At 56.6% G+C, this 57671-nt stretch carries 53 protein-coding genes and 1 tRNA gene (2 of these 54 running past the window's edge); 21 read left to right on the top strand and 33 right to left on the bottom strand.

Annotation, left to right across the window (positions count from 1 at the left end):
• The 11 genes from ABWV79_RS15630 to ABWV79_RS15580 all read right to left on the bottom strand — a co-directional run.
• Window positions 1-582 carry the 5' end (the start) of an efflux RND transporter permease subunit gene (locus tag ABWV79_RS15630; protein WP_170352941.1) on the bottom strand. It extends 2556 nt beyond the left edge of the window, so 582 of the gene's 3138 nt are visible here — the first part of the coding sequence; its start codon is at window positions 580-582; its stop codon lies off the left edge, out of view.
• A 3-nt stretch (window positions 583-585) separates the two neighbouring features.
• Entirely contained in the window at window positions 586-1764 is a 1179-nt protein-coding gene (locus ABWV79_RS15625; RefSeq protein WP_353393063.1) for an efflux RND transporter periplasmic adaptor subunit, read from the bottom strand.
• Window positions 1765-2016: 252 nt separating this feature from the next.
• Window positions 2017-3735: a methionine--tRNA ligase gene (metG, locus tag ABWV79_RS15620; protein WP_353393061.1), complete on the bottom strand. Its 1719-nt coding sequence runs from the start codon at window positions 3733-3735 to the stop codon at window positions 2017-2019.
• A gap of 106 nt (window positions 3736-3841) precedes the next feature.
• On the bottom strand, window positions 3842-5077 hold the full coding sequence (locus tag ABWV79_RS15615; protein ID WP_170750812.1) for an MFS transporter: 1236 nt from the start codon (window positions 5075-5077) through the stop codon (window positions 3842-3844).
• 70 nt (window positions 5078-5147) lie between these two features.
• A complete protein-coding gene (locus ABWV79_RS15610) occupies window positions 5148-5744 on the bottom strand; it encodes a YceI family protein (protein WP_353393059.1) in 597 nt (198 codons plus the stop codon).
• Window positions 5741-6955, bottom strand: coding sequence for an MFS transporter (locus ABWV79_RS15605; protein WP_353393057.1), 1215 nt, complete (start codon window positions 6953-6955; stop codon window positions 5741-5743). Before ABWV79_RS15605 ends, ABWV79_RS15610 begins: the two co-directional genes overlap by 4 nt.
• Window positions 6956-7020: 65 nt before the next feature.
• Window positions 7021-7641: an ImuA family protein gene (locus ABWV79_RS15600; RefSeq protein WP_353393055.1), complete on the bottom strand. Its 621-nt coding sequence runs from the start codon at window positions 7639-7641 to the stop codon at window positions 7021-7023.
• A gap of 48 nt (window positions 7642-7689) precedes the next feature.
• Window positions 7690-8271, bottom strand: a complete 582-nt coding sequence (locus tag ABWV79_RS15595) for a retropepsin-like aspartic protease family protein (RefSeq protein WP_170352955.1) — start codon at window positions 8269-8271, stop codon at window positions 7690-7692.
• A 41-nt stretch (window positions 8272-8312) separates the two neighbouring features.
• Window positions 8313-8933, bottom strand: a complete 621-nt coding sequence (locus ABWV79_RS15590; RefSeq protein ID WP_170352956.1) for a MarC family protein — start codon at window positions 8931-8933, stop codon at window positions 8313-8315.
• Window positions 8930-9322, bottom strand: a complete 393-nt coding sequence (locus tag ABWV79_RS15585) for an ACT domain-containing protein (protein WP_353393053.1) — start codon at window positions 9320-9322, stop codon at window positions 8930-8932. Before ABWV79_RS15585 ends, ABWV79_RS15590 begins: the two co-directional genes overlap by 4 nt.
• Window positions 9319-11169: an ABC-F family ATP-binding cassette domain-containing protein gene (locus ABWV79_RS15580; RefSeq protein ID WP_353393051.1), complete on the bottom strand. Its 1851-nt coding sequence runs from the start codon at window positions 11167-11169 to the stop codon at window positions 9319-9321. The genes ABWV79_RS15585 and ABWV79_RS15580 overlap by 4 nt, the downstream gene beginning before the upstream one ends.
• A gap of 104 nt (window positions 11170-11273) precedes the next feature.
• Here ABWV79_RS15580 and ABWV79_RS15575 point away from each other — a divergent pair, with 104 nt between their 5' ends.
• Window positions 11274-12476, top strand: coding sequence for a multidrug effflux MFS transporter (locus tag ABWV79_RS15575; protein WP_353393049.1), 1203 nt, complete (start codon window positions 11274-11276; stop codon window positions 12474-12476).
• Window positions 12477-12578: 102 nt separating this feature from the next.
• A complete protein-coding gene (gene ndk / locus ABWV79_RS15570) occupies window positions 12579-13001 on the top strand; it encodes a nucleoside-diphosphate kinase (protein WP_170352964.1) in 423 nt (140 codons plus the stop codon).
• A 53-nt stretch (window positions 13002-13054) separates the two neighbouring features.
• Here the strand turns inward: ndk and ABWV79_RS15565 are convergent, their stop codons facing one another.
• Window positions 13055-13402 carry a TfoX/Sxy family protein gene (locus tag ABWV79_RS15565; protein ID WP_353393047.1) on the bottom strand — a complete coding sequence of 116 codons (348 nt, stop codon included), beginning with the start codon at window positions 13400-13402 and terminating at the stop codon, window positions 13055-13057.
• A gap of 140 nt (window positions 13403-13542) precedes the next feature.
• On the opposite strand from ABWV79_RS15565, the gene ABWV79_RS15560 reads away from it, so the two are divergent.
• From ABWV79_RS15560 to ABWV79_RS15550, 3 genes are read left to right on the top strand one after another with little or no spacing between them, the layout of a single operon-like run.
• Entirely contained in the window at window positions 13543-15051 is a 1509-nt protein-coding gene (locus tag ABWV79_RS15560) for a CHAD domain-containing protein (RefSeq protein ID WP_353393045.1), read from the top strand.
• 3 nt (window positions 15052-15054) lie between these two features.
• Entirely contained in the window at window positions 15055-15810 is a 756-nt protein-coding gene (locus ABWV79_RS15555; protein WP_353393043.1) for a ParA family protein, read from the top strand.
• The gene (locus tag ABWV79_RS15550) at window positions 15807-16274 is read left to right on the top strand and encodes a CYTH domain-containing protein (RefSeq protein ID WP_170352972.1); all 468 of its coding nucleotides are present in this window, start codon (window positions 15807-15809) and stop codon (window positions 16272-16274) included. The genes ABWV79_RS15555 and ABWV79_RS15550 overlap by 4 nt, the downstream gene beginning before the upstream one ends.
• On the opposite strand, the gene ABWV79_RS15545 is transcribed toward ABWV79_RS15550, so the two are convergent.
• The 9 genes from ABWV79_RS15545 to ABWV79_RS15505 form a co-directional block, all read right to left on the bottom strand.
• Window positions 16255-17622 (bottom strand): sensor histidine kinase, encoded by a 1368-nt coding sequence (locus ABWV79_RS15545; RefSeq protein WP_353393041.1) that lies wholly within the window; start codon window positions 17620-17622, stop codon window positions 16255-16257. The genes ABWV79_RS15550 and ABWV79_RS15545 overlap by 20 nt on opposite strands.
• Window positions 17615-18295: a response regulator transcription factor gene (locus tag ABWV79_RS15540; RefSeq protein WP_170352976.1), complete on the bottom strand. Its 681-nt coding sequence runs from the start codon at window positions 18293-18295 to the stop codon at window positions 17615-17617. The genes ABWV79_RS15545 and ABWV79_RS15540 overlap by 8 nt, the downstream gene beginning before the upstream one ends.
• A gap of 182 nt (window positions 18296-18477) precedes the next feature.
• Window positions 18478-19914: a Do family serine endopeptidase gene (locus ABWV79_RS15535; protein ID WP_353393039.1), complete on the bottom strand. Its 1437-nt coding sequence runs from the start codon at window positions 19912-19914 to the stop codon at window positions 18478-18480.
• A 758-nt stretch (window positions 19915-20672) separates the two neighbouring features.
• Window positions 20673-21266, bottom strand: coding sequence for a nucleotidyltransferase family protein (locus ABWV79_RS15530; RefSeq protein ID WP_353393037.1), 594 nt, complete (start codon window positions 21264-21266; stop codon window positions 20673-20675).
• A 31-nt stretch (window positions 21267-21297) separates the two neighbouring features.
• Window positions 21298-23715: a GcvT family protein gene (locus tag ABWV79_RS15525; protein ID WP_353393035.1), complete on the bottom strand. Its 2418-nt coding sequence runs from the start codon at window positions 23713-23715 to the stop codon at window positions 21298-21300.
• A 91-nt stretch (window positions 23716-23806) separates the two neighbouring features.
• Window positions 23807-25114, bottom strand: a complete 1308-nt coding sequence (locus ABWV79_RS15520; RefSeq protein WP_170352984.1) for an HlyC/CorC family transporter — start codon at window positions 25112-25114, stop codon at window positions 23807-23809.
• A gap of 63 nt (window positions 25115-25177) precedes the next feature.
• Window positions 25178-26131: a tyrosine recombinase gene (locus tag ABWV79_RS15515; protein WP_353393442.1), complete on the bottom strand. Its 954-nt coding sequence runs from the start codon at window positions 26129-26131 to the stop codon at window positions 25178-25180.
• A gap of 2 nt (window positions 26132-26133) precedes the next feature.
• Window positions 26134-27657, bottom strand: coding sequence for a hypothetical protein (locus ABWV79_RS15510; protein ID WP_353393033.1), 1524 nt, complete (start codon window positions 27655-27657; stop codon window positions 26134-26136).
• Window positions 27647-27796, bottom strand: coding sequence for a hypothetical protein (locus ABWV79_RS15505; RefSeq protein WP_170352987.1), 150 nt, complete (start codon window positions 27794-27796; stop codon window positions 27647-27649). Before ABWV79_RS15505 ends, ABWV79_RS15510 begins: the two co-directional genes overlap by 11 nt.
• Before the next feature lie 79 nt (window positions 27797-27875).
• Between ABWV79_RS15505 and ABWV79_RS15500 the strand changes: the two genes are divergently transcribed.
• Window positions 27876-28463, top strand: coding sequence for a shikimate kinase (locus tag ABWV79_RS15500; protein ID WP_353393031.1), 588 nt, complete (start codon window positions 27876-27878; stop codon window positions 28461-28463).
• Window positions 28464-29576: a 3-dehydroquinate synthase gene (gene aroB, locus ABWV79_RS15495; protein WP_353393029.1), complete on the top strand. Its 1113-nt coding sequence runs from the start codon at window positions 28464-28466 to the stop codon at window positions 29574-29576.
• Here the strand turns inward: aroB and ABWV79_RS15490 are convergent, their stop codons facing one another.
• Both ABWV79_RS15490 and ssb read right to left on the bottom strand, forming a co-directional pair.
• Window positions 29577-30647 carry a site-2 protease family protein gene (locus tag ABWV79_RS15490; RefSeq protein WP_353393027.1) on the bottom strand — a complete coding sequence of 357 codons (1071 nt, stop codon included), beginning with the start codon at window positions 30645-30647 and terminating at the stop codon, window positions 29577-29579.
• Between the two features lie 18 nt (window positions 30648-30665).
• The gene (ssb, locus tag ABWV79_RS15485; protein ID WP_353393025.1) at window positions 30666-31172 is read right to left on the bottom strand and encodes a single-stranded DNA-binding protein; all 507 of its coding nucleotides are present in this window, start codon (window positions 31170-31172) and stop codon (window positions 30666-30668) included.
• Window positions 31173-31379: 207 nt separating this feature from the next.
• Here ssb and ABWV79_RS15480 point away from each other — a divergent pair, with 207 nt between their 5' ends.
• Window positions 31380-31958: a lytic transglycosylase domain-containing protein gene (locus ABWV79_RS15480; protein WP_170353153.1), complete on the top strand. Its 579-nt coding sequence runs from the start codon at window positions 31380-31382 to the stop codon at window positions 31956-31958.
• Window positions 31959-32017: 59 nt separating this feature from the next.
• On the opposite strand, the gene ABWV79_RS15475 is transcribed toward ABWV79_RS15480, so the two are convergent.
• The 5 genes from ABWV79_RS15475 to miaA form a co-directional block, all read right to left on the bottom strand.
• Complete coding sequence (locus tag ABWV79_RS15475; protein ID WP_170750854.1) at window positions 32018-34105, bottom strand: dipeptide ABC transporter ATP-binding protein; 2088 nt, start codon at window positions 34103-34105, stop codon at window positions 32018-32020.
• Window positions 34106-34199: 94 nt separating this feature from the next.
• Window positions 34200-35663, bottom strand: a complete 1464-nt coding sequence (locus ABWV79_RS15470) for an ABC transporter permease (protein ID WP_353393022.1) — start codon at window positions 35661-35663, stop codon at window positions 34200-34202.
• Between the two features lie 13 nt (window positions 35664-35676).
• Window positions 35677-36723 (bottom strand): ABC transporter permease, encoded by a 1047-nt coding sequence (locus ABWV79_RS15465; RefSeq protein ID WP_170353001.1) that lies wholly within the window; start codon window positions 36721-36723, stop codon window positions 35677-35679.
• 121 nt (window positions 36724-36844) lie between these two features.
• Window positions 36845-38515 (bottom strand): ABC transporter substrate-binding protein, encoded by a 1671-nt coding sequence (locus tag ABWV79_RS15460; RefSeq protein ID WP_353393019.1) that lies wholly within the window; start codon window positions 38513-38515, stop codon window positions 36845-36847.
• Between the two features lie 324 nt (window positions 38516-38839).
• Window positions 38840-39733 (bottom strand): tRNA (adenosine(37)-N6)-dimethylallyltransferase MiaA, encoded by an 894-nt coding sequence (gene miaA / locus ABWV79_RS15455; protein WP_353393016.1) that lies wholly within the window; start codon window positions 39731-39733, stop codon window positions 38840-38842.
• 96 nt (window positions 39734-39829) lie between these two features.
• On the opposite strand from miaA, the gene pyrH reads away from it, so the two are divergent.
• The 9 genes from pyrH (at window position 39830) to ABWV79_RS15410 (ending at window position 50070) form a co-directional block, all read left to right on the top strand.
• The gene (gene pyrH, locus ABWV79_RS15450) at window positions 39830-40573 is read left to right on the top strand and encodes a UMP kinase (protein ID WP_170353007.1); all 744 of its coding nucleotides are present in this window, start codon (window positions 39830-39832) and stop codon (window positions 40571-40573) included.
• A 209-nt stretch (window positions 40574-40782) separates the two neighbouring features.
• A complete protein-coding gene (locus tag ABWV79_RS15445; RefSeq protein WP_353393013.1) occupies window positions 40783-42009 on the top strand; it encodes an aminotransferase class V-fold PLP-dependent enzyme in 1227 nt (408 codons plus the stop codon).
• 47 nt (window positions 42010-42056) lie between these two features.
• On the top strand, window positions 42057-43481 hold the full coding sequence (locus tag ABWV79_RS15440) for a cryptochrome/photolyase family protein (RefSeq protein WP_353393010.1): 1425 nt from the start codon (window positions 42057-42059) through the stop codon (window positions 43479-43481).
• 69 nt (window positions 43482-43550) lie between these two features.
• Entirely contained in the window at window positions 43551-44759 is a 1209-nt protein-coding gene (locus ABWV79_RS15435; protein ID WP_170353013.1) for a class I SAM-dependent methyltransferase, read from the top strand.
• 16 nt (window positions 44760-44775) lie between these two features.
• Window positions 44776-45216 (top strand): TrgA family protein, encoded by a 441-nt coding sequence (locus ABWV79_RS15430; RefSeq protein ID WP_170353015.1) that lies wholly within the window; start codon window positions 44776-44778, stop codon window positions 45214-45216.
• Between the two features lie 28 nt (window positions 45217-45244).
• The gene (locus ABWV79_RS15425; protein ID WP_353393007.1) at window positions 45245-46360 is read left to right on the top strand and encodes an NUDIX domain-containing protein; all 1116 of its coding nucleotides are present in this window, start codon (window positions 45245-45247) and stop codon (window positions 46358-46360) included.
• A gap of 69 nt (window positions 46361-46429) precedes the next feature.
• Window positions 46430-47464: a cysteine synthase A gene (locus ABWV79_RS15420; RefSeq protein ID WP_170353019.1), complete on the top strand. Its 1035-nt coding sequence runs from the start codon at window positions 46430-46432 to the stop codon at window positions 47462-47464.
• Complete coding sequence (locus tag ABWV79_RS15415; protein ID WP_353393004.1) at window positions 47464-49890, top strand: DUF3772 domain-containing protein; 2427 nt, start codon at window positions 47464-47466, stop codon at window positions 49888-49890. The genes ABWV79_RS15420 and ABWV79_RS15415 overlap by 1 nt, the downstream gene beginning before the upstream one ends.
• A gap of 90 nt (window positions 49891-49980) precedes the next feature.
• Window positions 49981-50070, top strand: a tRNA-Ser gene (locus ABWV79_RS15410).
• Window positions 50071-50111: 41 nt separating this feature from the next.
• Here the strand turns inward: ABWV79_RS15410 and ABWV79_RS15405 are convergent.
• Genes ABWV79_RS15405 through ABWV79_RS15385 form a run of 5 tightly spaced genes read right to left on the bottom strand, consistent with a single transcriptional unit; the run spans window position 50112 to window position 54625 of the window.
• The gene (locus ABWV79_RS15405) at window positions 50112-50798 is read right to left on the bottom strand and encodes an ABC transporter ATP-binding protein (protein ID WP_353393001.1); all 687 of its coding nucleotides are present in this window, start codon (window positions 50796-50798) and stop codon (window positions 50112-50114) included.
• Window positions 50795-51544 (bottom strand): ABC transporter ATP-binding protein, encoded by a 750-nt coding sequence (locus tag ABWV79_RS15400; protein WP_353392998.1) that lies wholly within the window; start codon window positions 51542-51544, stop codon window positions 50795-50797. The genes ABWV79_RS15405 and ABWV79_RS15400 overlap by 4 nt, the downstream gene beginning before the upstream one ends.
• Entirely contained in the window at window positions 51537-52523 is a 987-nt protein-coding gene (locus ABWV79_RS15395; RefSeq protein WP_353392995.1) for a branched-chain amino acid ABC transporter permease, read from the bottom strand. The genes ABWV79_RS15400 and ABWV79_RS15395 overlap by 8 nt, the downstream gene beginning before the upstream one ends.
• Complete coding sequence (locus ABWV79_RS15390) at window positions 52520-53440, bottom strand: branched-chain amino acid ABC transporter permease (RefSeq protein WP_170353028.1); 921 nt, start codon at window positions 53438-53440, stop codon at window positions 52520-52522. The genes ABWV79_RS15395 and ABWV79_RS15390 overlap by 4 nt, the downstream gene beginning before the upstream one ends.
• A gap of 54 nt (window positions 53441-53494) precedes the next feature.
• Window positions 53495-54625: an ABC transporter substrate-binding protein gene (locus tag ABWV79_RS15385; RefSeq protein WP_170353030.1), complete on the bottom strand. Its 1131-nt coding sequence runs from the start codon at window positions 54623-54625 to the stop codon at window positions 53495-53497.
• Window positions 54626-55025: 400 nt separating this feature from the next.
• Here ABWV79_RS15385 and ABWV79_RS15380 point away from each other — a divergent pair, with 400 nt between their 5' ends.
• The 4 genes in view from ABWV79_RS15380 to ABWV79_RS15365 are tightly spaced (at most 9 nt apart) and all read left to right on the top strand, a layout consistent with a single transcriptional unit that may run on beyond the window.
• On the top strand, window positions 55026-55985 hold the full coding sequence (locus ABWV79_RS15380; protein WP_353392992.1) for a glycosyltransferase family 2 protein: 960 nt from the start codon (window positions 55026-55028) through the stop codon (window positions 55983-55985).
• Window positions 55982-56368, top strand: a complete 387-nt coding sequence (locus tag ABWV79_RS15375) for a GtrA family protein (RefSeq protein ID WP_353392990.1) — start codon at window positions 55982-55984, stop codon at window positions 56366-56368. Before ABWV79_RS15380 ends, ABWV79_RS15375 begins: the two co-directional genes overlap by 4 nt.
• A 9-nt stretch (window positions 56369-56377) precedes the next feature.
• Entirely contained in the window at window positions 56378-57124 is a 747-nt protein-coding gene (locus ABWV79_RS15370; RefSeq protein ID WP_353392988.1) for a methyltransferase domain-containing protein, read from the top strand.
• A protein-coding gene (locus tag ABWV79_RS15365) for a hypothetical protein (protein WP_170353038.1) crosses the window boundary here: on the top strand, window positions 57124-57671 show its beginning. Its footprint extends 862 nt past the window's final position; 548 of the gene's 1410 nt are visible here — the first part of the coding sequence; it begins with the start codon at window positions 57124-57126; its stop codon lies beyond the right edge, outside the window. Before ABWV79_RS15370 ends, ABWV79_RS15365 begins: the two co-directional genes overlap by 1 nt.

Here is a 57671-nt window from a genome sequence, read left to right as displayed (position 1 = left end):
TTTGTCAGGGTCCATCCAGATCCGCATCGCGTATTCCAGATTGGTCAGAACATCCGCTTTGCCTACCCCCTGAACCCGCGCCAGCGCGTCTTTCAGATTGATTGAGGCATAGTTGGAAAGGAAAACACTGTCATATGTCCCGTTTGGCGACGTCAGCGTCACCAACAGCAGCATATTGGTGGATGCTTTTTGGGTCACCACACCGGACGCGGTCACTTCCGTCGGCAACGACGACATCGCTTGCGCCACGCGGTTCTGCACGTTGACAGATGCGATATCGGGGTCGGTGCCGACCTCGAATGTGACATTCAACGAGTAGGAGCCGTTATCCGATGAAGTCGACGTCATATAGATCATGTCGTCCACACCATTGACCTGAGCCTCAATCGGCGCGGCGACGGTGTTTTCTACGGTTTCGGCATTGGCGCCGGTGTACGTGGTCGAAACGCTAACCACGGGCGGTGTGATGTCTGGAAATTGCGCAACCGGCAGAACCAGATAGCCGATACCGCCCATGATGGTCAGCACCAACGAAATAACAAGTGCCAGCTTGGGCCGGCTGATGAACAGGGCAGAGAACATTCTTTACTCTCCCGGCTGCTCAGAGGCGACTACAGCATCTACAGCCACGCCGGGACGCACCCGCTGCAGGCCCTCAACGATCACGCTTTCACCTTCACGCAGGCCATCCTTTACAATGATCGCTGTCCCTTCGGTCGTGCCTGTGGTGATGTAGCGTTGTTCAACCATTTGCTGGTCATTCACCACCAGAACAAAGTCACCACGCTGGTCGCGTTGCAGTGCAGCTTGCGGAACCAGAACTTCCAGGGTGGGTTCGAGTGCTTCAATCTGTACGGACAGGAAAGCCCCATCCACGATCAGACGTTTATCATTTTGAAATTCGGCGCGCATCGTGATTGCGCCGGTGAGTGGGTCGATGCGGTTGTCAACGAACACGATCTGGCCGGTCTCGTCCAACTCTGATCCGTTGGGCAGGATCAACTTGACGACCGGACTTTTGTTGCTTTCCGCCAGAGTGGCTGCATTTTCGCCAACCGTTTCTAAAACCGAGGTGAACTGTTTTTCGTTCAGCGAAAAATTGACGTAAATTGGCGCCTCGCTGACAATGTTTACCAATGGCGGGTTTGTGGGGCCAACGACGTCGCCGACGCTGATGGCGACACGGCCGATACGGCCGGTGAAGGGGGCGTGTATCTGGGTATAGCTCAGATCCAGTTCTGCCTGCTGGATCGCTGCTTTTGCGGATTTGACTTCGGCCTCGGCGACCAGTTCATTGGCGCGCGCGATATCACGCTCAGATTCTGGTGTGGCATCCCGTTCGTAGAGTTCCTGTTTACGAGCCAGTTCGACCTTGGCCAATTCCAAGTTCGCTTCAGCGCGGTCCAGATCCGCATTCCTGGCATCCAATGTCGCTTGGTAAAGGTCGGGTTCGATAGTGAACAGCAGATCGCCTTCGTTTACCAAAGCCCCATCTTCGACGTTCTGGCTGTCCAGAAAACCACCGACGCGGGCAACAATATCGGCTTTGTCCAGCGCCTCGGCGCGGCCGATAAACGTCGCTTCTTCGGTTATTTCCTGAGTGTAGGCCGCAGCAATAGAAACCTTGGGCGGCGGGGCTTCGCTTTGGTCTTGCGCCGTGGCTGTTGATGCCACCCCAATCAAAGCCGCCGCGGTCGCGCGCCGCACGAAAGCCGGCGTCACGCTGGATAGGCAGTGTCTGGAAATCGTCTGTGAAAGGGGCATTGCAATCGCCTCACTGAAGTAAAACTGTACGCGCCTCGGCACTTGCAGGGCGGCCGAGTCGACTAAACTCTCTGTGAGGATGGCGGTTTTAAGTTGATTTCTCAAGCGTGTTGAACGCCGCGACCCGGCTTTTTGGTGGCGGAAATTATGCTGATGATCCCGATATTTACTCACTGATGTGCCGAATTGAGGCGACCCTAAACGAAAAAGGGGCCACCAAGGCCCCCTGTGTTCTTGTGATGTCGTGAACCGTCAGTCGCGGGTGCCAGCAAAACGAGTTTGCCAGTCATCGCGCTGTTCATCGGTAATCTTGGCGAAAAGAACATCTGGAACAGCAAATTCATGACCAGCGGGCAGGGCGTTCAACGCGGCTGCGATGTCTTCTGGCCAATCGGTGTCCAGCGTGTTCATCGCGCTCAGCATCCGAGCCGAGGTGGTGGGGATGAACGGTGCGCTTAATACGGCGTAAAGTCGGATCAGGTTTAGACCAAGGCGTACTTGTGCGGCAGCCTGTGCCGGGTCTTCCTTGAAGGTTGACCAGGGCGCGGCGGATTGCAGGTATTCGTTGCCCGCGACCCAAATCGCACGCAGTTCTTGCGCTGATTTGCGGACCTCCATCGATTCCATAAAACCTTCATAGGCGCGGACCCGGCGGGTGAGCTCTGCGATAAGCTCTTGTTCACGCTCACCAAAAACGCCACCCTCAGGCACGGCCTCACCAAATTTCGAACGGCAGAACTTGGTGATCCGGCTGACAAAGTTGCCCAGCACGTCGGCCAGGTCTTTGTTCACCGACTGCTGGAAATTTTCCCATGTGAACTCGCTGTCGCTGCTTTCGGGCGCATGGCTCAGCAGCCACCAGCGCCAGTAATCGGCGGGCAGGATCTCAAGCGCCTGATCCATAAATACGCCGCGACCCTGAGAGGTCGAGAACTGGCCACCATCATAGTTCAGATAGTTGAAGGATTTCAGGTGATCGACCATCTTCCACGGCTCGCCTGATCCCAGAATGGTGGCCGGGAAGCTGAGCGTATGGAAGGGCACGTTATCTTTGCCCATGAACTGCACATAGCGCACGTTATCTGCGCCTTTGTCGGTGCGCCACCAGCGTTCCCACTCGGCATCCGGTTTTCCACTGGCATCGGCCCATTCCTTGGCACAGGCGATATATTCGATCGGCGCGTCGAACCAGACATAGAAGACTTTGCCTTCCATTCCCGGCCAGTCCTGATCGCCTTTCTTGACCGGAACGCCCCAGTCCAGATCGCGGGTGATACCACGATCCTGCAGGCCGTCTCCGTCATGCAACCATTTCTTGGCAATCGAGGTGGTCAGGATTGGCCAGTCAGCTTTGCTGTCGATCCACGCATCCAGCTGATCTTTCATCGCGGATTGACGCAGATACAGGTGCTTGGTCTCGCGGACCTCAAGATCAGTCGAGCCGCTGATCGCGCTGCGCGGCTCGATCAGGTCGGTGGGGTCCAACTGTTTGGTACAGTTCTCACACTGATCGCCGCGTGCCCGGTCATAGCCGCAATTGGGGCAGGTCCCCTCGATATAGCGGTCGGGCAGGAACCGGCCATCGGCGTTGGAATAGACCTGTTTTTCGCTGACCTCACGGATCAGCCCGGCCTCGTCAAGTTTGCCCGCGAAATGCTGGGTCAGGTGCTTGTTCTGATCGCTGGACGACCGGCCAAAGTGATCAAAGCTCAGTCCGAACCGGTTTGCGATATCGGCCTGAACGCCATGCATCTCGGCGCAGTATTCGGCCACAGGCTTACCCGCCTTGGCGGAGGCGAGTTCCGCCGGGGTTCCGTGTTCGTCGGTGGCGCACAGGAACATCACCTCATTCCCGCGGCCACGTTGATAGCGCGCGTACAGATCAGCCGGCAGCTGCGAGCCGATCAGGTTGCCGAGGTGCTTGATCCCGTTGATGTAGGGGATCGCCGAGGTGATGAGAATCCGAGCCATTTTGCGTGTCCACGTAACTGTCTGCGCGCCCGTCTACCTTATGTAACCGGGCAGCAAAAGCCCGGCTTTTGCGTGTGGTGTTATTTGTTAACTCAATTCGACCGGTTCAGCGGCTGTTTTTGTCGGCCTCACGTGACCGTTTCAGCAGTCGCCCAATCGTGAAGGATGTTCGTGGAGCGTAGACATAGTTTGTTCGCTCATCCGGTGTCGGACGCGACCGCATTCGTGCCAGGCCAAATACGATCAGGAAGACATGACCCAAAGCAACAAAAGCAAACAACGCGCCGGGACCGAACTGCTGAATCAGGTTAGACGATACATAGGGTGAGGCGATCGCACCCAGCGCAAACCAGAACATCAATGCGGCTGAAAGCTCGACCCGTTCTTCGGTTGTGGCAAAGTCGTTTGCGTGCGCAGACGAGACGGAAAAGATCGGGAAAGTCGTCAATCCAAAGATACCCGCAGCCAACATCACGCCTATTGTTCCCGCCCCACCGGCTGCCATTGTGATGCCGCAACTCAGGACCGCTGCGGCAGACAGCCAGATCAACACCCAGCGACGGTCATACTTGTCTGCCAACCAACCTACCGGGTATTGCGCCAGTGCCCCGCCCAGAACGAAGGACGCCAGAAAGAAAGCAATCTGGTCGACGCCAAGTCCGACTTCTTGTCCATAGACTGGCCCGACCATGCGGAAGGATGCCGAGCTGAGCGCCGCGACGATCACGCCCGCCACAGCCAGTGGTGAACTGCGCCATGCCAATTTAGGACGCAGGCGAGGCGCGTCGGGTGTTTTAGGTTGGCTGGCCTTGGTCAAGGTCAGCGGCAACAGCGAGGCACAGCATAAAATGGCCAGCAAGTTGTATGAGACATAAGATGCGGGCGGCAGCACGGCGATGATCAACTGGGCGCAAAGCGACGCTCCCAGATCGGCGATGCGGTAACTGCCCATGACGCGGCCACGCGACTCGTTGGTGACCTTGGCGTTCAGCCATGCCTCAATCACCGTATAACACCCAGCGACACAGGTGCCTGACGCGATCCGTAGCACGGCCCAGACGTTGGGGTTTTCTGTCAGAGTATGCCCCAGCAACCCCATCGCGCCCAATGCCGTACAGACAGCAAAGGCGCGGGAATGCCCCACGCTGCCCATAAGACGAGGCGCCCACCAGCAACCCACAAAAAAGCCAATGAAATGCGCGGATCCGAGCATACCAATCTGCTCGGTTGAAAAGTCCAGCGTCAGTCCCGAGATGGCGTCAAGCGGCCCCACGCCGCCGGTCGACAACTGCAGCAGAATAACCGAAAGAAACAGGGCGGCAAAAGAAATCATCGTGCGCATAACGACACCACCTTGGGACATCCGCAGCTAGATGCGCGCAGCTTATCGACCTTGACGCGTCGTTTTTCGGCTATTGTGAGCTTTGGATTTCCGCCCGGATGTCCAAGCCTACGGTGTCCTGTACAAGATCAGCATAGCCTGACGCTCCGAAATCGTGCCGGTTCAACTCTCCGGTCAGGCGGATGGACAGATCGTTCAGATTGTCAGCGGCACTGCCGGGTGGGCGAAACAGATCGGCTTTCAACTCGATCGGGCGGGTGACCCCACGAACGGTCAAATCCCCGCTGATCTTGGCACCCTGAGAGATGCGGCCGCTTTCACCAAGTTGTACGCTTGTTGACACAAAATGGATGGTTGGAAACCCTTCGGCATCCAGGACGCTCTCGCTCAGCATGGGTTTGCGGGCGAATGGCAGCTTGGTCCGCGCTTTGGCGACGTTCAGGATCACGTCCACACGGCTGTTCAGCAGGTCGTTCAGGTCGATCCGAATGTCGGCGGATTCGATGGGCATGGTGCCGGATTGTGAGATGCCGGAAAGGTCAAAGGTGAAATCGACCGATGTTCCATCCGGCACCAATTGGTACGTGCGCGGCGCAGCCAGTGCTGAACCCGCAAGGGTCAGTACAGCCAAGCCTGCCAGTACGGCGCGTCGTGTTACTTGGGTCATACCATGACCTCCTGCCTGCGGGGGCGCGAGCGCTTCAGCAACATCAGCAGGATTGCGATGTTCAGCCCGTTCCATAGAATGCCGTTGATAAAGGCCAATTGATAATTTCCGGTTACGTCGTAAATCCAACCTGACATCCAGCCGCCCAGAGCCATCCCCATGATGGTCATCATCATCACAAAGCCCACGCGGGCTCCGGCCTCTTGCGGAGGCATGTATTCGCGCACAACCAGCGCATAGCTGGGTACGATCCCACCCTGTGCCAGCCCGAACATGAGGCTGATGATGTAAAGCGAAACCATCCCGTCATAGGGCAGGAACAGAAACAGAGCGATGCATTGCAGTATTGACCCGATCAGCAGGGTCATCAGCCCGCCCAGCTTGTCGGCTACCATCCCGGAAATCACGCGGCTAACCACGCCGCCTAGCAACATCAGTGACAGCATCTCGGCCCCGACGGCGGGCCCATAGCCCAGCCCGACGCAATACGAGACGATATGGACCTGCGGCATCGACATCGCAACGCAACACCCGATCCCGGCCAGACCCAGAATGTATTGCAACGCGCGCGGCGAGATCCCGACGCTGCTTGCCTTGATGCTGGCGCTCGCGGCTGCGGTCTGATGCGCCTCAGGCGGAACCTGACGTCGCAGCAATAGGGACAGGGGGATGACAACCACCGGAGTTATTAGAGCCAGCGTCAGATAGACCTGCTGCCAGCCGTCGCGCGCCAGAATATCGGACAGAAGGGTGGGCCAGATCGCGCCCGACAGGTAGTTGCCGCTGGCCACCAGTGCCACGGCAATGCCGCGCCGCTTCATGAACCAGTGCGAGATATCGGCGATCAGCGGACCAAACCCGATCGAGGTGCCCAGCCCCACTAACAGATGTGCCAGCGACAGCATGACCATGTTCGGAGCAAGGGTTGCCAGCACATAGCTGACGGTGCTGAGCACGGCCGCTCCGATCAACGCTTTGGTCACACCCAGCCGATCGACCAGTTGCCCCAGCCACATGTTTCCCAGCGCAAAGCCGATCATGGTCATAACGTAAGGTAGCGAGGCTTCGGCCCGCCCCGCGTCGAACTGTGTCTCAATCGCGGGCATGACCACGATGACCGCCCACATGCCCACATTCGCCACCATCGCGATGGCAAGCGTGATTGTAAGGCGTAGCCAAGAATAGCGGCTGTCGTGGATTGCGTGGCTCATTCCCGGAACGCTAGGGCGCAGGGTAGGGGTTGGCTAGTCACTTCTTTCGTGATCACGCTGTGGTGTCACGCCGATACCTCGTCGGTTGCCGTTCTTTGCAGGTTCAATCCCGCGCGCGGTTTGGTCTGGGTGGCCTGCCATGTGACCGGGGGCAGGGCGCGGGCACGGCGGCGGGTTAGGGTCCAGCGGCGGGCCTCTTGAGTATGGTTCGCGGCCATGTGCCAGCGCGTCTCAACCCCCTGCGCGCCGCCATCACCCGGTGTCAGCAACAGCCCCAGCGGAGCCCGCCCCAGCGTGCCCCCCTGTTCGGCGGCCAGATGCATTCGGCGCACGGGCGTCAGGCTGGGCGCACCAGGCAGGTCACCGATGATCAGCGGGATCGCCCCGCTGCGCAGGGCTTCTTCCAGACACCATAAAATATCCTCGGTGCGGGTTGGGTGGACAAAGATGAAGCGGCCGGGATCGACAAAGGGCATCATGCCGTCAGGGTTCAACTGGCCCGGCTCCCACGCGGGGGAAATCCACAGCACGGGACCTTGCGTCTGGCCGGCCAGCCAGGTGGCGAAACTGCGTCGAGCAGGGCCACAGGCTTCGTGCACGCGGCCCAGTTGTAAGGTGATCTGAGGATGCAGTGCCAGGCCCGCTGCTGTGCGTTTGGCTTTACGATCAAGAAGATGTGCAGACATGCATTCAGGTTAGCATGTTCTTATTTTGTTCTCAATGGGGGATTGAAGTCAGCGAGACAGGATCATGCGCCCATCCGCAAACTGAATGTTCGAGAAAAGATGCAGATAGTCCATGCCCAGCAGCGACTGGAACAGCTCTCCTTCATTTACCCAGGCCGAGACATTGCGGTCTGTAACCGGGCCCAGCGTCAGCGTATCCAGACGCACCGGTGCCGTCCGGACCTCGCCATTCGCCGTTGCGGCGCGGCCGATATAGTTCAACTGATCAGTATCAATGCCCAGACGTTCGGCGTCGCGCTGGGCCAGCACAATCTGGCTGGCTCCTGTATCAACAAGAAAGGTGATCGACTGGCCGTTAACCTCGACCGGCAGATAGTAGTGACCATCATACGCACGGGGGACCTCGATCACCTCGCCGGTTACGGTCATCTGAGGCGAAGGACCAACAGTTGAGCGGATATCTTCCCATAGGCCGACCACGGCGATAACGCCAATGAAAATGAACACCCAGGCCATCGCCTGTTGCAAGGTTTTGTTCAGGGATTGCCGGTTTTGCGAAAAAAACCACGCCACAACAGCCGCGCCAAGCAGGCTCAAATATGCCAAACGTGCAAAGCTGTCGCCGTCCATACCATCATCCTATCCAATTCCATTGAAAGATATATGGGGGGTCAGGACGCAAAACCAAAGGCTTTGAGACCATCCAATATGAACTGAACAGACAGAGCCGCCAGCAGCATTCCCAACAAACGGGTCAGCACGTTCAAACCGGTTTTGCCCAGAATGCGCGCGATCACGCCACCCGACAGGAAAAAAATGAAAACAACGGCCATGACGGCCAGCATGACGATGCAAGCCTCGACGATACCCAGAACGCCGGGGTGCTGCCCGGCCAGCAGGATGATCGTGGCAATCGAGCCCGGCCCCGCGATCAACGGAATGGCCAACGGGAACACGGACGGGTCGGGGTGTTCCTCTTCCTCAGCCCGGTCCTCGCGCCGTTTGGTGCGGCGGTCGAACAGCATGTCCAGCGCGGTCAGGAACAGCAATGCCCCACCAGCGACGCGGAACGCCTCCATCGAGATGCCAACAAAGCCAAGCACCGCCTCGCCAAAGGCAGCAAAGGCGATCAGGATGCAAACGGCGGTCAGGCAGCTACGGATCGCGGTTTTGCGGCGGGTTGCGGCATCCATATCCTGTGTCAGCGCAACGAAGATGGGCGTGGTGCCAAACGGGTCGATCACCACGAACAGGGTGGTGAATGCGGTGACGAAAAAGGCTAGGTCGATCATTCTGTGGCACCGCCCTGAAGTTCTGTCAGGATTGCCACGGCCTTATCGGCCTGATCGCTGGGAACATAAACATGGTCATGGTGATACCCCGCAACCATGTTTGCCGGAATGTCAGCTTGCGCAAGCGCACTTGAGACGGCAGCGGTGAGGCCGACACCTTCAAGCGAGGAATGCACCTGCAGGGTAATGCAGCGCATAGGTACAGCGCCGTTCTGCGCTGCCTCGAATGGAACGATCAGCGAAAGGCCCTCGGCCTCGATACAGCTGGCCAGCGTGCCCCTTGGCCATTCTGCGTCGGGCGGCCAGATAACAAAGGCATATTCACCGGGCTGAAGCGCGGGGCGCATACCGGCAATCATGTCTTTAGTTTCGGTGACTGGGGAAGTCATGACGCTTCGGCTTCCTCCAGACGTTCTGCGGCGGACACCCAAAGGGCTTCGGCTTTTTGCATCGCTTCAACCACCTCAGCGAATTTGCGATTCCAGGTTTCCAGATCGTTGATCCGATCGTCTTCATACAAGGCCGGATCGGCAAGTTTTGCAGACAGCTTTTCATGCATATCCGTCAGCTTCTCAATCCGTTCTTCGCATTTGCGCAGATCGGCGCGAAGGGCCAGCATCGCATCCCGCGAGGGGCGTTTTGGCTTCGCGGCGGCAGGCTTTTCCTTGACCGGCTTGTCGCGGGCCAGCAGCAGGGCACGATAGGCCTCCAAATCGCCCTCGAACGGCTTTACCGACCCGTCCGAGACAAGCCACAGCCGATCCGCAACCAGCGACAGCAGGTGCATGTCGTGGCTGACTAGAACCACCGCGCCGGAATAGGCAGTCAGCGCTTCGACCAGCGCTTCGCGGCTTTCGATGTCCAGGTGGTTGGTCGGCTCGTCCAGGATCAGCATATGCGGCGCGTCGATCGTGGCCAGCAGCAGCGACAGGCGTGCTTTCTGACCGCCCGACAGACGCCCGACCTCTGTATCCGCCTGATCGGCGTTCAGGCCAAACCCGGCCAGACGGGATCGCCATTTGCCCGGTGCCTCATCCGGGCGCAGGCGGCGCAGGTGGTCCAGAGGGGTTTCGTCCACATACAGCTCATCCACCTGATGCTGCGCGAAATAGCCGATGCGCAGCTTGGAACTGCGGGTCATCTTGCCTGCCATCAGGGGCAGGCGGTCGGACAGCAGTTTCGACAGAGTCGATTTGCCCTGACCGTTCTTACCCAGCAGGGCGATGCGGTCATCCTGATCAATGCGCAGGTTCAGACGGCGCAGCACTTCGGTGTCGCCATAGCCTGTAATACCGCCCTCAAGGTGAATGATCGGGGGCGACAATTCCTCGGGCTCGGGGAAGGAAAACGCGCGCAGGGCGGCCTCTTGCGGGGTTGAGACCAGCTGAATGCGCTCGATCATCTTCAGGCGCGACTGGGCCTGCACGGCCTTTGTGGCCTTGGCGCGGAAACGGTCCACGAAGCTTTGCAGATGGGCGATGCGGGCCTTGGCCTTGGCGTTCTCCGATTCCGCCTGCGCAATACGTTCGGCGCGGCGTTCGGCGAACTTGTCATAGGGCACCGCGTAGTAGGTCAGCTTGCGATCTTCCAGATGCAGGATCGACCCCACCGCGCGGTTCAACAGCCCGCGGTCGTGGCTGATGATGATGACCGTGTGAGGGTATTTGGCCAGATAGCTTTCCAGCCACAGCGCGCCTTCAAGGTCCAGATAGTTGGTCGGTTCGTCCAGCAGCAGCAGGTCGGGCTGCGAAAAAAGCACTGCTGCCAGCGCAACCCGCATCCGCCAGCCGCCCGAGAAATCCGAGCAGGGTTTTAGCTGATCCTCATCATCGAACCCCAGACCTTTCAGTATCGAGGCTGCGCGGGCTTCGGCGGACCAGGCGTCGATATCGGCAAGGCGAGTCTGAATCTCGGCAATGCGCGAGGGGTCGGTGGCGCTGTCGGCCTCGGCCATCAGGGAACTACGCTCGGCATCAGCCGCCAGAACGGTGTTGATCAACGAGACATCGGAGGAGGGCACCTCTTGCGCCACACCGCCGATCCGCGCGCGTTTGGGCAGCACGATATTGCCCGATTCCAGCGCCAGTTCCCCTCGGATCAGGCGGAACAGAGTTGTCTTGCCGGTGCCGTTGCGGCCCACAAGCCCAACCTTGTGCCCATCGGGAATGGTTGCACTGGCCCCATCGAACAAAGGGCGGCCTTCGACGGCGTAATTGATGTCTTCGATCCGTAGCATGGGCCGCTCTTAGCAGAGCCGTGATGCCGCCGCCAGCGGCTTGGCATGTTCATCATGCGATCAGTGTGATAGCGCTGACATGTTTGAGTGAACTGGAACCCTCGATGAAGCCCGCGCAGACACCACCGTCGATGATCACACTGGTCCTGCTGACCGGGTTGTCAGTGCTGTCACTGAACATGTTCCTGCCGTCTCTGCCCGCCATAGGCGTATCGCTAGAGGCGGACTATGCGTTGGTGAACCTGTCGGTCGCGGGTTATCTGGCGTTGTCGGCGGTGCTGCAGCTGATCATGGGACCTTTGTCCGACCGCTTCGGGCGCAGGCCGGTTTTGCTGGTCTGCATGGTTATCTTCGTGGTGGCCTCAATCGGCTGTGCGCTGGCAAATTCGATCTGGGTGTTTCTTGGGTTCCGAATGCTGCAGGGCGCGGTGATCGCGGGGCAGGTGCTGGCCCGCGCCGCGATCCGCGACATGCACCCACCGAATGAGGCCGCTGCCAAACTAGGCTATGTCTCGATGGCCATGGCGCTGGCCCCCATGCTGGGGCCGATGCTGGGCGGTCTGCTCGAGATGCTGTTTGGCTGGCGGGCCGGGTTTGTTTTGTATGCTCTGCTGGGCGCAGGTCTGCTGGCGCTGATATGGGTCGATCTGGGCGAGACCAACACAAACACAACGGCCACTTTCGCCGCGCAAATGCGGCTATATCCGCAGCTCTTCAACTCACGCCGCTTCTGGGGTTATTCCTTCTGCGCCGCATTCTCGATTGGAGGGTTCTATGCCTTCATCACCGGCGCGCCTTTGGTTGCAGCCACTTGGTTCGATCTGAACCCCGCGCTGCTGGGGCTGGGGATCGGGATCATCACGCTGGGGTTCATGGCGGGCAGCTATCTGACCGGGCGGCTTGCGGTGCGGGCCCGGCTGAATTCCATGATCCTGACAGGCCGGGTAATAGCGTCGGTCGGGCCATTGATGGGGTTCGTGGTCTTCGCGGCCGAAGGCGGCAGCGTCTGGACGTTTTTCGGATCAGCCATTCTGGTGGGGTTCGGCAACGGGTTGACTGTGGCCAATGCGACTGCCGGGCTGATGTCAGTGCGTCCGCAACTGGCGGGCAGCGCGGCGGGATTGTCGGGCGCGATGACCGTGGCGTTGGGAGCCGTGCTGACCATGGCCACCGGGGCCTTGGTTACTGCCGAGAATGGTCCTTATCTCGTTCTTGGCATGATGTGTCTCAGCAGTTTCGCCGGGCTTCTGTCGATCCTCTATGTTCGCCGGGTCGACCAGTTGGACCCATTGCCGGACACGATCTGAGCGCCACGCCATATAACACTTTTCTTGGACTAAATACCGTGCTAGGCGGCGCGCGATGGATTTCGGCGCACACCACGCGCCACATTGTAAGGAGAGGCCGACATGGCACTGGAACGCACATTCTCGATCATCAAACCCGATGCAACCCGCCGCAACCTGACTGGCAAGATCAACGCCAAGTTTGAAGACGCAGGCCTGCGCATCGTTGCGCAAAAGCGCATCCACATGACCAAAGAGCAAGCTGGCAAGTTCTACGAAGTCCACGCCGAGCGTCCGTTCTATGACGAGCTGTGCGAGTTCATGTCGTCGGCTCCGGTCGTTGTTCAGGTTCTGGAAGGCGAAGGCGCCATTGCCAAGAACCGCGAAGTCATGGGCGCAACCAACCCTGCAGACGCAGCGGCCGGCACCATCCGTGCCGAGTTTGCTGAATCGGTTGGCGAAAACTCGGTCCACGGTTCCGACGCACCTGAGACCGCAGCGGTAGAAATCGCCTATTTCTTCTCGGGCATTGAACTGGTCGGCTAAACTTTAGCCACAGTAGAATTCAGGGCCGCTCCCGTCACCGGGTGCGGCCTTTTTCATTCGGGTTTGAGGTCCGCAGCCGAGACCCGCACGCCGATCGCATCCAGATCAGCGATGATCTGCATCTCAGACGCGGTACTGACCCCGGCCTTGATCGCATCGAACCGTTCGCGCAGCGCCTTCTTCTCCTCGCCTTTGCAGTCGTTCCATGGACGCCCCTGCAGCCCCATCACCAGCACGTAATAGCCGATGAAATGTGGGCGCGAGCCACTGCGCAGCAGGCGGGTATACGCAGCATCCGCACCCAGATCGCGCAACTGCTTTGCCGAATGGATGCCGGCGCGGGCACAGGCCTGTTCGAATGCAGGGCCAAGGTTTCGGATCGAGGAAACAGGATCAGACATAGTCACGTCTTAGCCCGATGCGTCGGCTCTGTCATCGGCAAGTTCGCCAAGCCCTGTGCAGGCGTGAGAAAGGGTTGATTTCGGGGCGGAATCGCCATCTCCTGACAGCGTCTTGTCTCATCGGGCAGGGGTTGTTTGCGATGACGGATACTGACGCTGTTTTCATTTTGGCAGGCGGCTTCGACGCGCGGCGTATTTCGTCACGCCTAAAAGGGTATGTTTTATCGGTCGAAAAAGGGCTTTCGCACCAGCCTTTTCATGTCTTGGATTGTCACGAACAGTCAATCCGAGCCACGGGTCGCGTACTTTTCCAGATATCCGATGAACTGAAATTGGTCGGCGACGGTATGGTCTTGACGCAGAAAGGTCGGGCAGAAGGCTGTTTTCTAAGCGATCTTACTGCTGGCCCCGTTCGCGATGCACTGGGTGATTTTCCGAAACTGCGAGCGTTTATGCGCATCGGATCAGGTGTGATGTCGACCCAAGATTTATCTGTCTTAGACGACCTGCAAAAAACGCAGGTGCGGGGGGTGTTGACAACGTTGACGTCGGAGCGCGGCCAAGCCTGTATTCTGACATTTGGGCGCATGAAAGGCTATGATCGAACATTTCAATTATTGCGTAATAACATAGATTTGGACGTGAATGTTGGACTGGAATCTCTGTGCGTTACCCTCTTTCCAGACGCTGTTTCTTACCGGGCAAAGCCAGAAATAAGACTGGGAAAGACCGAGCCTTCGGTCGAGGTGGCGACTGACCTGATCCATACCTTCCTGACCGTCGCGCGGCAGAATGAGGCGGGGTTGCTTGCGGACATTGATACCGAGTTTCTTCACGACTACCGCGTGTCCCTGCGGCGCGTGCGGTCAGTTCTCAGCCTGTTTAAAGGCGTTTTTTCTGAGCGGCAAACCATCAAGTTGAAACGAACGTTTTCTGATCTTATGGCGCCAACCGGGCGGGTGCGGGATCTGGATGTCTATCTGCTAGATAAGGATAATTATTTCAAACTGTTACCGCCAAGTCTTCATGATGGTGCGGGTATCATGTTTACAATGCTCGAAGACGAGAGAAAGCAGGTACAGGCCGCGTTGTGTAGGCGTTTGCGATCAGCGAAATACAATAAACACGTCAGCGCGACTTTGAAGCTGTTTTCAGATGCATCCAACTTTGAGCCCGGCCCCAACGCGCAGCTCGGCGCTTACGATTACGCCTGTGCGTTGATTTGGAAGCGTTATCGTAAAGTCTGTAAACGCGCGCGCATGATCACTCGGGAAACACCAGATGCTTTGGTTCATGATCTTAGGATTGACTGCAAAAAGTTACGCTACCTGATGGAGTTTTTTGGCCGACTCTTTGACCAAAGTGCTTTCAAAAAAATCCTCAAGCCTCTGAAAAAATTGCAAGATAACCTTGGGTTTTTCAATGACGCTGCGGTTCAGCAAGAGGCGTTAATTGACTTTATCCAGCAGCGGACAAACACCCAGCACCGAGCGGATGCGCAATTGGCGATGGCAGTCGGAGGCCTTATTGCGGTCTTGGATCAAAGGCAAAAAGTCGAGCGCGCGCGTGTGATTGCTAACTTCCAGAACTTCGATAGCCCACAAGTCAGAAACACGTTTCGCAGCCTGTTTCACCAAAAGGAGGATTAGGGCGTGAAAATCATTGCCTGTTACAGCAACAAGGGCGGGGTTGGTAAGACCGCGACGTCAGTTAACCTAGCTTACGCTTTTGCCAAGGACGGGAGCACTGTTCTTTTGTGTGATCTTGATCCGCAGGGGGCATCCAGCTTTTATCTGCGCGTAAAACCGTCCAAAAAGCTGACTGAGGCCACGTTCTTCGAAGACGTTGAGAGGTTTACAAAGTCCATCCGTGCCAGCGACTTCGACGGGCTTGATGTTCTGCCTGCCAACATGACATTTAGGGACTTCGACGTGTTTCTGTCGCGAATGCGCAACAAGCGCTCGCGGTTGAAAAAGGCCTTGGTTGGTGCAGGGAGCGACTACGACGTAATCATACTGGATTGCCCACCGAACTTTTCGACCCTGTCCGAGAACATTTTCAAGGCAGCGGATCAGATCGTCGTGCCCGTTATACCCACAACTTTATCTGAACGAACTTTCGATCAGTTGGTTGGCTTCTTTGAGCAAAAGAAGTTGCCCAGAAAGAAGATAAAGGCTTTCTTTTCGATGGTTCAGCGACGCAAGTCCTTGCACCAAGAAACGATGGAAAGCATGCGCAAACAGTACCGTAAAAGGTTTTTGCGGACCGTAATTCCGTTTGCCGCAGATATTGAACGCATGGGCCAGAACCGCGCACCGATCAGTATCTACGCTCCGCGTAGTCAAGCCTGTGCCGCTTATCAGGCATTGTTCGATGAACTGGAAGATGTATTGGTTTCAAAAAGATGAGCGCCGAGATTGAACGTAAATTCCTGGTGGCGGAACTGCCCGATCTGAGCAGGGCTGAAAGGGCAGTGGTGCGTCAGGGTTATTTGACTGCACCTGATGATTCCACCGAGCTGCGCCTGCGGCAAAAAGGCGACCGCTACTACCTGACGTTAAAGGGCGCCGGGTCATTGGTACGGATCGAACGTGAGGCAGAGATATCGGCAGAGCAATTTGAGACCTTCTGGCCTGAAACTGACGGACGTCGGGTCGAAAAAGAGCGGTACACGGGCCGCATGGAAGATGGTCGGGTGTTCGAGTTGGATATCTTCTTCGGCGATCTAGCCCCGTTGCGCCTGGTCGAGGTGGAATTCCTTTCTGAACCCGAGGCGCTAGCCTATGCGCCTCCGGACTGGTTTGGCGCGGATGTCACGGAAGATAAACGCTACAAGAACAAAATAATGGCGATTAATGGCGTGCCAGTTTGATTGTCGCCTCAAGGCCGGGGTTGCAATTACGCGCAGTGAAGGCACCGCCATGCATATGTGAAATCGCGGCGACAAGGGCCAATCCAAGCCCTGAGTTACGCTCGGTACGGGCAGGATCCAGCGTGACAAATGGCACCTGCAAGCGCGGCAGATCTTCTGGTGGAACTCCGGGGCCGTGGTCACGAACGCTAAGGATGGCGTTAGGGCCATCTTCGCTGACTGTTACAGTTATCGCTGTGTGTTCAGGAGCATATCGCAGGGCGTTCTCGAGCAAGTTGGACAACGCCTGAGACAACAGTGGACGGTGACCCTGTATCGGAGCGACCGACCCCACAACTTCAAGATTTAACCCCTGATCAGCGGCGACCGGTTCATAGAGTTCCACAACATCTCCGACAAGCTGCTGCAGATCGACGGTTTCGAACTGTTCACGACCGACACCGGCTTCGGCGCGTGAAATCTCGGTCAATTGACCCAGCACACGCAAAACATGGTCGATTTCAACGGATGCACGGGCGACATCGATTTCTCTTTCGTGATCCGTTTTGGCGGGGTCCGACAACGCCTCGACCCTTTGTTTGAGACGCGACAGAGGGGAGCGGAGGTCATGAGCAATGGAATTCGAAGTCGTGCGCAGATTGCTAATCAATTCCTCGATACGGTCCAGCATCGTGTTCAGTGTTCCAGCCACCTGATCAAACTCGTCTCCGGTCCCGCGCATTGGCATTCTGCGGGACAAGTCCCCAGAGACTATGTTTTCCGCGGTGCTGGCAATGTCGGACAGGCGCGAAAAGACCAACCTGGTAAACAACCATCCGGTCAAAACACTCAGCGCCAGGGCAATTCCCAGCGCTATTCCAACCGAACGTAACAAAACCCGGTCAAATTGTTGCCGCGCCAACGCGTCTCGACCGACCAAGAGTCGTTCTCCACCAGGTAGGCGGATCGAGGCCGCCGAAATCGGTACCAACTGGTCATTGTCCGCCCGGTGGAGCTCAAGTTCGACCCAACCGCTGCCCGCGGTGATATCGACTGGCCACTGTTTCAGGTTACCAGCAAGTTTCGCACCAAATCGGTCAGTTAGCAGGTAAAGCGCATCTCGTTCTGAGGCCGAGGGCAGGCGGCGCTCAATGGCTGTTAATAATCCGATCAATCCCCGACGTTCGTACTCATCCGCCAAGCCAGTCAATTCTGCAGACACAACCGACCGCGTTTCGCCCTCAATGCTGCGATTTGCTGTTACATAGACCAGCGCAAGCACCGTCGCTGTCAGCAATGTGCTGAGGGCCATACTGGCCAAGACAAGGCGCGTCCTGGAATTGTTGAACGAAAGCCGTATGTTATCCATCAGATATCATGTAACCAGCACCGCGGACGGTTTCAATCAATGGTGTCCGACCGTCCTCATCCAACTGCCTCCGCAGTTTTGAGATATGGACGTCCACAACATTGGTGTTCGGGTCGAAATGATAATCCCACACACCTTCTAGCAACATGGTGCGGGACACCACCCTGTTCTTGCGTCGCAGGAAGTATTCGAGGATCTGAAATTCGCGCGGTGTCAGCGTGATCTCGTGTCCTTCGCGCGTTACTTTGCGGGTCAGCAGATCCATTTCGAGATCGCGACAGGTCAGTGTCGCACTTTCCTCAGATTCCTGTGGTCGCCTTAAAAGTGCTTCAATACGGGCGTGTAACTCTTGGAACGAAAAAGGTTTTACCAGATAGTCATCTGCGCCCGACCGCAGCCCTTTGACCCGCTCATCCACGGCGCTCATTGCGGTGAGCATCAACACCGGGGTCTTCATTCCGGCAGCCCGAAGGGAACGGATCAGAGATAATCCGTCCAGCCCCGGCAGCATTCTGTCCAGCACGATGGCATCGAACCCGCCATCGGTGGCATGGTACAGGCCCTCGCGGCCATCTGCGGCCTGTTCGACCACATAGCCTTCCTCGCCAAAGCCTTTGGCGATGAACTCGCGGGTGTCTGCGTCATCTTCGACGATCAACAGGCGACGGCTCATGATGCGAACTCCTTTCACTTTGAATTTAACCACAGAATGTCGGGTCACGCACTGTGTTTGGAGAAAAACGTGCCGGGTGCGTCGTTGCGCACCCGGCAGTCCCGGCGGAGAGCGGACAAATCAACCCGCCGGGGAGGCGCACGCCAGATATTCCCCATCACGTGGCGCGCGCGGGTGTAAGATCAGGCGATTTCCACCGCAACAAAGATCTGGTTGCCTGCTCGGTTGATCAGAACCAACGCAGGGCCGGTTTTTTCGCTGTCCAGTGCAGCTTTCAACGCATCCGGTGTGGTTGTGTTCTGACTGCCCAGTTTTACGATCACGTCGCCACGTTGCAGTCCGGCTTTGGCGGCTGGACTACCGGCTTCAAGCGCGGTGACCACAACACCGCTGACGTTTTCGCTTAATCCCATCTCGGTGCGGTTGGCATCGGTCAGTGGGGCAACCGTCACACCCAGAGCGGTGCCTTCGATCGCATCGTCTACAGACGTGTCGATGTCGGCCGAGGCGCTTTGATACTGGCCGACGGTCAGCTCAAGCTGCTGTTCCTTGCCGTCACGCAGAACGGTCAGAGTGCTGTCGGTACCAACTTTGGTCGTTCCGACAAGAATTGGCAGGTCGCTGCTGGATTCGACGGGTTCGTCGTTGAACGTCAGAATAACGTCGCCTTGCTTGAGGATACCCTCTGACGGGCTGCCATCAACGACGTCAGACACCAGCGCGCCGGTTGAAGCATCGATACCCATCGCGGCGGCGATTTCGGGGCTTACATTCTGGATCGAGACACCCAACCAGCCGCGGCTAACCTGACCGTCATCGCGCAGATCAGAGGCGATGTGGTCCACGATGTTAGACGTTACTGCAAAGCCCAAGCCCACCGATCCGCCGGTTGGCGAGTAAATGGCCGAGTTCACCCCAATGACCTCTCCATCCATGTTGAACAAAGGTCCACCCGAGTTACCCTTGTTGATCGCGGCATCCGTCTGGATGAATTCGGCGTATGGCCCCTGCGAGATGTTGCGACCCTTGGCCGAAACGATCCCCGTAGTCACGGTCGAGTTGAGCCCAAACGGGTTTCCGATGGCGACAACATCTTCGCCCACACGGATAATATCGCTGTCGCCCAGTTCGACGGCTTGCAGGTCCTCACCCGCGTCGATTTTGAGCACGGCGATATCCGTCAAAGGGTCGGTCCCGATGACTTCGGCCTCGAACGTGCGGTCGTCGCTTAGGCGGACGGTCACAGACTCGGCATTGTCGACGACATGGTGGTTGGTGATAATGTAGCCTGCCTCATCAAGTACAAATCCCGATCCCAGACCCTGTGCCGGACCGCGTTGCGGAGCATCGAAGCCTTCAGGCGCGCCGAAACGTTTGAAAAAGTCCCCGAACGGATGTCCTTCAAAATCAAAGTTCTGTCCCTGGGTCGGGATCTGGCGCGCTTTCTGTTCCGCGACAATGGTCACGACTGACGGCGATACGCTCTCGACCAGATCCGCCAGCGCTTCGTCTGCCTTGGAGGGCAGGGCGGTCGTCGCAAGAAGCGCGGCGCTTAGGGCGCTGACGCCAACCCAACTGGCTGTGCGCGGCATGAGAAGAGAAGATTTTCGGATGCTCATTTTGGTCTCCTGTTTATATCACGCGGATGCGGTCGCGCGTTAAGACAGCAGATGCGGCACCAGTCTGATCATTTCCTTTAACAAAGATTAAGAAATCTTAATTTTGCCACAAATCGGATGTCTTATTCGCCGATCTGAATGGATGGAAGGTGCAAAACGGGACGAATCAAACCAGCGAATCTTCCAAATTGTTTCCCAATGAGGGGCCAGAAAGAGAAAAGTGAAGAATTGAGACAAATTCGTTAACAAATGATGCAAGGGGGTTTTCACATCCCTTAAGATCTCCTTTAGGTTGTGGGTTGTTCTCGTGAAGAGACCACTTAAACGCAAACAACCATGAACAACATAAATCAATTTTCATATAGATCTGATCATATTCGAATTTCCCTGCATTCATCGGGGGTTAATAAACATCTTTAGGTAGATTGCCGATTTCAGAGTTGTTGCGGAAAAACCATTCTGATATGTCGAAAATTAACCGAAATTCCTGTTTTAGCGTTGTTTGCGAGGGGCGGATCGGTGACGATAGGCATGCCCAAGCGAGGGGAAGCTGATGGCACTAGGGGGTGCCAAAAGCTCGTCACTGTTACCAGAAGCGCTCAGCGGCATGTTAACGAGGGGGTCTTGTTTAGGTTCGGCAGCGGAATAGCCAAGGTGCTACAGGCATTTCTGGCTGCGCTTATGGAACGTGTGAAACGTGGTAGTCCCGCTTTGGGTACCGGCCCGGTCTGGAAAGACCGGGCCGTGTTACTTTTGACTTAACGTTGATTGCGCCATCTAGCCCAATCCTCGGGTGTGTCCAAATCCAGTAGCGCATGTTCGCCGGGCAGGGGCAGCAAGAAAACCTTGTCCAAATGGGCACGCACAACGGATTGGGCTCCTTCATCACCGGACAGGGTGTTAAGCTCGGAAAACAGACTTTGGTCAAAAACCACCGGATGACCGGGCTTACCCGAGGCTGTGGCTCCACGCCAAATCAGGTGGTCAGGGTGATCGATCACGGCGGACAAGACTGCGGTTATGTCCTGCGCCGTGATCTCGGGCAAATCGGCCAATAAAACCATGACCGCCGGGACATCGTTTGGGATTTGAGCCAATGCACGGCGTAAACTGGCATTCATCCCTTCCGCGGCATCGACAACCTCGACCCTGTGCAGGTCCAGCCCGTCCAATGCGGCATACCGATCATGTGGCCTTGGGGGCAGCGCGACGAAAACCTTTCCGACATTCATTGCAGTTAGCGCAGATCGGCGTATCAGGGTCATGCCGTCCACCTGTTGTAGCAATTTGTCCTGTCCACGCATGCGCTTGGACTGACCGGCAGCCAGCAAGATAATTGGTATTTTTTTCATGTGCCTAGAATGACGTTCTGGCTGGCTGATGTCATCCCCGCATTCGGGTTCCGTCACCATCAAACAAAGGCGTCGACACCATCCGGGCCTTACGCATTTGACCAAGAATTTCGATCTCGACCTCTGTTCCCTCCGCGATGTGTTCAACAGGAAGGAAACCCAAAGCAACCGATTGTTGCGCATGGTGGGAATACCCACCCGAGGTGCAGAAGCCCACAACCTCACCCTGTAGCCAAATCGGTTCATAAGCATTCACGTCGGCGTCTTCGGCATCAACGATGAAGGAAACCAACCTGCGCGCAGGTTTTTCCGAGCGCTCTAGTTCTGCGGCGGCACGTCCGATGAAGTCATCAGGTTTCGAGAATGAAATGAACCGATCCAACCCGGTTTCACCTGGGGTGTAGTCGGGCGAATATTCCCGCATCCATGACCCAAAGAACTTGTCCAGACGCAGGCTCATCATGGCCCGCATACCGAAAGGGGTCATGCCGAGCGGCTCTCCGGCTTGCCAGAGCGTCCACCAAAGCTGCCGCTGCGCCATCGGATCGCAGTAGATCTCGTAACCCAGATCTCCGGTGTAGCTTACACGTTGCACGATACAGTCAGTCATACCGAAGGTCATTCGGCGGACATCCATGAAACGCAGGTCCGATAGGTCGTCTCGGGTACACGCCGCTAGAACTTCCGTGGCCTTGGGGCCAGCAATCTGAAACCCGTTCAGGCGATCGCTGATGTTTTCGATGTGAACATCGCCTTCCTGGTGCTGCAGGAACCACCGCATATGAAATGCTTGCGCGCCATAGGATGCGGTCAGGCGGAACTCGGTCTCATCCAGGCAAGATACGGTGAAATCCCCGATCAGCTTGCCTTTGGGTGACAGCATCGGCGTCAGTGACAGGCGACCAGGCTGCGGGATACGCCCGGCCATGATCCGATTAAGCCATGTTCGCGCATCAGGGCCGGTGATACGGTATTTGCCGAAGTTGTGGACCTCGTTGATACCCACTGCATTGCGCACCGCATGCACCTCGCGTCCAGTGGCCGCAAATGCGTCAGACCGGCGGAATGAAGGTGTTTCGTATTCGGGCTCACCATCCTGGGCGAAATAGTTTGGAACCTCCAGCCCGTATTGCTGACCCCAGACCGCACCCAGATCGGTGAAGATGTCATACATCGGCGTAGTTCGATTGGGGCGCGCGGCGGGCAGTTCCTCGTTCGGGTAGGAAACGCTAAAGCGTTTCTGATAGTTCTCGATCACCTTGGGGCGAGTATAGCCGGGGCTGATCCAGTCGCCGAACCGGGCCACGTCCATGGCAAAGACATCGCGCTCGGGCTCGCCTTCGATCATCCATTGCGCCAGCGTCAGACCCACGCCACCGCCCTGGCTGAAGCCCGCCATTACACCACAGGCAGACCAGTAGTTGCGCAACCCGGGGACGGGGCCGACCAGAGGGTTCCCGTCCGGCGCAAAGGTGAAAGGCCCGTGGATTACCGACTTCACCCCGGCTTCGGCTAGGACCGGGAAGCGGCGATATGCGAACTCGATACTATCGGTGATCTTGTCATAGTCGTCGGGCAGTAATTCATGCCCGAACTCCCAAGGCGTCCCATTCACGGCCCAAGGCTTGCAGGGTTGTTCATAAAACCCGATACAAAGCCCGCGCCCTTCCTGCCGCAAATAGCTTTCTCCGGCTGGGTCCATCACATGCGGATGCTCTCCGCCCGCATCAATAATAGCTTCTATCTGAGGGATCGTGTCGGTGACCAGATACTGATGCTCCATCGGGTGCAGCGGGAAATAGACGCCCGCCATCGCCCCGACCTCGCGCGCCCATAGGCCGCCTGCATTCACCACGTGCTCCGCGTGAATGATGCCCTTGTCGGTGACCACATCCCAAGTGCCATCCCGCCGTTGCAGGGTTTCGTGCACCATGCAATGGGTTTCAATCGTGGCCCCACCCATGCGCGCAGCCTTGGCATAGGCATGAGTCGTGCCGGATGGGTCCAGATGCCCGTCCAGGGGATCATAAAGCGCGCCTATGATGCCGTCCGTATTGGTAATTGGCGCAATTTTCCTGATTTCATCCGGTCCGACGATCTCGGTTTCCAGCCCCATGAAGCGGTGCTTGGCGCGTTCGGCCAACAACATGTCGAACCGATCCTGATTGTCCGCCAAAGTGATCCCGCCAACATGGTGCAGGCCACAGGACATACCGGTAATCTCTTCCAGTTCTTTGTACAGGCGGATCGTATAGCCCTGCAGCGCGGCCATATTGGTGTCGCCGTTCAACGTGTGAAACCCGCCCGCCGCGTGCCACGTGGACCCGCTGGTAAGTTCCGAGCGCTCCAATAGCATGACGTCGGACCAACCCAGCTTGGTCAGGTGATAAAGGACTGAACAGCCGACGACGCCGCCGCCGATAACTGCCACTTGCGTTGTCGTCTTCACGTCCTCGCCTCCATCCGCATTTACCCGAACCTGCAAGGGCGGGTGCGGGTTTACTGTTCCGTTCCCGACACGAGGTGTCGCGGACTGTTCGTTACAACGGTCGGATTTTGAGCTCGGTGATCCGATTGCCCTCGCGTGCGGTGACCTCGAAACGGAAGCCGTGGAAGGAAAAGACCTGACCTACGATGGGGATCATCTGCGCCTCGTGAATGACAAGACCCGCGACGGTGTTTGCCTCTTCGTCCGGCAGGGACCATTCCATTGCCCGGTTCACGTCACGGATCGTCATCGCACCTTCAACCAGATATTGACCATCATCTGTGCGCGTGACGGGGACATCTTCTTCCAGATCAAACTCGTCCGCGATCTCACCAACGATCTCTTCCAGAATATCCTCGAGCGTGATCAATCCGCGCAGCGAACCATACTCATCCACGACCAGCGCAAAATGGCTGTGCATCCGCAGGAATTCTCGCATCTGATCGTCAAGAGTGGTGGTTTCAGGCACGAAATACGGATCGTTGGCCACCTTCGAGATATCGAAACTCTCCAACTGGTTCGGCTGACTTTCGCGATCCCCGGCGTGGGCATACATGGCACGAAACAGGTCCTTGGCGTGGACGACGCCTACGATGTTCTCGGGTTCGTCCCGAAAGACGGGCAGGCGGGTGTGAGGACTTTTCAGACATTGTTGAAGGATCGCCTCGGGCGCGTCGTCTGCGTCAATCATCTCGATGTTCGAGCGGTGCAGCATGATCTCTTCAACTGCGCGGTCACCCAGATCGAGCGCGCCAAGAATTCGGTCGCGGTCTTCCTTTTCGACCACACCTTCCGAGTGTCCCAGTTGCAATGCACCGGCGATCTCTTCCCGGACAGCCAGAATGTTGCTGTCGGGATCGATCCGAACGCCGAAGAGGCGCAAAACGCCGCGCACCAACAGACGTACTGCTGCCACAACAGGCGAGAATACGGTGACAACGACACTGATAATGGGTGCCACCAAAGATGCCGCTTTTTCCGCGTTTGTGATGGCATAGGTTTTTGGCAGCACCTCGGCAAAAATCAGCACCAGAAGGGTCATCACCAGCGTCGCCAAAGCCACGCCACTTTCCCCGAACAGTTTGGTGAACAAAGCAGTCGCCAAAGATGCCGCCAGGATGTTGACCAGGTTGTTGCCAAGCAGGACCGAGCCGATGAGACGTTCGTTGTCGTCGGTGATATCCAGCGCCTTTTGTGCGCCGCGAGACCCTTTGTCGGCCTGCGCCCGCAACTTACCGCGCGATGAGGCGGTCAATGCTGTTTCAGAACCCGAGAAAAAGCCCGACAGGACAAGCAAAAGCAGAATAGCGCTTGTGGTAAACCAGAATGCGCCGTCGATCATAGAGGGTGAGGGTTCCATTGGTCCTTGTGGGTTGGTGTTGCTTCATTCGTTATGGGGGCGCGGCCCCGGCGGATCAAGGGGTTAGCCTTTGTCCTGCGGCTCTTTGGCAAGCGGGTGATGCTCCAACACCAACTCCGCGAGGCGTTCGTCCAATACATGCGTGTAGATTTCCGTGGTCGCAACATCGGCGTGACCCAGCAATGTCTGGATCGATCGCAGATCGGCCCCGTTTGCCAAAAGATGCGTGGCAAACGCATGACGAAGCGTGTGCGGAGTGACTTTTTCTGGCGACACGCCGCCCTGAACCGCAAGCTCTTTGATCAGGTGAAAGAACATGTGCCTCGTCAGATGACCCGATTTGCCGCGCGAGGGAAACAGGAACCGCGACCTTTGCCCGCCATCGGCCACCAATTGGTCTTCAGCCTCATCGCGCGTTTTCAGCCATAGCGCCAGCGCCTCGCGGGCTGGGGGCGACAGCGGCACCATCCTCTCTTTCCCGCCTTTACCCAGAACCAACAACATTCGTGGGTCACCTCGTGCGGAAGACACCGGCAGCGAGACTAACTCGGTCACGCGCATGCCGGTTGCATAAAGAACTTCCATCAAACAAGTGTTGCGGATGCGGTCGGTTTCGGTGCGACCAGTTTCACGCGCGGCTTGCAGCAAACGGTCAACTTCCGGCACGTCCAGAGTTTTCGGCAGGCGTTTTTGGCGACCCGGTCCTTTTATCTGGATGGCGGGGTTGGTCTCACGCCAGCTTTCCTCGAATGCAAAACGGTAAAGCTGCTTGATCGCGGACAGCCGTCTTGCGCGGGTGGATTGGGACAATCCCTGCGCGTCACAATCGATCAGATAACGTTCGATTCTGTCTCGGTCCGCCTGATCAAAGGTGGTTTTTCGACGCTCTAGCCACGCGGCGAAGTCTTTCAGGTCGCGCCCATAGGCCAGCAATGTATTGGGTGACGCCCCAAGCTCGGCCGCTTGCGCCTGAAGAAAGGTTGAAATCCAAAGGTCGTGCGAGGCCGGGGCTACCATGGTCACGTGCCCTCTAGGATCAAAAGGTTCAGCGCAGCGCGACGGGCCGTGTCTTCAAGACCAACCCTCCGCAGGGTTGCGATGGCGGCTGAAAGGTCCACGAGGTTGCCGCGTGACCCATGTGCGAACAACTCCATCGTCTCAAGGACGGCTTCACCCAGTTGTCCGTCGCTTAGCAAACGGTCGATATCGGCGGGAACGGGTGCGACCCAGGCAAAACCCTGCGCGACAGCATCTGCCAATGGCGATGGAGAGCGCGCGCGCCCGGGATCACCCTGAGCCAAAGCGGCGAGGAATTGGTTCTCTTCCCCTTGGTCAGGAACAGTCAGGGCAGCGGTTTCGTAAAGATCAGACAGCAACAGAATACGCCAGCGCAATTCCTCGGCGGCTGGGTCGGTCAATGTGACTTTTGACAGCCGGTTCGCAAAAAGCTCGGCGAATGGAACTTCAAGCCCCACGCTGCGCATCTGCGCCCACACGGTGGGCAGGGACTGCGCGATCGCGCCGGTTTTGCCGGAGTCCAACGCACTTTCGAAACGTTGAACGGCGGCGACGCGGTCCCAGACCGCTCCGGATGCAGCCGGAGAGCGTTCTGTATATAGCCCAAGCAACTGGTTGGGCGTCAAAGCACCGACGCGAGTCAGTCGTTCGGCTGCTTCGATCTGTGCTTTCCAACCGGCTACATCTCGCAGATCGGCATTGGCAAAGGCGCGCGGCAGCGAAGTCGAGGGCAAGCGCTCGCCAATTGCCTCATACAGTCGGAATGTAAGCGGGTCGGGGCGCTCGGGTTGCGGTAGGTATTCGGCGTCTTCGAACAGCTCGGGGCTGAGGAACCTGTCCAGCAAGGCAAGGTCCATTTCCGGAAGAATCTGCAACGCATGAGCTGCCTCGAGCGTCAGCGCGGCTGAGGTCCAATCGCCACGCCGGGCCTTGCAGAATATCTGTGCCTCGTACTCCTGAGACAAATGCGGTTGCGCGATCAGCGCTGTGCAACTTCTATCTTCGTCTCCGGTCAGAAGGGTGGCATCAAACCAGCGTTGGAACCGGTCGCGGCTGTCCGTCGGACCGGCAAGTTGCACCAGAGACTGCGCGGGATCAGCTGCGCCAAGCTGCATCAACCGGTCCAGCCGCGCCAGCAGCAAGGTCTCTTCGGCATCGGGTCCGGATGGCGCACGAGCTTCGGTAAGCAACAGAGTGAAAAGCAGGCGTTGCATGGCCGGGTTGTATTTGACTGGCACGTGACCGATCAGTTCCGCCAACCGTGCGGGATCGCTGTTTTGCCACACATCCACCGGAAGGCCTGTCACCGACGACGACACCAATCCCAAGGGCTGGGACAACGCTTCAAGCGGAGTGACTTCCACACCCGGTTGCAACCCGGAATCCGATACAGGCGGTTCCAGCAGAACAGTGCCGGGCAGGTTGTCCGGTGGCTGGCTCAACCAGTCGATCACAGATAAAGGTTCCTGCTGCGCCTGTGCCGCACTGGCCAGCAGCATCGCAGCCGCTGCGGCCTTAATCCACATTCAGAATGACCGGCTCGCGCACTTCTTCCTGCGGGGCCGAAAAATCAACGCCAAAGAAAGGACCTAGATACGCGTAGCCCACCAACCCGATAAAACACAGGCAGATCAGATATATCAGAAATTTTATCAGACGGCCCATCGCTCAACATCGCCTCATTTTTCTGTTTTGTCCCAGTTATAGCTGGCATTTTTCTTAAGATCACGTCATTCACGTTGAAATGAGCGAAATTAAGCATAATACCGATGCGAAAGTCCGTGCTCCGGGCCTTCTATTGCACAAAACGGTTGTTCTGGTGGGCATGATGGGGGCGGGAAAGACCGCGGTCGGCCGCGCTTTGGCGGCGCGATTGGCGGTTCCGTTCCTCGACAGTGATGCCGAAATCGAATCGGCGGCCAACATGACCATCCCCGAGATTTTCGAACGCGACGGCGAGCCGTTCTTTCGTGACAAGGAAAGTCAGGTGATCGGGCGGCTTCTGGACGAGGAAAAAGGCATCCTTTCAACGGGCGGGGGGGCGTTCTTGGCCGGGCATAACCGCCAGATGATCACAGAGAGGGGCGTATCGGTCTGGCTCAGGGCCGATCTGAGCGTGCTCTGGAACAGGGTCAAGCACAAGGACACGCGCCCTTTGCTGCGCACCGCAGACCCTTTTGCGACATTGCGTGCCCTCTATGAGGATCGCGTGCCGGTTTATGCGCAAGCGGATCTGACGGTCACGTCGGACGGAGAAATCTCGATAGATAATATGGTGGACCGGGTTGTGGACGCATTGCTGACGCGACCCGATGTTTTGGAACGGACTTAAATGCACCAAACCGTACATGTTGAACTGGGCGAGCGCTCGTATGACGTCGAAATAGGGCCGGATCTGCTGGCGCAATCCGGGACACGGATCGCTTCGCTGCTGCACAGGCCCAAGGTCGCCGTTTTAACCGATGAAAATGTGGCTGCCTTGCATCTGGATGCCCTGCGCGATGGGTTGGCCTCGGCGGGGATCGAGATGTCGGCATTGGCCCTGCCTGCGGGTGAGGCAACCAAAAGCTGGCCTCACTTTGAACGCGCGGTCGAGTGGCTGCTGGCCGAGAAGGTCGAGCGCCGGGATGTTGTCATCGCGTTTGGCGGCGGCGTGATCGGAGACCTTGCGGGCTTTGCCGCAGCCGTTTTGCGGCGCGGTGTCCGGTTTGTGCAAATCCCGACCTCGCTGCTGGCGCAGGTGGACAGTTCGGTCGGCGGCAAGACTGGCATCAACGCGCCACAGGGTAAGAACCTGATCGGGGCGTTCCATCAGCCTTCGCTGGTGTTGGCCGACACCTTGGTTTTGAGCACAATGACGGATCGGGATTTCTTGTCCGGATATGGTGAGGTGGTCAAATACGGGCTGCTGGGTGACGCCGATTTCTTCGAGTGGCTTGAAGAAAGCGGGACCAAGGTCTCGGGTGGTGATATGGCAGCACGTGTGCGTGCAGTGACCCGTTCAGTGCAAATGAAAGCTGATATCGTGGAAAGGGACGAGACCGAGCAGGGCGATCGCGCCTTGCTCAATCTGGGTCACACTTTCTGTCATGCGCTTGAGGCTGCGACTGGGTATTCGGACCGCCTGTTGCATGGAGAAGGCGTGGCCATCGGCTGCGCGCTGGCCTTTGAGCTGTCCTCTCGTCTGGGCCTCTGTTCGCAAGAAGACCCAAGCCGCGTGCGGGCGCATTTGCGCGCGATGGGGATGAAGACCGACTTGGCCGACATTCCCGGAGAGCTTCCGGGGGCCGAGGCATTGGTCAATCTGATGGCGCAGGACAAGAAGGTCATAGACGGCCAGTTGCGATTCATTCTGGCGCGCGGGATTGGTCAGGCTTTCGTTACGTCGGATGTGCCGCGCGACGCCGTGTTGTCGGTGCTTCAGGACGCGCTGGCAACAGCCTGATCAGCGGCTGCGGATCACCATCAACTCGCCGATATTTTCCCGCGTGATATATCCGACCATTGCTCCCGTCTGTGTACAGACCGCAATGGCCGGAGCACCTTTGTGCAGCCCATCCAACACTGCCTCAAGCCCGTCGGTCAGGCGGACTGTTGGAACGTCCGTCTCCATGATTGACGTTGCTGGGTTGGACCGGGGCGTTTCATCAGCAAGCGCGGCAAACAATCGGTTGCGCGTGACAAAGCCGAGTAATTCGCCGACGTCAGACAGTACCGGAAACTCGTGTTGCGTCGTGTGGATGACAGCTTGGGCGGCGGTCGCTAGCGTGTCGTTTGGTGATAGCGCGTGGAACTCGGTAATCATGGCGTCGCGCGCCTGTACCTGCCGCGCGACTGCGCGCATGGTCACATCCTGACTTTCTGCATTGGCGGCAACGAAGACGAACACTGCGATCAAGACCAGTAGCGGATTTCCTGTGCTGAGACCCAGAAAGCCAAACCCCACCGCAACCGCCTGACCAGCTAACGCAGCGACACTTGTGGCTTTGACCCGGTCCATTTTTAGACACAACAAAGCGCGGAACACGCGCCCGCCATCCATTGGAAAGGCGGGGATCATGTTGAACACAGCCAGCAGCAGGTTCACATAGGCCAGACGGTTCATCAGACCCGGCGTCGTGCTGTCAATCTGCGCCATCGTTTCAATCGGCATGTTGGCACCAAGCAAGACCAAAACGATCCAGATCACGATATTCACCGCGGGGCCTGCCAAAGCTACCCAGACCTCTTGCAACGGGTTTTCCGGCATCCGCTCGAGACGCGCCAAACCGCCGATTGGCAACAGAGTGATGTCCGGAGTCTTGATCCCGTACCGCCTTGCCATCAGGGCGTGGCCAAATTCATGAGCGACCACACAGGCAAACAACGCCAACACGAAAATCAGGTTTTCAACGGCCGCCTCGAGGCCTCCGTTGGAGTAGGCGGCGAAACCGACCCAGGCGAGCAGTAGGAAAAAGGTGACATGGACCCTCAATTCCGACCCCAATATCCGGCCGAGTGAGAAGGACCATGTCATGATATGTCTCCGTTTTACTTAGAACGGAATTTCGTCGTCGTCGATTCCGCTGGAGGCCGGGGCAGGAGCGCTGGATGGTGCGCCGTACGGATCACCATAGCCGCCGCCAGCCTGACCGCCGCCGTATCCACCTGACTGGCCACCACCATAGCCGCCGCCACCGCCACCTTCGCCTCGGGCATCAAGCAGGGTCAGTTCGCCCCGGTAAGGACGCAAGACAACTTCGGTCGAGTAGCGATCCTGACCCGATTGGTCCTGCCACTTCCGGGTTTCCAGTTGGCCTTCGATATACACTTTGCTGCCTTTACGCAGATATTGCTCGGCAATCCGTGCCAGAGGCTCCGAGAAAATGGCGACCGAGTGCCACTCGGTACGCTCGCGGCGTTCGCCGGTGTTGCGGTCTTTCCAGGTCTCGGAAGTGGCGATACGCAGGTTACACACTTTGCCACCATTCTGGAATGAGCGCACTTCAGGATCGCGACCGAGATTTCCTACCAGAATGACCTTGTTGACTGAGCCTGCCATATACGTCCCCGTTCTTTATCTAACAGTATGCGTCCGAATCTGACGCCAATTCTCACTGCGACCCTATACGGCCTGCGTCATGGTTAAAACACAGTTGATGGGTATTGAGATAAGCAGGAATTTACCAAGGCTGGATTAACCATGCTTTCATTATTGGCTGAAATACCTATACTCAATTGGGTTCGTGAAAATGCAGGACTGGCGTTAATGCGGTTTTTGGTGAGTGGTTTTTCAGTTCTTTTTCTGGCGTTGGTTTCCGTTTCAGCATCGGCTGACACGTTGTCAACCAAGAGTCGGAAAGACATTTTTCTGAAACAATCCAAGGTTTTGGATACACGCGCCGCGACACAGTACCGAGATTCAGAGCGTCTAAAGCCCAAAAGGCCCAAAGGCCAGTTCAATCAGCGTTATACCGGAAAATACAAAGGTGAATTTGTGTCACTCGCACGGCAAGCTGCGCGAAAGCATAACGTTCCGGAGGATCTGTTCCTACGGCTTGTTCAGCAGGAAAGCGGGTGGAACCCCCAAGCAGTGTCGCACAAAGGCGCGCTGGGGTTGGCCCAACTTATGCCCGGAACAGCACGGTTGTTGGGCGTAAATCCTCACGACCCGAAACAGAATTTGGAAGGCGGTGCGCGCTATCTGTCTTGGCAATACCGCAAGTTTAAATCCTGGCGCCTTGCGTTGGCGGCATATAATGCCGGACCAAAAGCCGTTGAAAAACATGGTGGCGTGCCGCCTTACAAAGAGACGCAGAACTACGTTCGTGTAATCTGGGGAAGTTAACCTTACTTCTCTATCCTAGCCTAGACCGGCATTGCTGCCGGTCCAATTGGGTTTATGATTTACTCCGCCGCAACTTTGATGACGGGTTCCATCCGCGCCAGAATATCTTCCGCCAGGTGACATTTGACCTGATGGCCTTCGGCCAGAGTTTTCACAGGCGGTACTTTTTCTTCGCACAAGCCGCCGGGTACTTCGGATTTCCAACGACACCGCGTTTGGAATGGGCAACCGGGCGGTGGGTTCATGGCTGACGGGATGTCGCCCTCCAACACGATATGCTGCTTTTCGACCGAGGTGTCCGCAATCGGAACCGCGCTCAGCAGCGCCTCGGTATAGGGATGGTAGGGAGGAGCAAAAACCTGATCTGTTGTGCCCAACTCGACCACATGGCCCAGATACATCACCATCACCCGGTCGCTGAGATAGCGTACAATCGACAGGTCATGGCTGATGAACAGCAGGGTGGTTTTGTGTTCGCGCTGAATCTCCATCAACAGGTCTGTCACTGCTGCCTGCACCGAGACATCCAGCGCCGAGACCGGCTCATCTGCCACAACAATCCGCGCATCTCCGGCAAAGGCCCGGGCAATGCCCACGCGCTGTTTTTGTCCTCCCGACAACTGGCGCGGCATCCGATCTGCAAAGGCGCGTGGCAGTTTCACAAGATCCAGAAGCTCGAGCATCCGCTTCTTGCGTTCAGCCTCCGAGTTGCCAACACCGAAAATCTCAAGCGCCCGAATGATCTGGCGACCTACAGTCATTGAGGGATTCAGCGTGTCGAACGGGTTCTGGAAGACCATTTGAACCTCGCCAACGGTCTTGGCATCGCGTTCCTCGATGGGCACGGCCTCGATATTGCGGTTGTCCAGAAGGATCTGCCCATCTGTCGCGGTTTCCAACCCCATCAGAACCTTGGCAAAGGTGGACTTACCGCAACCGGATTCTCCAACAATGGCAAGTGTCTCGGATTCATGTGCTTCGAAGCTGAGCGTTTCATTGGCTTTAACCACCTTTGTGGCACCACCACCAAACAGCGCATTCGCCGCAACTTCATAGTATTTCTTGAGGTTGTCCATCTTCAGAACGGTCCGACCGATTTCAGCCTTTTCCTTCTGCTCAGACACGGTGATCGGCGCGTTCCAGTCGATTTCTTTGAACTTTAGGCAACGTGTGTGATGGCGATCATTGCCGGGTACGGCCTCCATCAGAATGTCTTGTGCGTCGCAACGACCTTCTTCGAAATAATCGCAACGTGGTCCAAAGTTACATCCCGGAGGACGCTCATGCGGCAACGGGAAGTTCCCGGGGATCGCCACCAAAGGCCGCGCGTTCTTGTCTGCACCTGGCAGGGGGATCGACCGGAACAGCGCCTGCGTATACGGGTGCTGCATCTCGTCGAACACGTCATGGATTGAGCCGCGTTCAACCGCCTCGCCGGAATACATCACGCACAGACGGTCACAGGTCTCAAGCACCAGCCCCAGATTGTGCGAGATAAATAGCATCGAAGTGCCATATTTCTTGCCCAGATCCTTGACCAATTCGACTACGGCGGCCTCGACGGTCACGTCCAGTGCTGTTGTTGGTTCGTCCAGTATCAACAAAGCCGGTTTAGACATCAGCGCCATCGCAATAACGATCCGCTGCTGCTGACCGCCTGACAGTTGATGCGGGAACGAGTTCAACATCCGTTCAGGGTCGGGAAGGCGGACATCTGTTACCACTTCAAGCGCGCGGGCATAGGCCTCATCCGTGCTCACGCCTTCGTGGATCATCGGCACTTCCATCAACTGCTTGCCGATCTTCATAGCCGGGTTCAGCGACGCCATTGGTTCCTGATAAATCATCGCGATCTCATTGCCGCGAATGTCGCGTAACTCGTCCGAGCTCATCTCGGCTAGATCACGTCCCTTGAACTTGATCGTTCCACCCACGATCCGCCCGTTCTTGCCAAGGTCCTGCATAACGCCCAGAGCCACAGTAGATTTGCCGCAGCCGGATTCGCCGACCAGACCAACCGCTTCGCCGGGCTGCACACTGACCGAGAAGTCCATGACAGCGGGGATTTCCCTCAGACGGGTGAAAAACGAAATCGACAACTTATCGATCTCAAGAATTGGCCCATCATAATCCGCCAGTTTGTTCATCTTGTTTTCTCCTCGCGAGAGTCAGGGGATCCCCTTCATCTGGCTGAAAATATCTCGGGGGATCCGGGGGGCTGGCCCCCCGGCCGCTTTCACATCAATCCTTCAGACTTTCTTCGCGCAGACCGTCTGCCAGCAGGTTCAAACCGAGAACCAATGACAACAGCGCCAACGCCGGAGGAAGGGCAGGGTGCAGATAGACCGACAACAGCTTGCGCCCTTCATTGATGGTCGACCCCCAATCCGGACTTTCTGGCGGCAGACCCAGGCCAAAGAAGCCCAAGGTACCCAAAAGGATCGTGGTATATCCTATCCGCAGACAGAAATCGACGATCAGAGGGCCGCGCGCGTTGGGCAGGATTTCCCACAGCATGATGTACCATGGTCCTTCACCCCGCGTCTGAGCCGCGGCCACATAGTCGCGGGTTTTGATGTCCATCGCCAACCCTCGCACGATGCGGAACACCGTGGGTGAGTTCACGAAGACCACCGAAACGAAGACCACAAGGATGCCAGCGGGAACGTCGAAAAGGTCCAGGAAGGTTGGCAGACCCCAAATGCCGTAGCCGTCGGTGTTAACCACATACCCACCTGTCGAAATCAGCGATAGGTACAGCCAGAGCGCGACACCCAGAACACCAATCAAAAGAGGCGTTCGGAATGTCGGCCGTGTGTAATAGCGCGAGTTCAATAGCACCCCAAGAAAGATGATCGGAAAGATGAAAAGAACAGCGGCCATGTAGTTTGGAACACCGGTTGCCACGATCTCGGGCGTCACCAGTAAGTAGAACAGCAAAATGACCGGGAAGGCGAGGATCAGGTTCGCAAGGAAAGACAGCAACGTGTCCAGCCGCCCACCGTAGTAACCTGCAGGCAAACCCAGCGTGATCCCGACCATGAAGGCAAACATCGTCGCCAGAGGCGCGATCTGCACCACAATCCACGCGCCCTTGACCATTCGGCTAAAGACGTCGCGGGCCAGGTTGTCGCCCCCCAGCAGGTACCACGCATATTCTCCGTCCTCCACGCTGGGCAAAGGCGTTCCGGGCACTTTGTTCTTCATCCCAGAGACTTGTGACAGCGAGTCATGCGTCACGATCAGGTCAAGCGCGCCGAAAATCCCGGTGAAAACCCAGAACATCACAAGGCCAAAGCCGATCATGCCAATCGGACTGTCAAACAGCTTGCCATAGAGTCCCAATTTGCGTTTGAACGCGATGGACATTGCGTACAGCAAGATCAACGAAAACCAGACGGGCAGGAATTGCTGCATCATTGCGCCGATGATACCTGCGCCGGTTCCCATCAAAATGCCCAAGACGATATAGGCAACAGCAAGCCCGACACTTGCTAGAAAGCTGTATCGCATCAGGGCTTGGATTAGGTTTCGTATGCCAGATCCCGATGTCAGCGTCCCGTCGGGGTTCACCGTCATCTGAGGTTCGGGCAGAACGATACTGGCCAATATCCAAGCCAGGATCGATGCGGCCATAAGAACGAGTGCAATCGCCAAAAGCGGGTTCAGGAAGGCAATAGAGCCGGTCCAGGTTAATGGTTCCATGATCTCTGCCTCCTCACGAAATACGAATACGCGGGTTCAGGTAGACATAGCCGATATCCGATATCAGCTGGGTCACCAGCACCACAAAGACTGACACGACCGAGATCGCCAGCAGCAATTGGATGTCGTTGTTGCCTGCTGCCTGAACCAATGCCCAGCCAAAGCCCTTGTAGTTGAACAAGGTCTCGACGATCACCACACCGTTCAGCAGCCATGGGAACTGCAGCATTATGACGGTGAAGGGGGCGATCAGCGCATTGCGCAACGCATGTTTCATCACGATGTTCGGGAACGAAACACCTTTCAGGCGCGCGGTTCGGATGTACTGCGCCGTCATCACTTCGGTCATCGAGGCGCGGGTCATCCGGGCGATATAGCCCATCCCATAAAGCGCGATTGTCAGCACGGGTAAGAAGAAATTCTCAAACGTCGGATTCTCCATAGCCTGTGTGGCCGTGCCCTTGAACCATTTTAGCCCCACGGCAGAGGACGTGAAGATCGCGATGAAGATCACGCCTGATACGTATTCCGGCGTTGCCGTTGTTGTGATGGCAAAGGTCGAAAGCGTCCGGTCGGTGGCCGAGCCTTCCTTCATACCCGCCAAAATACCCAAGATCAGAGCTGACGGTACCATTAGCAGCATCACCCAGAACATCAGCCGTCCGGTCAGGGCAAGACGTGTCCCGACAACGGTCGAGACCTCTTCTTTGAACACGGTCGAATAGCCCCAGTACCCCTGCAGAATACCACAGAAATTCGGAGACTCTTCGGCAGTCTTGCCGGGCAGGATACATCTGCCCTGAACTGTGCCGTCCTCATTCGTGTGCCGATAAGATGGCAGGATTCCCAACCATTCACCGTATTTCACGGGGGTTGACTGCAGATATCCACCTTTTTCCAGAAAGCTCTCGACCTGCTCGTCGGACATACGGAAGTTGCCCTGCGTCTTCGCAAGTTTTTCGAGGTTCGGATAAAGGTTCGTCAGGTAGAAGACCAGAAAGGTAAGGCACAGCGCTGTCAAAAGCATGATGCCGACGCGCCTTAAGATGAATAATCCCATGTTAGCCCCTGTTGGTAGGCTCGCGCATCGGTCGCCGGACCGTGCGCATCGCTGTTGTTTTGGTCGCCGTCGTCAGGATGAAAAGGCCGCGCCCGTCAGGCGCGGCCTTGTGTTGTTCGGCTTAGGAAACGAGGCCGAATTTATAAAGCTGCGGAAGGTCCGCAATGTGCTTTTCGACACCGACCATGTTGTCGCGATGGTGACGCATCGCTGTGCGCCAGTAAGGCTGGATGGTCACGCCTTCTTCGATCATGATCGCCTGCAGCTTGGCCATCACTTCGCGGCGTTTGTCCACATCTGCGATCGAGTTCGCCTCGGCCAGCAATTTGTCGAACTCTTCGTTGGCGAAACCGGATTCGTTCCACGCAACACCCGACTTGTAGGCCAATGCCAGAACCTGCGTGCCCAGAGGACGGTGGTTCCAGTTGGTCGAGGAGAATGCGTATTTCGTCCAGTCGTTCCAGAAGGTCGAGCCCGGAAGGATCGTGTGTTTGGCCTTGATCCCGGCATCATTAAGTTGTGCAACAACAGCCGCAGTGGTGTTCCGACGCCAGTCATCGTCGATGGACTGAACTTCGTGCTCGAAATCAGCCATGCCCGCTTCTTCCATCAGGGCTTTTGCCCCTGCCGGATCATATGGGATACGGGTTACGGCCGAGTCGTACTCGGGGTGCATCGGACCCACGTGGCAGTTTTCCGCAGGAATACCATAGCCAGACATGCCCAGCTCTAGGCAGACCTCATTGTTAACGGCCATTGCCAGCGCCTGACGAACCCGCTTGTCGCCGTAGATCTTGTTGCCGCTATCGTCCTCGGCCAGCTGGTTCGGGCGGATGACGATGGTAAAGCCAGACGGGATTTCCGAGCGCACCAGACCGATACCATCAAAGATGTCGACGAATTCGCCCACCGACTCCCAATTCATGTCGATTTCTTCGGCTTCGTATGCGGCTAAGAACGCGGCAGGGTCGGTGCCGTAGTCGATGAACTCGATCCGGTCGATATAACCGCCTTTGCCGGCCTCATATCCCCACCAGTCAAAGCCTTCGTTACGCACCAGCACGCCCTTAACGCCAACTTCGTGGCTTTCCGGGATCATAAATCCAGTACCGATCGGGTTGGCCAGCATGTTGTTTGCGTCAAAGCTGCTGTGAACAATGGCACCCGGATAGTCTGCCATGCCTGGGATGATGGTAATATCCGGGGTGTTGCATTTCAGTTTTACAGTGTGCGAGTCGACCACGGTGATGGCACCGTCCGCCGCCTTTTGGGTGGCTTCATCGACCAAAGACGCCATGCGTGACGCCATGGAATTGCCCTCTAGGGTCGCATCGCACCAGCCGGTGATATTGCGCGCGACGTCTTCGGCGGTGAAATCGTCACCGTTGTTCCACTTGACGCCTTTACGCACGTTCAGCGTGTATTCGGTCGCGTCATCATTCGCTTCCCAGCTTTCCAGCAACATGGGTTTGAATGAGCCGTCATTGTTGTATTCGACCAGATATTCAAGCCAACCTGCGGTGAAGGTGGCAATCTGTGTCCAGTCGTAGGTGCGCGGATCTTTCAGCGCACGCACTTCCATCTGGTAGCGGATCGTGCCGCCGCGCTGTGGTTCTTGCGCGGCTGCGGGTGAGCTTAGGCCGATCATTCCATAGGCGGCAGGAACAGCGACACCCAATGCCGTGGCGCGGGCCATGAACTCACGCCGGCTGAGCTTGCCGTCACGAAATTCCTGTGCATGCATTTCCGCCGCCCAGTGCATCGGTGCTCCGGTCAAGGTTTGCTTTGTCATTAATGTCTCTCCCTGTGACATAGATTTTTATGATTGAATGTAGAACCGCTCAGGCCCGGCAGGCGCGGGTGGCAGGCTCTCGGGTTTCCGTTTTTGTGATACTGAACATCCCCATGCGTTCATTCGGCACCAGAAATCGGGTCAGGTCAACGTTCGAAATCGTCATTCAGGGTACAAAAACGACATTCGTCGGGGTCGGTTGCCGCTAACACCGATCGAGTCTGGACCTGCGTTACATTGGCTGATCGGTCTGAAGGCAGGGGATTCGACATATTCGCGCGGGGCACAAAACACGCCTGAGTGGTCAATCAACAAAAAGTGGTATCACTTTGAGAAATCAACGCTATTCCAGTCTTTCATGCGCGCACGGAACCATGTCCGCTGACGTTTGGCAAATTGTCGGGTCGAGATTGTGGCACGTTCACGGGCGGCCTCGAGTGTCATGTTGCCGTCAAGGTAGGTCATAAGCTCGGGAACTCCGATGGCCTTGAAAGCAGAAAGCGACGCGTCGTAGTGCGCACGCATGGCTTTGACCTCTTGCAATGCGCCGGTGTCCAGCATCAAGTCAAACCGCAGGTTGATCCGGTTCAGCAACCACTGTTTGTCCACGTCGAAAACGATGGGCACTGTATCCGCGATGTTCAAAACCGGAGGCGGCGTGTCGTTCTGCCAGTCGCGTAGGCCGCGACCGGTTGCGCGCAGAACCTCCCATGCGCGCTGAACTCGTGCGCGGTTCTGCGTGTCGATCCCCGCCAGAGTTTCGCGGTCAACGCCACGGATCAGGTCGGGCAGGGTAAGCTGATCCGCCTCGGTCCTTATGTCGGATGGGGTTGCCGGTATGTCAGCCATACCTTCCGTCAAAGCAGAGAAATAGAGTCCGGTTCCACCCACTATGATGGGGCGTTGAGGCCCGCTCAAAAATGGTTTGACCTCGCGCAGCCAATGGCCGGTGGAATAGTCCTGATCATAGGCGATATGCCCATACAACCGATGGGGTGCGCGCGCTTCGTCGTCGGCGGATGGCCGGGCTGAAATTACCCGCCAGCACGCATAGACCTGACTGGCATCGGCATTCACGATGACACCGCCTAAGGTTTCAGCGATCCGCAACGCCAGTTCGGATTTGCCCGAGGCTGTGGGCCCGGCAATTAGCACAGGTTTATCGGCGGGAATGGGGGGCAGGCGGTCCCAAATCTGCGATGTGTTCGTGTTGGCCATCCAAGAGTGCCTTGTTCTTCATGATCCGCATTGAACCCGCAGAGGTTTTGCTTCATTTTGCGGCGAAATAAAACCCGTGCCAGCCCGGAGCGCAATATGAGCCTTTCCCCCGAAACCGACACCCCGAAAACCAAATACAGTCGCGTGATGCTGAAAATTTCAGGCGAGGCGCTTATGGGCGATCAGGGCTTTGGCCTGCACCCGCCGACGGTTCAGCGCATCGCGCAAGAGGTGAAATCCGTGCACGATCTGGGGGTCGAAATCTGCATGGTCATCGGCGGAGGTAATATTTTCCGCGGTCTGAGCGGCTCGGCGCAGGGGATGGAACGGACGACCGCTGACTATATGGGGATGCTGGCGACGGTTATGAACGCGCTTGGGATGCAGTCAGCACTTGAGGAAGTTGGGGTTTTCACGCGTGTGATTTCGGCCATTCGCATGGATGAGGTTTGTGAGCCCTATATCCGCCGCCGCGCTGTACGCCACCTTGAAAAAAAACGTGTGTGCATCTTTGCTGCCGGAACGGGTAACCCTTATTTCACGACAGATACCGCCGCCACGCTGCGCGCGAATGAAATGGCCTGTGAGGCGATATTCATGGGCAAGAACGGTGTGGATGGGGTGTATGACAAGGACCCCAAGGAACACGCGGATGCAGTGCGCTATGACACGGTCAGCTATGATGATGTTTTGGCAAAGCGTCTGCGGGTCATGGATGCCTCGGCCATTGCGCTGGCGCGTGACAATAACCTGCCGCTGATCGTGTTCGGCCTGGATGAACCGGGCGGGTTCCGCGGTATTCTTGCAGGTGAAGGAACCTATACCAAAGTTCAGGGATAAGTCTCATCCCCAAAGACCGGACATTCTGTATTCAAGTGCTTGACGCGGACGCGAAGGCTGGGCAACTTGGCCCGGTCTTTGCGACCGCAGGGGCTGCCATCGCAAACGCGAAGGCTTGGCTGGAAGACCCGCCATGATTTCCGAGGGACCCGGAATCATGCACCGGTGTCCTCATGGATTGACGTGCATGATCTAAGGAGCCCCGTGCCATGAGCACCCTCGATATCGATTTCGTTCGGTCGCAGTTTCCGGCCTTTGCCGAACCCAGCCTTCAAGGGCAGGCGTTTTTTGAGAATGCAGGCGGATCCTATACCTGCAAACCGGTTTTGGATCGCCTGTTTCGGTTTTACACCCAGCGCAAAGTGCAACCCTACGGTCCTTACGAAGCAAGTCGGCTGGCGGGCGAGGAAATGGACGAAGCCCGCGTCCGCATGGCAGCAATTCTGGGGGTCGATACTGACGAGCTGAGCTTTGGTCCCTCCACGACTCAAAACACCTATGTATTGGCGCAGGCGTTCCGGCGCTGGATGCAACCCGGAGAGGCGATCATTGTGACCAATCAGGATCACGAGGCCAACTCAGGTCCCTGGCGCCGCCTTGCTGAGGAGGGTATCGAGGTCCGGGAATGGCAGATCGACCCCGAGACCGGATCGCTGAACCCGCATGATCTTGAAAACCTGTTAGATGAAAAGGTGCGTCTGGTCTGTTTTCCGCATTGTTCGAATGTGATCGGAGAGATCAATCCGGTAACCGAGATCACTGCGATCGCTCATGCCGCTGGCGCATTCGTGTGTGTGGATGGTGTTTCTTACGCGCCGCATGGGTTCCCCAATGTCGGAGATATGGGGCCGGACATCTATCTGTTCTCGGCCTACAAAACCTATGGCCCTCATCAGGGTTGTATGGTCATGCGACGGTCGCTGGGTGAGTTGCTGCCAAACCAGGCGCATTATTTCAATGCGGACAGTTTGTACAAAAGGTTCACGCCTGCGGGGCCGGATCACGCTCAGATCGCGGCTTGCGCGGGGATGGCGGATTACGTCGACCTTCTGTGCGATCATCATGGCGGCCCCCAAAGCGGCGCGACCGAGCGGGGTGCGTTTGTGCACAACTTGATGCGAGGGCAAGAGGTTGCAATGCTGCAACCTGTTTTGGACGCCGTGAAGGATCGCAATTCGGTCCGGCTGGTCGGGACCTCTGACGCGGCCAGTCGTGCGCCAACCGTAGCTTTGGCTTTGGAACAAAATGCCGAAGATGTGGCGAGCAATCTGGTAAAGCACGGGATCATGGCCGGGGGCGGAGATTTCTACGCAGTTCGCCCACTTGAAGCGATGGGTGTCGATCTGACCCGCGGTGTGCTGCGTGTCAGTTTCACTCATTACACGTCTGAGAACGAAATCAACCAGTTATTGGAAAGTCTTGACACCGTTTTGTGATCCGGTTTTCGCCCTGTTTCGTATAAAAGAAAATACAAAGGGCGATCATGGAAAACGAGCAGTCACCGATCATCATTTGGTACCGGCGGGACTTGCGGCTGTCGGATCACCCAGCTTTGAACGCAGCAGTTCAAAGCGGTCGTTCCGTCATTCCCGTTTACATACTCGACAATCTTGCTCAGAGGCTGGGTGCTGCGCCTAAATGGCGACTGTCGCTAGGGCTGGAAGCGTTGCAGCAGCGTTTGACGCAAGTTGGCAGTCGGTTGATCCTGCGGCAGGGAAACGCCATCGAGGTTTTGCAACAGCTTGTCCGCGAAACCGGAGCATCTGCAGTGTACTGGACCCGCGCTTATGATCCGGACTCCATTGAGCGGGACAGCAGCATCAAGACAACGCTTAAGGACCAAGGGGTTGAAGCAAAGTCGTTTTCCGGCCATCTGCTGTTCGAACCCTGGACAGTAGCGACGAAGAGTGGACAACCTTTCCGCGTGTTCACGCCGATGTGGAGAGCTGTGCAACACAGGGACGTTGACCCACCGGTCCCCACACCGAACCGTCTGATTGCGCCGCCAGCTTGGCCAAAGTCAGATGACGTTGGGAGTTGGGCCATGGGGGCGGCAATGAACCGAGGCGCCGGAGTGGTCGCGCAGCATGTGCGCGCAGGTGAAGAGGCCGCCTTTGACGTTCTCGAAGCGTTTGTTGGTCGTGTTTCTGACTATTCCAACGATAGAGACCGGTTGGATTACAACGGAACATCGGCCTTGGCCGAATATCTCTCACTGGGTGAGATCAGCCCACGGTCGATCTGGCATCGTGTTAGGATCTCTGGGATGAACGGCGTGTCGGGTACGGGTGCGTATCTGCGCCAACTTGTGTGGCGCGAATTCGCGTATCACCTGATGTTTCACACTCCACATCTGCTTGGCGCCAACTGGAAGCCAGAGTGGGACGCATTTCCGTGGCGTTTCGATGAAGATAACCCACAGGTAATTGCTTGGAAAACAGCAAGAACGGGTATTCCCGTCGTAGATGCCGGCTTGCGCGAGATGTACGTAACCGGGCGGATGCACAACCGGGCACGGATGATCGTCGCAAGCTATCTGACCAAGCATCTGATGACTCACTGGAAAGTCGGCCTGGGGTGGTTCGAGGAGTGTTTGGTGGACTGGGATCCCGCATCGAATGCGATGGGATGGCAGTGGGTGGCAGGCTCGGGGCCAGACGCGTCGCCGTTCTTTCGGATTTTTAACCCCGTGACACAACAAGAGAAATTTGACCCATCATCCGCCTATGTACGCAAATGGGTGGCCGAGGGCCAGACTGCTCCGCCCCATACTGCCTTGGCGTATTTCGAAGCGATCCCTCGGGCCTGGGGCCTTGAGCCCACGGATAACTATCCGGCTCCGATCGTTACATTGTCCGAAGGACGAGCACAGGCACTGGCCGCCTATGAGCACCGGAAAACCCAGTAAGGAACTGAAAACTTGCCAGAAACACAAACTCGGCCTAGCCTGAAACAACAACCGCACAGGGGAGAGCGGATGATCCTGACCACCACAGACGGACAGAAAGACCTGCCACGCTATTTCGGGCAGGTTGTTAAAATGCTGAACAAGATGGAATGCGGCCGCCTGGATATCGCGCTGCCGGATGGCCGTGTTTTCCGAGCCGAAGGTACAAAGCCCGGGCCAATTGCGCGGGTCGATATTCACAACCCGGACGTCTTTGCCCGGCTGATCCGAGAGGGCGAATTGGGGTTCTCGGACGCCTATTTGGAAGGCGACTGGAGCACACCGGATTTACGGTCTTTCATGGATTTGGTCCATTTGGGAACCGAGACCGTTTACGACGATTTCACCGGTAAGTTTCTGGTTCAAGCCTATGAAAGGCTTCGCTTTTGGTTGAACGGAAATAGCCGTAAGCAAGCCAAAAAGAATATCTCTTATCACTACGATTTGGGCAATGAATTCTATGCCATGTGGCTGGATGATACGATGACCTATTCCAGCGCGCTGTTTGAGACTGGGCAGGAAAGTCTTGAGAAGGCGCAAACCGCCAAATACGCCAGTATGGTTGATGAGATGGGGGCAAAGCCCGGTGATCACATCCTTGAAATCGGCTGTGGTTGGGGGGGATTTGCTGAATATGCAGCAAAAGAGCGTGGCCTACGGGTCACAGGCCTGACTATCAGCGAAGAACAGTTGAAGTATGCCCGGCAACGCATTGATAAAGCGGGATTGTCCGACATGGTCGAGTTCAAGTTGCAGGACTACCGTGATGAGCGTGGCCAGTATGACGGCATCGCATCAATTGAGATGTTTGAGGCGGTTGGTCAAAAATACTGGCCAGTCTATTTCGAAGTTGTGCGCGAACGTTTGAAGCCGGGTGCTCAGGCGACTTTACAAATTATCACCGTGGCAGATCATCGTTGGGAGGTTTACCGCAATGGTGTTGATTTCATTCAGAAATATATCTTTCCCGGCGGTATGCTGCCTGCACCTTCGGTGCTAAAAGAGCAGGTCGCTCAGGCAGGTTTGAACGTGGTGACGTCCAAGGAATTCGGCAAAAGCTACGATCTGACTCTGCGCCGCTGGTATGACACGTTCAATGATAAATGGGACGTCATTTCTGAGATGGGCTTTGATGAGCGTTTTCGCCGCATGTGGAATTATTATTTGACTGCCTGCGGCGCAGCCTTTGACACCGGCAATTGCGATGTGACACAGATTACTGTAGCAAAACCAACGTAATGAACGGACCCACCTGATGCCCACTGCTGCGCGACTTGTAGCCTCCATTTGTCTTTTGGTGGTGGCCTTTTTAGTTTCGAGCATGATCATCGCTAATGGGGAAGATGGTAAGGACTACGGTATCTTTACCTACGTGAACATGATCATTGCGGTTGCGTGCGGCTGGAAAATCATGGGAAAGCGAGCTGGCAAAGGGTGGACGTCCGGACTGAACAACGGTTTGACCGGGGTTGTCTCATTGGTTTTCTGGGGCCTGTTTGTTCAAGGGTGCAACGAAATGTTCCGATTGGCTATGCGCCATCGGTATGACGGACCATTTGAGGCACTGTTGGCCATTTTCCAGATTGGCATTGAATTTGGTCAGCAGTTGTTAGCACCAGAAATCCTGTGGACGCTCGGGATCGGTGCTGTGATCGCGGGTCTCGCCACGGAAGAGGCCAGTCGCCGCTGGCGGTGAGGGCTACTGGCACTACGAGGGTAATTTTGTGTCCGCATTGTTTTTCTATGGAACGCTTCGCCATCTGCCTTTGTTGGAGACCGTTCTGGATCGACCGCTCACCGACTTGCAGATAAGAGACGCAGTTCTGCCAGACCACGCGGTCTATGATGTTCGGGACGAGCATTTTCCGATGATTTGCTCTGAAACAGGCCATAATGCCCCGGGGCTGGTGGTTGAAGGGCTCGGGCCAGAAGACCTGAAGCGGTTAAAGTTTTATGAGGCCGGTTTCGACTTTGATATGGAGCCTCACACTTTGAACCTCACTGATGGTTCTCGCATTTTGGCAAGCGTGTTCTACCCGCAGCCGAACTTGTGGACCTCTGACGGTCCCTGGTCCTTGCAGGATTGGGTGGACGACTGGGCGGAAATGTCGGTGTCAGCGGCGCAAGAGGTGATGGGCTACTATGGCAAGGTCGACGCTGACCAGATTTCCCGCAGCTTTCCTGCCATCCGTACGCGGGCTTGGGCAAGGCTCGCCGCGCGCAAGCGGCACACTGGCGATCCGCGCGATGTGCGCAAAGACGTGGTCCTGCAACAACACGCGCGAGAGTATGTCGACTATTTCGGGATGGAAAGGATCGAGCTGCAGCATCGGCTGTATGATGGCTCGATGGGGCCGGTCGTACATCGTAGCGGGCTGATGCAGGGCAGTGCGGTTGTCGTTCTGCCCTACGATCCGATCCGCGATGCAGTCCTATTGGTCGAACAATTCCGGGCACCGGTCTACATGGCCGAAGATCCGGAGCCTTGGATGTGGGAACCCGTCGCTGGAATGATTGACCCCGGCGAAACGCCGAAACAGGCGGCTCGGCGCGAGACACTTGAAGAGGCTCATGTAAATCTGTTGGTGTTGGAAAGCGCGGGATCAGCCTATTCGTCAAGCGGATCATCCACCGAATACCTTCATCTCTATGTCGGGCTGGCTGACCTTAATCAGACAGTCAACAATGGTGGCCTTGCTTCCGAGGGCGAGGACATTCGCACACAAATCCTGCCGTTTGTGGACTTCATGGACAGAGTTGATGCCCATGGGTTCAAAGATTTGCCGTTGCTGGCGCTGGCTCATTGGCTCGCGCGACATCGGAACCGTCTGCGCTCGTGATGATCGCTGCTTGTGGTTGGCGCGCGGCAACTGTAAATCTGCCTTGATCCGTAATGAAATGAGGGCGCCATGCGCATTGCGAAAGACCTTGCCGACGCAGTCGGAAAAACCCCGCTGATCCGATTGAAGCGCATTAGCGAGGAAACCGGATGCGAAATCCTTGGAAAGGCCGAGTTTATGAACCCCGGCCAATCGGTCAAGGACCGCGCGGCGCTCTATATCATCAAAGACGCCATCGCGCGGGGCGAGTTGAAGCCCGGTGGTACGATAGTTGAAGGAACTGCGGGCAACACAGGTATCGGTCTGGCTTTGGTCGGAGCTTCGATGGGCTTTAAGACCGTGATCGTGATCCCGGAAACGCAGTCCGAAGAAAAAAAGGACATGCTGCGCCTTGCCGGTGCGCAATTGGTGCAGGTGCCTGCCGCGCCTTATCGCAACCCTAACAACTTTGTCCATTACTCGCGCCGTCTGGCCGAGGAACTGGCGCAGACCGAACCCAATGGCGCGATCTGGGCAAACCAGTTTGATAACGTGGCCAACCGTCAGGCGCATGTGGAAACTACGGGCCCCGAGATTTGGGAGCAAACCGGGGGCAAAGTCGATGGCTTTGTCTGTGCCGTGGGTTCCGGCGGAACGCTGGCCGGTGTCGCCGATGCTTTGCAGCCCAAGGGCGTTAAGATCGGTTTGGTCGATCCGATGGGGGCAGGGCTTTACTCCTATTACACCACTGGCGAAATCGCGATGGAGGGCAGCTCGATCGCCGAAGGCATTGGGCAGGTGCGGATCACGAAGAACCTCGAAGGCTTCAAGCCCGATTACGCCTATCAGATGACCGACAATGAGGCGCTGCCGCTCATCTTCGACCTGCTGCGCGAAGAGGGGCTGGTCATGGGCGGTTCGACCGCGATCAACATGGCGGGTGCCGTGCGTTTGGCCAAAGACCTTGGGCCGGGCCATACTATCGTGACAATCCTGTGCGACTATGGAACGCGCTATCAGTCCAAGCTGTTCAACCCGGAATTCCTGCGTGAAAAAGAGCTGCCGGTGCCCGATTGGATGACCGAAGCCCCGCGCAGCATACCCGGCGTGTTCGAGGACGTGTGATGCTGCGACAGGTCCGCCTGCTCCTAGCGCTTGTCTCAATTTGTCTGGCGGTTCTCTGCGGCCCTGCGGCTGCTCAGCTTTCCGACCGACAGAGCGAGTACTATCAGGGTTGGGTCAAAACGGCGGACCGAGCAGAAGTAGTGATCGAGGCCGACCGGGCCTCGAATGCATCGCTTGAAAACCTACGTTCGGAAATTCATGCCTATCGCGATGATTTCAATCGTGCGCGTGGTGCAAATACCGAACGCATACAGACGCTTGACGCTCAGATCGAGGCGCTTGGGCCGAAGCCCGAAGGGGATGCGAGCGAACCCAAAGACATTGCCGCCCTGCGCGCGCATCTTGAAGAGCAACTGAATGCCCTTCAGGTTCCTAGGATTATCTCGGAAGAAGCGTTCAGCCGCGCCAACGGTTTGATCGCAGAAATCGATCAGCTTCTGCGTAACCGCCAGACCAAAGAGCTGTTAGAGCGCGGTCCGTCTCCGATTAACCCAATCTATTGGGGGCCAGCATGGACAGATGTTACCGAAGCAGCCCGCGGCCTGTTCAACGAAGCCCGAAGGAATCTGCAAACTGATGTAGCCCACGAGAAGTTGCGCAATCAGGGCTTGGGTATTTTTGTACTGGTGGTTCTCGCCGGGGTACTGTTGTTCTACGGCAAGCATTGGTCCGAGCTTGCAGGGAGCTACTTGCGTAAGCTGGGCGGCCGGGGCAGCGGTGTTTGGACGTTCCTGACTTCACTACTGCGTATTATTTTACCCTGGCTTGGGGTCTGGTTGATCGTCAAGGCGATCGTAATGACTGGGGTGCCGGGCTTGCGTGGCACTTTGCTGTTGGAAAACATCCCGTATTGGGCTGCGATTATCCTCTATTATGACTGGATTGGCCGACAGGTTTATGTCCTGCAAGAGGCGCAGGGATTTAAGCGTCTGACCGCGAAGCGGGTGGCCGAACTGCGGGTCTATCTCGATCTGCTTGCAGTCCTTTTGATCCTGCACGAATTGGTGAATCTATTCGAGCAGATCGAGAATATCTCGGACGCGACGCGCGCGGTTGTCGGTTTCCCTGTGACAATCATTACGGCACTGGTTCTTTTGCGCGTGCGTCAGGTGCGCAGCACCGAGGTTGTCGTCGACTCGGATGAGCCCGGCGCGACCCGAGGCGCGGGTTTGGCGCAGTTGATAGAATTCCTGCGTCGAGCCCTGTTTCTGCTGGGTATTGCCAGCCCGGTGCTGGCAGTGGTCGGTTATACCAACGCCGCCGAGGCGATCGTTTATCCTGCTGTCAAATCCCTTGTTCTCATTGCGGCACTGGTCATCGTTCAGCGATTCCTGACTGCTGTTTACGGGTGGGTCACGCGACAGGGCGACGGGGCCAAGGATTCCCTGTTTTCCGTCTTGATCGGCTTTGCGATGGCCATTTTCGCCATCCCGGTTCTGGCAATCTACTGGGGCGCGCGCAAGACGGATTTACTTGAGGTTTGGTCGCGTATCCTGCTGGGATTCGATGTCGGTGGCGTGACAGTTTCACCGAAGAATTTCTTTACCTTCCTGATCGTCTTCCTGATGGGCTATGGCTTGACCCGAATGCTGCAAGGGGGGCTACGCAGTTCTCTGCTGCCCAAGACCAAGATTGACCCTGGTGGCCAAAACGCGATTGTCGCCGGGACAGGCTATGTCGGAATTTTCCTGGCGGCGCTCTGCGCCATTATGGTGGCCGGGTTCGACTTGTCCTCGCTGGCGATAGTTGCCGGTGCGCTGTCGGTCGGCATTGGTTTTGGCTTGCAGACCATCGTGTCTAACTTTGTCTCGGGTATCATCCTGCTTGTCGAGCGTCCGATCTCGAAAGGCGATTGGATCGACGTCAACGGGATGATGGGCTATGTGCGCGATATTTCGGTCAGGTCGACACGGATCGAGACCTTCGACCGAACCGATGTGATCGTCCCCAACTCGGATCTGATTAGCGGTGTGGTGACCAACTACACCCGCGGTAACACGATCGGGCGGGTGATTGTTCCTGTCGGCGTTGCCTACGGAACCGATACTCGCAAGGTCGAGAAAATCCTGGGCGAAATTGCAAATGCGAACCCGATGGTTCTTGCCAACCCTGCTCCCAGTGTTGTGTTCCAAGGCTTCGGCGCGGATTCTCTGGATTTTGAAATCCGTGCTATTCTAAGGGATGTGAATTGGATGCTGTCTGTAAAGTCAGACATGAACCATGAGATCAACCGTCGCTTTGTTGAAGAGGGCATCGAGATCCCGTTCGCGCAGCGTGACGTGTGGTTGCGCAACCCTGAAACTCTGCGCAACACCGGTCCAGAGGTGAAGGCTGCCCCCAATTCTGAAGAGGGCTCCGCAGCCAAACCTACGCCGATTAAAATGACCGAAGCCGACATGTCGGATAGCGACGGGGACGAGATTTGATCGGTTTTCCGGTCCCGCTCAGGAAGGTTGAATTTTCACCCTATTGGGGCCTTGCAAATCTGCAAGCGATAGTCCAAATATCGCCCGCACGGAGAGGTGGCCGAGTGGTCGAAGGCGCACGCCTGGAAAGTGTGTAGGCGGGAAACCGTCTCCAGGGTTCGAATCCCTGTCTCTCCGCCACATATGTTAAAAGTTGATTGGCGATGCTTGGTCTAACGAGTTTAGACACCTATGTGCTTTTCGCTCACCTCGGACGTCAAGTCGGACATGGCGCCACTCCAGACTGTGCGCCCGCGTGCTAGGATGGTTGCGGTGTCTGATACAGTGGCTAATTCTTTCAAGGACTTGTCGATCAAAAGGATTGCGACGCTGGTGTTCTGCTTTAACTGCCGCATTGCAGCCCAGATTTCCTGTCTGATGATGGGTGCGAGACCCTCGGTTGCTTCATCCAGAACAAGAAGACGCGGATTCGTCATCAATGCACGACCGATGGCCAGCATTTGCTGTTCACCGCCAGACAATGAGGCGGCTCGCTGGTTTCCACGTTCATCCAGCCTCGGGAACAGACTTGCGACCTTGCGCAGATCCCATTCTCCGGGGCGGGCTGCAGCGATTAGGTTTTCGTGCACGGTTAAGTCCATGAAACACCTGCGCCCTTCGGGAACCAGACCTACACCGCTCCGCGCAACTTTGTGACTGGGTAGGCCCTGCAAGTTTTTGCCATCTAAGGTGATCGTGCCCGAGGAACGGATCATCTGACAGATCGCCTTGACGGTGGTTGTCTTGCCCATGCCATTCCGTCCCAGCAATGCGGTAACTTCGCCCTCAGCCACGCGCAGATCGACACCGAAAAGCGCTTGGCTTGGACCATAGGCTGCCTGAAGGTTCTCGACCGTGAGAAAACTCATACTTCTTCTCCCAGGTAGGCCTCTCGGACATCCGCGCTTTGGCGGATGTCGTCTGCTGATCCTGTGGCGATCACCGCGCCATAGACCATCACGCTGATGCGGTCTGCCAAAGCAAAAACGGCATCCATATCGTGTTCGACCAGCAGGATCGGGGCTTCGGCGCGAAGTCCGTCGAGTAGAGCAGTCAGGTTCCGGGACCCCTCTGCTCCGAGACCGGCCATGGGTTCATCCATGACAAACGCGCGGGGTGAAAGCGTAAGCGCAACGGCGACTTCCAACTGTCGTCGCTGCCCGTGGCTGAGGCTGGAGCACTGTGTGTCGCGAAAATCCGCAAGGCCGACACGATCCAGTGCACCTTCTGCACGGGACCGTAAAGTTTTTGATTTTTGAGCGGCCCCCCAGAACCGCCATGAGGCCCCTTCGATTGCCAGACAGCCTAAAATCGCGTTTTCTAAAACAGTGTCTTCCATGCATAAGTCGGAAATCTGGAACGTCCGACCCAAGCCAGCGCGTGCGCGAACGTGGGGGGGCAGGGCCGAAACATCCCGATCATCCAACAAAACGCGACCGGAATCGGGGTGGATTTCACCGCATATCTGCTTGATCAGCGTGGACTTGCCCGCTCCGTTCGGGCCAATGATTGCGTGGATTTCCCCTGGGTTGAGGTCGATTGACACATCGTGTGTCGCTGTCAACGCGCCGAACCGTTTGCTAAGTGCATCAGTGGCAAGGATTGGCTTAGACATGCGCACCCTCTTTCCCCGTGAGTAGGCCGATCAGTCCACCACGCCCGAACAGGACAATGCACAACAGGACGACTCCAAGGTAAACATGCCAATAATCGGTCAATGCTCCTAAAAAATGCTCGAGTGCTACAAAGACACAAGCCCCGATTACCGGCCCCATCAGCCGTCCAACGCCGCCAATCACGATCAATACGATAAGCTCTCCGGACAATTGCCAGCTAAACATTGTGGGCGACACAAACCGGTTGAGGTCAGCGAAGAGCGCGCCCGCCAATCCAGTTATTGCGCCTGAAAGAACAAAGGCCAGCAAACGAATTCGCGTAGGGTTCAGACCGACTGCCTGAACACGTGATCTGGTTTGGCGCGTGGCGTTCAGTGCCAAACCGAAGGGTGAAGCCTGAAGGCGGGCAAACAGGAACAACACGATGCAAAGAAGAGTGAAACAGATGCCGAAGAACTGAATTGGCACCAGCGTGTTTAAGCCGGGAAAACCGTTGCGCACATAAATGGACAATCCGTCCTCGCCGCCATATTGCGCCCATGAGATGGCAAAGTAGAAAAACATCTGGCCAAATGCGAGGGTGATCATGATGAAATAAACCCCGGTTGTGCGCAGTGACAGCATGCCGATGAAAAACGCGACCAGCGCCGAGATGACCATAGCCGACAGCCAGATCAACGGCATCGACGTTGTCCCATCAGTGCTGAACAGACCAAGGTTTAAGGTTGAATACGTCTGCGCGTGATAGGCAAGAATACCCATGGTATAGCCGCCAAGGCCAAAGAACGCAGCGTGGCCCAAGCTGACCATTCCGCCCAGACCCAATGCAAGGTTCAACCCGACAGCTGCCAGTGCAAGGACAACCGCTCGGGTGGCCAACGTGATCGTGAAAGGCTCGTCCATCGCCAATGCCCAAATGGGTAATAGAAGCAGGCCAGTCAGAACGACGCCATTGATGTATCTTTCCTTAACTCTCATGCGCGGGCTCCGAACAAGCCAGTAGGGCGCCAGATCAGAACAAGCCCCATCAGTATATAAATCCCCATCGAGGCAATGGCTGACCCGCTTTTTTGCGCTGCACCGGGCTCCATGAACAAGCCAAGGAATTCAGGAAGGAAAACGCCGCCCAACGTGTCGGTCAAACCGACCAGCAATGCACCAATGAACGCCCCTCGGATCGACCCGATACCGCCGATTACGATAACCACAAAGGCAAGGATCAGAACGGGTTCACCCATGCCTACCTGCACCGATTGAATTGCTCCAACCAAAGCGCCGGCCAGCCCGGCCAGAGCTGCTCCTAGGGCAAAAACGAGGGTGTAGAGTTTTGAGATATCAACGCCAAGCACCGCGATCATCTCTCGATCGTTTTCACCGGCCCTGATCTGAATGCCTATGCGTGTACGTTCGATGAACAGCCATAATCCGCCCGCGATTGCCACACCGATGACGATCAGGCTTAGACGGTAAAGGGGGTATTCGATGCCGCCGGGCAGGGTGACAGGCCCCGAAAGAGCTTGCGGGATATTCAAAAACAAGGGGAAAGACCCGAAAAACCAGCGGGTTCCCTCCGAAAATATAAGTATCAGGGCAAAGGTAGCTAGAACCTGATCCAGATGAGGTGCATCGTATAGCCTTCGTATGACAACAATTTCAATCATCGCGCCGGCAAGCGCAGCTGAGGCGAGCGCCGCAACTAGACCCAGAAAGAACGATCCCGTGGCACCGGCCACAGTGGCTGCTGCGAAAGCCCCGACCATGTAAAGCGAACCGTGGGCAAGATTGATCAGCCCCATGACGCCAAAGATAAGTGTCAGGCCCGCAGCCATCAGAAATAACATGACGCCAAATTGCAGACCATTGAGGATCTGCTCGACAATCAGGATCGAGGACATGGGAACTCCGGTGGTCTGCCTGCCGTCTGGTTGACGGCGGGCAGCAGTCGTTTCTTACATTTTGCACTCGGCGGCGTATGCGTCCGAATGAGCTTCAAGTGCGGTGCCGATGATCTTGTTGGTAAAAACATCACCTTCCTTGATCACTTCACGCGCATAGATCGTTTGTACCGGGTGGTGGTTCGGGCCAAATGCAAAATCCCCGCGCGTACTGTCGAACTCAGCGGCTCGCAGGGCTTCGCGGAAAGCATTTGCGTCTGACGGATCGGCTTTTTCCAATGCGGATAAAAGCAGGTTTGCGGTGTCGAAACCCTGGCTGGCGTAAAGCGACGGCAGGCGGCCGTATTCGGCCTTGAAGCTATCGACAAAAGCCTTGTTGGTCGGATTGTCGATATCCTTGTTCCATTGCGAGGTGTTCACAACACCCAAGGCTGCATCACCCACTGCCTGCAAGATACCCTGATCAAAGCTAAAGGCCGGGCCGACGACAGGCAGATCGATTCCGCTGTCGGCATATTGCTTGAGAAAAGAAATCCCCATGCCGCCGGGCAGAAAGAAAAAGACACTGTCGGCGTCACTCGCGCGGATTTGGGCGAGCTCGGCGGCATAGTCCGTTTGACCAAGCTGGGTGTAAATCTCTCCGGCCAGGTCGCCATCGAAGAAACGTTTGTACCCGGTCAGTGCATCCGTACCCGCCGGGTAATTCGGAGCCAGAATGAAAGACTTCTTGTAGCCAGCATCATTTGCATATGCTCCAGCCGCTTCGTGCAGGTTGTCATTCTGCCATGCCACGTTGAAATAATTGTGATGGCATCCTTTCCCCGCCAAGGCCGAAGGGCCTGCGTTGGGGGATAAATAGAACACATTCTGGTTCACCGCTGCTGGAACGACGGCCATGGCAAGGTTCGACCAAATAATGCCTGTCATGACGTCGACGCGTTCTGATTGAATCATCTTGTCTGACAGTTGCACCGCAATGTCGGGCTTGCGCTGGTCGTCCTCGATCACGACTTCGATGTCGTCACGTCCTGACTGTTCAATCGCCAGAAGGAACCCGTCGCGCACGTCAAGACCCAGGCCGGCGCCGCCGCCCGAAAGGGTAGTGATCATCCCGACCTTGACCTCAGCGAATGCCGATGTGGCTAGCAGCGATGCAGCCGATGCAGCCAACAATAGCTTTTTCATTTTTCTCTCCCTCGTTGGTTAGCCACAGTTGATACTAAAAATGCGGGTCATGACCAGCCGAAGGTTTGAATTTCGTTGGAAAAACTGTTCAGACCGGCAATCAAGTTGCGGTTTTGGATCATCAGACAACGCTTTGTCTTAAGATGGGCTCATTGCTGCCACATCGTACAGGCAAGAACGGCGCGAATATTTTGCGTGCAGTCCGTCTGCACGGGTGATTGAATGTGTCGCATTGGTAACTACGGTCTGAAAACTGGAACTTACCGATTAGCGGCGACCGGGTGTTAAGATATCAAGGGTTCCGACCCAATACGAAGAAGCTAAACCAAAGCGACGTGTTCCAACAGAAGCGAAATATTCGCCACAAAATCGAGCAGGACAGATCGCGTTCGGAGGTTAAATGTTACTGTCTGTAGTCGTTCCATGTATGAACGAAGAGGACTCCTTACCAGCTCTGGTAGAGCGCTTGATCGCAGCAACAGACGCATGGTCTGACGACACCGAGATCCTGTTGGTCGACGATGGTTCGACCGACGACACCTGGGATGGGATCTGTTTGCAAAGCCAGAAGCATCCGCGAGTGCGTGGTCTTAAACTGTCCACGAACAGGGGGCATCAGGTGGCTTTGACAGCCGGGTTGATGGCCGCAAGGGGTGAACGCATCTTTATGTTGGATGCTGACCTGCAAGACCCGCCCGAATTGTTGTCTGACATGATGGCGATGATGGATCGCGGATACGACGTGGTGTACGGCCGCCGCAGCGAGCGCAAAGGAGAAAGCTGGTTCAAAAAGCTGACCGCTCACGGGTTCTATCGCATTCTCAACCGGTTGTCGGATGTCCCGATCCCGAATGACACAGGTGACTTCCGATTGGTCAGCCGCCGGGTGTTGAACGCGGTGCTGGATATGCCCGAACGTGCACGTTTCATCCGCGGGATGTTCGCCTGGGCTGGGTTCCGGCAGATTGGTATCGAATACGTGCGGGATCCGCGCGTTGCTGGTGAAACCAAGTACCCAATGTCCAAGATGATCCGCTTGGCCTTTGATGCGTTGTCCAGTTTTTCGATCAAACCGTTGCAGATTGCCACGCGCCTTGCGTTCTTAACCCTGATCGTTGCGGCGCTGATGCTTGTTTATGTATTCTGGTCGCTGATCCTGTACAACACCGTTGCTGGTTGGGCCTCAACGGTTTTGGTGATCAGCTTTTTCTCGGGTATCCAGTTGCTGACATTGGGAATTATGGGCGAATACCTCGGGCGGCTCTACATCGAAGCCAAAGGGCGCCCCTTGTTTTTCATCGATGAACAAGTCGGCGGCGTGGTTGAGAACACGCCGGAAACAATGAGCAAACAAGCATGAGCGAACGCCGCCGGATAGTCCGCTTTGCGGTCGTGGGAGTAGGTGTGGCCGTCTACTATATCCTGGCGTATCTGGGGTTGCTCAGGTTGTTCGGATCGTCTTGGGTTGCCAACTTTCTGGCGTTTGGGTCGGCCATTCTTATCCAGTATGTCGGCCAAACCAGTTGGACCTTTGAAAAGAAGCTGGCCGTTCCGGCTCAGTTTGGCCGATTTTTGTGCATGATCGGCATCGGATTGATCGTGTCTTCGGTTTTGACATCGGTTCTCGGCCCCAGACTGAACATGTCCGAGCTTGCAACGGCTGGGGTGGTGGTCGTCGTTCTACCTGTCATCAATTTCGTGATCCTGCGGCTGTGGGTCTATCGCGAAGAGAATTCAATTTAGAGAGTTGAGATGTCACATATCTATTCCAACGAGTTCTTCGACTATATCGACCGCGGCGCAAGGCAGTCGGCTGTTCGGTTGATTAAGTGCCTGCACGCTTGGGTTAAACCAGAAAGCGTCGTGGATTTCGGATGTGGACGAGGTGTATGGTTGTCCGAATGGGCAGCTGCCGGTTGCCCGGATGTTGCCGGGGTCGATGGTGACTACGTTGACCGGGATCGGTTGGCTATCGCGCCCGAGTCTTTTTATGCTGAAGACCTGAGCAAGCCCGTTGATTTGGGGCAAAAGTTTGGTTTGGCGCAATCGCTTGAAGTCGGAGAGCACCTTCCCAATGCGGCGTCCGCCAACCTTGTGCAAAGCCTGACAACCCACAGCGATCTCGTACTTTTTTCGGCGGCAGTGCCCGGGCAGGGAGGAGAGTTCCACGTCAACGAGCAGCCTTTGGCATTCTGGCAGGGCCTGTTTGCCGAGCGTGGTTACACTGCCTATGACTGCTTGCGCCCCGTTCTGTTCAATGACAGCTCGATTGAGCCTTGGTATCGCTACAACAGCGTTCTTTATGCCAGTGACGCAGTAGCCGAAACTCTGCCGACAGAGGTTTTGAACACTAAAGTCGCGGCAGGTGCTCTGAAAGAGGTTGGCAGCTTCGGATGGAACCTGCGCAAGATGATCGTTCGCCAATTGCCGCAAAAAACCGTTACCTCGATCGCGCAGGCTCGCGCCTCGGTCATCGCTCGCGCTCACCGGAGTAAATGATGAGTACACAGTCTTTGGGACGCGATGTCATCCGGTTTTCGTTGCTGGGACTGGGGGCGCTTGTTCTGGTTTACGCGCCTTTACTGTTCGATCCGCTGGTGCGGCATGATGACTTCCCGGCTTTGCTGGGAACCAAAGAAATGGCGTATATAAAAGCGCTGGATGAAGGGCGCTGGTTGAATTACTGGTGGCAGTTTCGCCCGTATTTTTGGCCTGCACCCGTCAGTTTTGTACTCTACCTGATCGCCAGTGCCGTTTTTGCGGCATCGACAGCCTTGATCGTTTTTGGTCGGGATGCTCCGGGTTGGTACCGCGGCTACTTTACCTTGTTCGTGGTGCTATCGATCCCGACATTTTTGATCAGCTTTTGGTTCAACACGTTGTTGCCCGGGGCATGGGTTATTGCGCTTTTTGCGCTTGCGGTCGTGTTTTTGCCCCATCGGATCGCGCTGGCCTTGATGCTGATCGCAGTGCCGCTGTCCTTCATGGCCTATACGACCTATCCGTTTCTGTTGCTGACGCTGCTGTTATTGTCGCACAAAGCGCC

Source organism: Ruegeria sp. HU-ET01832, from assembly GCF_040371315.1.
GTDB lineage: Bacteria > Pseudomonadota > Alphaproteobacteria > Rhodobacterales > Rhodobacteraceae > Ruegeria > Ruegeria lacuscaerulensis_A.
Note: the sequence above shows the minus strand (reverse complement) of the source record. Positions and strands in the feature narration are given on the sequence as shown.

Excerpts from the sequence above, each read along its gene's own strand:
- ABWV79_RS15385 (WP_170353030.1), bottom strand. The coding sequence starts at position 54,625 with ATGAAAAAGCTATTGTTGGCTGCATCGGCTGCATCGCTGCTAGCCACA.
- ABWV79_RS15545 (WP_353393041.1), bottom strand. The coding sequence starts at position 17,622 with ATGGATAACATACGGCTTTCGTTCAACAATTCCAGGACGCGCCTTGTC.
- ABWV79_RS15465 (WP_170353001.1), bottom strand. The coding sequence starts at position 36,723 with ATGGGATTATTCATCTTAAGGCGCGTCGGCATCATGCTTTTGACAGCG.
- ABWV79_RS15390 (WP_170353028.1), bottom strand. The coding sequence starts at position 53,440 with ATGTCCTCGATCCTGATTGTCGAGCAGATCCTCAATGGTCTGCAATTT.
- ABWV79_RS15585 (WP_353393053.1), bottom strand. The coding sequence starts at position 9,322 with ATGACTTCCCCAGTCACCGAAACTAAAGACATGATTGCCGGTATGCGC.
- ABWV79_RS15565 (WP_353393047.1), bottom strand. The coding sequence starts at position 13,402 with ATGTCTGATCCTGTTTCCTCGATCCGAAACCTTGGCCCTGCATTCGAA.
- ABWV79_RS15530 (WP_353393037.1), bottom strand. The coding sequence starts at position 21,266 with ATGAAAAAAATACCAATTATCTTGCTGGCTGCCGGTCAGTCCAAGCGC.
- ABWV79_RS15615 (WP_170750812.1), bottom strand. The coding sequence starts at position 5,077 with ATGCGCACGATGATTTCTTTTGCCGCCCTGTTTCTTTCGGTTATTCTG.
- miaA (WP_353393016.1), bottom strand. The coding sequence starts at position 39,733 with ATGGCCAACACGAACACATCGCAGATTTGGGACCGCCTGCCCCCCATT.
- ABWV79_RS15405 (WP_353393001.1), bottom strand. The coding sequence starts at position 50,798 with ATGAGTTTTCTCACGGTCGAGAACCTTCAGGCAGCCTATGGTCCAAGC.
- metG (WP_353393061.1), bottom strand. The coding sequence starts at position 3,735 with ATGGCTCGGATTCTCATCACCTCGGCGATCCCCTACATCAACGGGATC.
- ABWV79_RS15500 (WP_353393031.1), top strand. The coding sequence starts at position 27,876 with ATGAGCGAAATTAAGCATAATACCGATGCGAAAGTCCGTGCTCCGGGC.
- aroB (WP_353393029.1), top strand. The coding sequence starts at position 28,464 with ATGCACCAAACCGTACATGTTGAACTGGGCGAGCGCTCGTATGACGTC.
- ABWV79_RS15535 (WP_353393039.1), bottom strand. The coding sequence starts at position 19,914 with ATGAGCATCCGAAAATCTTCTCTTCTCATGCCGCGCACAGCCAGTTGG.
- ABWV79_RS15510 (WP_353393033.1), bottom strand. The coding sequence starts at position 27,657 with ATGTGGATTAAGGCCGCAGCGGCTGCGATGCTGCTGGCCAGTGCGGCA.
- ABWV79_RS15550 (WP_170352972.1), top strand. The coding sequence starts at position 15,807 with ATGAGCGCCGAGATTGAACGTAAATTCCTGGTGGCGGAACTGCCCGAT.
- ABWV79_RS15560 (WP_353393045.1), top strand. The coding sequence starts at position 13,543 with ATGACGGATACTGACGCTGTTTTCATTTTGGCAGGCGGCTTCGACGCG.
- ABWV79_RS15590 (WP_170352956.1), bottom strand. The coding sequence starts at position 8,933 with ATGATCGACCTAGCCTTTTTCGTCACCGCATTCACCACCCTGTTCGTG.
- ndk (WP_170352964.1), top strand. The coding sequence starts at position 12,579 with ATGGCACTGGAACGCACATTCTCGATCATCAAACCCGATGCAACCCGC.
- ABWV79_RS15380 (WP_353392992.1), top strand. The coding sequence starts at position 55,026 with ATGTTACTGTCTGTAGTCGTTCCATGTATGAACGAAGAGGACTCCTTA.
- ABWV79_RS15480 (WP_170353153.1), top strand. The coding sequence starts at position 31,380 with ATGCGGTTTTTGGTGAGTGGTTTTTCAGTTCTTTTTCTGGCGTTGGTT.
- ABWV79_RS15580 (WP_353393051.1), bottom strand. The coding sequence starts at position 11,169 with ATGCTACGGATCGAAGACATCAATTACGCCGTCGAAGGCCGCCCTTTG.
- ABWV79_RS15595 (WP_170352955.1), bottom strand. The coding sequence starts at position 8,271 with ATGGACGGCGACAGCTTTGCACGTTTGGCATATTTGAGCCTGCTTGGC.
- ABWV79_RS15475 (WP_170750854.1), bottom strand. The coding sequence starts at position 34,105 with ATGAACAAACTGGCGGATTATGATGGGCCAATTCTTGAGATCGATAAG.
- ABWV79_RS15600 (WP_353393055.1), bottom strand. The coding sequence starts at position 7,641 with ATGTCTGCACATCTTCTTGATCGTAAAGCCAAACGCACAGCAGCGGGC.
- pyrH (WP_170353007.1), top strand. The coding sequence starts at position 39,830 with ATGAGCCTTTCCCCCGAAACCGACACCCCGAAAACCAAATACAGTCGC.
- ssb (WP_353393025.1), bottom strand. The coding sequence starts at position 31,172 with ATGGCAGGCTCAGTCAACAAGGTCATTCTGGTAGGAAATCTCGGTCGC.
- ABWV79_RS15490 (WP_353393027.1), bottom strand. The coding sequence starts at position 30,647 with ATGACATGGTCCTTCTCACTCGGCCGGATATTGGGGTCGGAATTGAGG.
- ABWV79_RS15460 (WP_353393019.1), bottom strand. The coding sequence starts at position 38,515 with ATGACAAAGCAAACCTTGACCGGAGCACCGATGCACTGGGCGGCGGAA.
- ABWV79_RS15505 (WP_170352987.1), bottom strand. The coding sequence starts at position 27,796 with ATGGGCCGTCTGATAAAATTTCTGATATATCTGATCTGCCTGTGTTTT.
- ABWV79_RS15430 (WP_170353015.1), top strand. The coding sequence starts at position 44,776 with ATGCCCACTGCTGCGCGACTTGTAGCCTCCATTTGTCTTTTGGTGGTG.
- ABWV79_RS15370 (WP_353392988.1), top strand. The coding sequence starts at position 56,378 with ATGTCACATATCTATTCCAACGAGTTCTTCGACTATATCGACCGCGGC.
- ABWV79_RS15540 (WP_170352976.1), bottom strand. The coding sequence starts at position 18,295 with ATGAGCCGTCGCCTGTTGATCGTCGAAGATGACGCAGACACCCGCGAG.
- ABWV79_RS15515 (WP_353393442.1), bottom strand. The coding sequence starts at position 26,131 with ATGGTAGCCCCGGCCTCGCACGACCTTTGGATTTCAACCTTTCTTCAG.
- ABWV79_RS15470 (WP_353393022.1), bottom strand. The coding sequence starts at position 35,663 with ATGGAACCATTAACCTGGACCGGCTCTATTGCCTTCCTGAACCCGCTT.
- ABWV79_RS15575 (WP_353393049.1), top strand. The coding sequence starts at position 11,274 with ATGAAGCCCGCGCAGACACCACCGTCGATGATCACACTGGTCCTGCTG.
- ABWV79_RS15395 (WP_353392995.1), bottom strand. The coding sequence starts at position 52,523 with ATGAGAGTTAAGGAAAGATACATCAATGGCGTCGTTCTGACTGGCCTG.
- ABWV79_RS15610 (WP_353393059.1), bottom strand. The coding sequence starts at position 5,744 with ATGACCCAAGTAACACGACGCGCCGTACTGGCAGGCTTGGCTGTACTG.
- ABWV79_RS15520 (WP_170352984.1), bottom strand. The coding sequence starts at position 25,114 with ATGGAACCCTCACCCTCTATGATCGACGGCGCATTCTGGTTTACCACA.
- ABWV79_RS15440 (WP_353393010.1), top strand. The coding sequence starts at position 42,057 with ATGGAAAACGAGCAGTCACCGATCATCATTTGGTACCGGCGGGACTTG.
- ABWV79_RS15605 (WP_353393057.1), bottom strand. The coding sequence starts at position 6,955 with ATGAGCCACGCAATCCACGACAGCCGCTATTCTTGGCTACGCCTTACA.
- ABWV79_RS15445 (WP_353393013.1), top strand. The coding sequence starts at position 40,783 with ATGAGCACCCTCGATATCGATTTCGTTCGGTCGCAGTTTCCGGCCTTT.
- ABWV79_RS15625 (WP_353393063.1), bottom strand. The coding sequence starts at position 1,764 with ATGCCCCTTTCACAGACGATTTCCAGACACTGCCTATCCAGCGTGACG.
- ABWV79_RS15375 (WP_353392990.1), top strand. The coding sequence starts at position 55,982 with ATGAGCGAACGCCGCCGGATAGTCCGCTTTGCGGTCGTGGGAGTAGGT.
- ABWV79_RS15415 (WP_353393004.1), top strand. The coding sequence starts at position 47,464 with ATGCTGCGACAGGTCCGCCTGCTCCTAGCGCTTGTCTCAATTTGTCTG.
- ABWV79_RS15420 (WP_170353019.1), top strand. The coding sequence starts at position 46,430 with ATGCGCATTGCGAAAGACCTTGCCGACGCAGTCGGAAAAACCCCGCTG.
- ABWV79_RS15435 (WP_170353013.1), top strand. The coding sequence starts at position 43,551 with ATGATCCTGACCACCACAGACGGACAGAAAGACCTGCCACGCTATTTC.
- ABWV79_RS15400 (WP_353392998.1), bottom strand. The coding sequence starts at position 51,544 with ATGTCTAAGCCAATCCTTGCCACTGATGCACTTAGCAAACGGTTCGGC.